Annotated in this window: 37 protein-coding genes (2 of these 37 cut by a window edge); 29 read left to right on the top strand and 8 right to left on the bottom strand. The window is 57.6% G+C overall.

The genetic code is table 11. The annotated features are described in order from the left end of the window. Nucleotides 1–1,063 carry the 5' end (the start) of a GH36-type glycosyl hydrolase domain-containing protein gene (locus tag ACO6VD_RS16035; RefSeq protein WP_422420459.1) on the bottom strand. It extends 7,577 nt beyond the left edge of the window, so 1,063 of the gene's 8,640 nt are visible here — the first part of the coding sequence; it begins with the start codon at nt 1,061–1,063; its stop codon lies beyond the left edge, outside the window. Nucleotides 1,064–1,218: 155 nt separating this feature from the next. On the opposite strand from ACO6VD_RS16035, the gene ACO6VD_RS16030 reads away from it, so the two are divergent. Both ACO6VD_RS16030 and ACO6VD_RS16025 read left to right on the top strand, forming a co-directional pair. Continuing rightward, nucleotides 1,219–1,779: a YSC84-related protein gene (locus ACO6VD_RS16030; protein WP_422420457.1), complete on the top strand. Its 561-nt coding sequence runs from the start codon at nt 1,219–1,221 to the stop codon at nt 1,777–1,779. Nucleotides 1,780–1,826: 47 nt separating this feature from the next. After that, nucleotides 1,827–2,777, top strand: a complete 951-nt coding sequence (locus ACO6VD_RS16025; RefSeq protein WP_422420645.1) for a sensor histidine kinase — start codon at nt 1,827–1,829, stop codon at nt 2,775–2,777. Between the two features lie 432 nt (nt 2,778–3,209). Here the strand turns inward: ACO6VD_RS16025 and ACO6VD_RS16020 are convergent, their stop codons facing one another. Further along, complete coding sequence (locus ACO6VD_RS16020; protein ID WP_422420455.1) at nt 3,210–4,163, bottom strand: hypothetical protein; 954 nt, start codon at nt 4,161–4,163, stop codon at nt 3,210–3,212. A gap of 333 nt (nt 4,164–4,496) precedes the next feature. Then, nucleotides 4,497–5,081: a hypothetical protein gene (locus ACO6VD_RS16015; RefSeq protein WP_422420453.1), complete on the bottom strand. Its 585-nt coding sequence runs from the start codon at nt 5,079–5,081 to the stop codon at nt 4,497–4,499. Between ACO6VD_RS16015 and ACO6VD_RS16010 the strand changes: the two genes are divergently transcribed. The 5 genes from ACO6VD_RS16010 to ACO6VD_RS15990 all read left to right on the top strand — a co-directional run bounded on the left by ACO6VD_RS16010 (nt 5,061) and on the right by ACO6VD_RS15990 (nt 11,525). Then, a complete protein-coding gene (locus tag ACO6VD_RS16010) occupies nt 5,061–5,825 on the top strand; it encodes a hypothetical protein (RefSeq protein WP_422420451.1) in 765 nt (254 codons plus the stop codon). The genes ACO6VD_RS16015 and ACO6VD_RS16010 overlap by 21 nt on opposite strands. 388 nt (nt 5,826–6,213) lie before the next feature. Next, entirely contained in the window at nt 6,214–7,437 is a 1,224-nt protein-coding gene (locus ACO6VD_RS16005; protein WP_422420449.1) for an EAL domain-containing response regulator, read from the top strand. 539 nt (nt 7,438–7,976) lie between these two features. After that, nucleotides 7,977–8,513 carry a polysaccharide biosynthesis/export family protein gene (locus ACO6VD_RS16000; protein ID WP_422420447.1) on the top strand — a complete coding sequence of 179 codons (537 nt, stop codon included), beginning with the start codon at nt 7,977–7,979 and terminating at the stop codon, nt 8,511–8,513. 64 nt (nt 8,514–8,577) lie between these two features. Further along, nucleotides 8,578–10,800, top strand: a complete 2,223-nt coding sequence (locus ACO6VD_RS15995; protein ID WP_422420445.1) for a GumC family protein — start codon at nt 8,578–8,580, stop codon at nt 10,798–10,800. Beyond that, the gene (locus ACO6VD_RS15990; protein ID WP_422420643.1) at nt 10,800–11,525 is read left to right on the top strand and encodes a tyrosine-protein phosphatase; all 726 of its coding nucleotides are present in this window, start codon (nt 10,800–10,802) and stop codon (nt 11,523–11,525) included. The genes ACO6VD_RS15995 and ACO6VD_RS15990 overlap by 1 nt, the downstream gene beginning before the upstream one ends. A gap of 71 nt (nt 11,526–11,596) precedes the next feature. Here the strand turns inward: ACO6VD_RS15990 and ACO6VD_RS15985 are convergent, their stop codons facing one another. Both ACO6VD_RS15985 and ACO6VD_RS15980 read right to left on the bottom strand, forming a co-directional pair. Further along, nucleotides 11,597–14,752, bottom strand: coding sequence for a transporter substrate-binding domain-containing protein (locus ACO6VD_RS15985; RefSeq protein WP_422420443.1), 3,156 nt, complete (start codon nt 14,750–14,752; stop codon nt 11,597–11,599). Continuing rightward, nucleotides 14,728–15,243 (bottom strand): transporter substrate-binding domain-containing protein, encoded by a 516-nt coding sequence (locus ACO6VD_RS15980; RefSeq protein WP_422420441.1) that lies wholly within the window; start codon nt 15,241–15,243, stop codon nt 14,728–14,730. The genes ACO6VD_RS15985 and ACO6VD_RS15980 overlap by 25 nt, the downstream gene beginning before the upstream one ends. Before the next feature lie 138 nt (nt 15,244–15,381). Between ACO6VD_RS15980 and ACO6VD_RS15975 the strand changes: the two genes are divergently transcribed. The 12 genes from ACO6VD_RS15975 (at nt 15,382) to ACO6VD_RS15920 (ending at nt 42,887) form a co-directional block, all read left to right on the top strand. After that, on the top strand, nt 15,382–16,011 hold the full coding sequence (locus ACO6VD_RS15975; RefSeq protein ID WP_422420439.1) for a response regulator: 630 nt from the start codon (nt 15,382–15,384) through the stop codon (nt 16,009–16,011). Between the two features lie 476 nt (nt 16,012–16,487). Continuing rightward, nucleotides 16,488–17,030 (top strand): fimbrial protein, encoded by a 543-nt coding sequence (locus ACO6VD_RS15970; protein ID WP_422420437.1) that lies wholly within the window; start codon nt 16,488–16,490, stop codon nt 17,028–17,030. 71 nt (nt 17,031–17,101) lie between these two features. Further along, entirely contained in the window at nt 17,102–17,842 is a 741-nt protein-coding gene (locus ACO6VD_RS15965) for a molecular chaperone (protein WP_422420435.1), read from the top strand. 313 nt (nt 17,843–18,155) lie between these two features. Then, nucleotides 18,156–20,633 (top strand): fimbria/pilus outer membrane usher protein, encoded by a 2,478-nt coding sequence (locus ACO6VD_RS15960; protein WP_422420434.1) that lies wholly within the window; start codon nt 18,156–18,158, stop codon nt 20,631–20,633. A gap of 141 nt (nt 20,634–20,774) precedes the next feature. Beyond that, a complete protein-coding gene (locus tag ACO6VD_RS15955) occupies nt 20,775–21,809 on the top strand; it encodes a fimbrial protein (protein ID WP_422420433.1) in 1,035 nt (344 codons plus the stop codon). 123 nt (nt 21,810–21,932) lie between these two features. Then, the gene (locus ACO6VD_RS15950) at nt 21,933–22,319 is read left to right on the top strand and encodes a hypothetical protein (RefSeq protein ID WP_422420432.1); all 387 of its coding nucleotides are present in this window, start codon (nt 21,933–21,935) and stop codon (nt 22,317–22,319) included. A gap of 578 nt (nt 22,320–22,897) precedes the next feature. Continuing rightward, on the top strand, nt 22,898–25,024 hold the full coding sequence (locus ACO6VD_RS15945; RefSeq protein ID WP_422420430.1) for a peptidase domain-containing ABC transporter: 2,127 nt from the start codon (nt 22,898–22,900) through the stop codon (nt 25,022–25,024). Next, nucleotides 25,021–26,409 carry an HlyD family type I secretion periplasmic adaptor subunit gene (locus tag ACO6VD_RS15940; RefSeq protein WP_422420428.1) on the top strand — a complete coding sequence of 463 codons (1,389 nt, stop codon included), beginning with the start codon at nt 25,021–25,023 and terminating at the stop codon, nt 26,407–26,409. Before ACO6VD_RS15945 ends, ACO6VD_RS15940 begins: the two co-directional genes overlap by 4 nt. A gap of 1 nt (nt 26,410) precedes the next feature. Further along, nucleotides 26,411–28,552, top strand: coding sequence for a type I secretion system permease/ATPase (locus tag ACO6VD_RS15935; protein ID WP_422420426.1), 2,142 nt, complete (start codon nt 26,411–26,413; stop codon nt 28,550–28,552). Between the two features lie 139 nt (nt 28,553–28,691). Then, nucleotides 28,692–37,655, top strand: coding sequence for a TcdA/TcdB pore-forming domain-containing protein (locus ACO6VD_RS15930; protein WP_422420424.1), 8,964 nt, complete (start codon nt 28,692–28,694; stop codon nt 37,653–37,655). 89 nt (nt 37,656–37,744) lie between these two features. Further along, on the top strand, nt 37,745–39,193 hold the full coding sequence (locus ACO6VD_RS15925; RefSeq protein ID WP_422420422.1) for a TolC family outer membrane protein: 1,449 nt from the start codon (nt 37,745–37,747) through the stop codon (nt 39,191–39,193). A gap of 127 nt (nt 39,194–39,320) precedes the next feature. Beyond that, nucleotides 39,321–42,887 carry a PAS domain-containing protein gene (locus ACO6VD_RS15920; RefSeq protein WP_422420641.1) on the top strand — a complete coding sequence of 1,189 codons (3,567 nt, stop codon included), beginning with the start codon at nt 39,321–39,323 and terminating at the stop codon, nt 42,885–42,887. On the opposite strand, the gene ACO6VD_RS15915 is transcribed toward ACO6VD_RS15920, so the two are convergent. Beyond that, nucleotides 42,805–43,797: a LysR family transcriptional regulator gene (locus tag ACO6VD_RS15915; protein WP_422420420.1), complete on the bottom strand. Its 993-nt coding sequence runs from the start codon at nt 43,795–43,797 to the stop codon at nt 42,805–42,807. The two genes, ACO6VD_RS15920 and ACO6VD_RS15915, sit on opposite strands and share 83 nt — an antisense overlap. A 3-nt stretch (nt 43,798–43,800) precedes the next feature. Next, a complete protein-coding gene (locus tag ACO6VD_RS15910; protein WP_422420418.1) occupies nt 43,801–44,790 on the bottom strand; it encodes a response regulator in 990 nt (329 codons plus the stop codon). A 389-nt stretch (nt 44,791–45,179) separates the two neighbouring features. Between ACO6VD_RS15910 and ACO6VD_RS15905 the strand changes: the two genes are divergently transcribed. The 5 genes from ACO6VD_RS15905 to ACO6VD_RS15885 all read left to right on the top strand — a co-directional run bounded on the left by ACO6VD_RS15905 (nt 45,180) and on the right by ACO6VD_RS15885 (nt 50,719). Further along, a complete protein-coding gene (locus tag ACO6VD_RS15905) occupies nt 45,180–45,623 on the top strand; it encodes a GNAT family N-acetyltransferase (protein ID WP_422420416.1) in 444 nt (147 codons plus the stop codon). A 375-nt stretch (nt 45,624–45,998) separates the two neighbouring features. Then, entirely contained in the window at nt 45,999–47,390 is a 1,392-nt protein-coding gene (locus ACO6VD_RS15900; protein WP_422420415.1) for an FAD-binding oxidoreductase, read from the top strand. A 53-nt stretch (nt 47,391–47,443) separates the two neighbouring features. Beyond that, nucleotides 47,444–48,382, top strand: a complete 939-nt coding sequence (locus ACO6VD_RS15895) for a LysR family transcriptional regulator (RefSeq protein WP_422420413.1) — start codon at nt 47,444–47,446, stop codon at nt 48,380–48,382. A 55-nt stretch (nt 48,383–48,437) separates the two neighbouring features. Then, a complete protein-coding gene (locus ACO6VD_RS15890) occupies nt 48,438–49,778 on the top strand; it encodes an MFS transporter (RefSeq protein ID WP_422420411.1) in 1,341 nt (446 codons plus the stop codon). A gap of 92 nt (nt 49,779–49,870) precedes the next feature. After that, nucleotides 49,871–50,719 (top strand): mechanosensitive ion channel family protein, encoded by an 849-nt coding sequence (locus tag ACO6VD_RS15885; protein ID WP_422420409.1) that lies wholly within the window; start codon nt 49,871–49,873, stop codon nt 50,717–50,719. Nucleotides 50,720–50,782: 63 nt separating this feature from the next. On the opposite strand, the gene ACO6VD_RS15880 is transcribed toward ACO6VD_RS15885, so the two are convergent. Continuing rightward, the gene (locus ACO6VD_RS15880; protein ID WP_422420407.1) at nt 50,783–52,045 is read right to left on the bottom strand and encodes a serine hydrolase domain-containing protein; all 1,263 of its coding nucleotides are present in this window, start codon (nt 52,043–52,045) and stop codon (nt 50,783–50,785) included. A gap of 212 nt (nt 52,046–52,257) precedes the next feature. Between ACO6VD_RS15880 and ACO6VD_RS15875 the strand changes: the two genes are divergently transcribed. The 5 genes from ACO6VD_RS15875 to ACO6VD_RS15855 form a co-directional block, all read left to right on the top strand. After that, nucleotides 52,258–53,166: a LysR substrate-binding domain-containing protein gene (locus ACO6VD_RS15875; RefSeq protein ID WP_422420405.1), complete on the top strand. Its 909-nt coding sequence runs from the start codon at nt 52,258–52,260 to the stop codon at nt 53,164–53,166. 105 nt (nt 53,167–53,271) lie between these two features. Continuing rightward, nucleotides 53,272–54,315, top strand: a complete 1,044-nt coding sequence (locus tag ACO6VD_RS15870; protein WP_422420403.1) for an AraC family transcriptional regulator — start codon at nt 53,272–53,274, stop codon at nt 54,313–54,315. A 209-nt stretch (nt 54,316–54,524) separates the two neighbouring features. Beyond that, complete coding sequence (locus tag ACO6VD_RS15865; RefSeq protein WP_422420401.1) at nt 54,525–55,868, top strand: MFS transporter; 1,344 nt, start codon at nt 54,525–54,527, stop codon at nt 55,866–55,868. Nucleotides 55,869–55,908: 40 nt separating this feature from the next. Then, complete coding sequence (locus tag ACO6VD_RS15860; protein WP_422420400.1) at nt 55,909–56,628, top strand: nitroreductase; 720 nt, start codon at nt 55,909–55,911, stop codon at nt 56,626–56,628. 30 nt (nt 56,629–56,658) lie between these two features. Next, nucleotides 56,659–57,671 carry the 5' portion of an OprD family porin gene (locus ACO6VD_RS15855; RefSeq protein ID WP_422420398.1) on the top strand. Its footprint extends 250 nt past the window's final position, so 1,013 of the gene's 1,263 nt are visible here — the first part of the coding sequence; its start codon is at nt 56,659–56,661; the stop codon falls past the right edge of the window.

The following is a 57,671-nucleotide window of genomic DNA, read 5'->3' as shown; positions in this document are numbered from 1 at the left end:
CCAGGCGTTCGACAACATGGCGGTAATGATCGCGGCTGGCAAAATCCATGGCTGGATAGACCGCTGCCGGGTCCTGGCTGAGGGTCCGTTCGACATGGCTCATGCGCTCGACGAACTCCCGCCAGTCGCTGGTCGACAGCATGCGCAGACTACCGATGCTGTTGCTGATCGATACCTGGTCCGCCGCCTGCTGCTGCGCATCGAGTTGTACTTGACGTTCGATACTGAGCCCGGATTCGGCGAGCATCTGCTCGATCCACGCCAGTGGCTGGCTGAGTGTCGCACTCTGGCCCTGAAGGCGCCTGGCCAGCTCGGCGACGAAGCCAGCGGTCATCGGCGGCTCGGAGCGGGCCATGTCAGCGACCACCAACACCACATTCTTGACGTCGCGCTCAGCGATTTCGCTCAGACGATCGGCCCAGTCGTTAGCCAGGTTGCGGTCGCCCCAGTTGGCCATGACCCGCGCGGCGACGCGCCGCAGGTTCTCGATCAGTGCCAGGCGCAACATGATCGGAATCGCCCACAACTCGCCCAGGGTCAGTGGGGTTACCGTTTGATAGGACTCGACGAAGCGGCTCAGGCTCTCGCCATCGACGCGGCCATCACCATGGGCGATGGTCTCCAGGGCGATGTCGTAAACGCGGGGCAAGTTGCTGGACGGACCGTTGGCCAAGCGCGGTAGTTCGCGGCTGTAGCCGGCCGGCAAATGCGTCTTGGCAATGCGGATGTGCGCTTCGACCAGGTAGTAATTGTCCAGCAGCCATTCTGCCGCCGGCGTCACCCTGCCTGAGTTGGGCAGCACACTGGCGAACGCGGCACAAGTCGTGGCGAGGGTAGCTTCGTTGTCCGCCAAACGGGCGAGGAGGGTATCGGCGGCAGACAACGGACTGAGCCGGTGTTGGCCGGCCAGGAAGGTCCCATGCTCGGCCATCTGTTCGGCGCTGAACAACTCTGAGCGCAGCAGGCTTTCGTACTCGAACCGGCGGGGTCTGGAGTGCCAGCGACGCAGGAGGGTCGGCAGCCGTTGAAACGAAGCAAGTGCGCGGTGCCAAGGGTTATCCATAGTGTCCTTGCTGAACGTAGTCGGGCTGGAAAGTCAGTTTGACGATGCCTGGCGCCGGGGTCTGTTCGGTAGCGAACAGACTTGTTGCACCTTTGGCCTCACCCTAGAAACTGTCATTTACAGTCAGCCGGCAGACGCCGGTGCCGGAGTGCGTCATGAAACAGTCACTGAGGCCCTTTCTTGCCATCGCGCTGATGGCTCTTTCGCTGCTTGTCGTGGGACTGCAAAACACCGCCAGTGCCGCCACTGCAGACGATCTGAACAAAGACGCTCAGCAGGCGTTGCAGATTCTCTACAAGGCCTATCCGTTGGCCGAGAACATGTCACGCAGCGCCAAAGCCGTGCTGGTTTTCCCTAAGGTCATCAAGGCCGGACTGGTGTTTGGTGGAAGCTATGGGGAAGGGGTGTTGTACAAGGGCAAGAACGTGGCTGGCTATTACAACTCGGTCACAGGCTCCTGGGGCTTGCAAGCCGGGGCCCAGTCCTATGCGTATGCCGTGTTTTTGATGACCGATAATGCTCTGAAGTATGTTCAGGACAGCAAAGGCTGGGAGATAGGCGTTGGCCCGACGGTGGTGCTGGTGGACCAAGGCGCAGCGAAAAACCTTTCGACTTCGACGCTCAAGCATGACGCCTATGCTTTTGTCTTCGACCAGCAAGGGCTGATGGCGGGGATCAGTATCGAAGGCACGAAGATCTCGTTGATAAAACGGTAGATTCTCCAGACAGAGGATGCTTGAAACTCTTCTTGGGCCACACGGTCATGCAAAATTACAATGAACTTGATCCCGCGGTAGAGCTACCCAGTGGCGACGCCGATCAAGGGTTGCTTTTGACGGCAGAAAACGGCTGCATCGAAAGTGCGAACCTGACGCTCTGCCGCAGGATGGGCTACTCGCAGCGAGCACTGCCTGGCATGCGCATTCAACAAGTGATGAGCCTGGAAACCAGGAGCTTTCACCTGAATACCCAGCATTCCCGGGAGATTGCGCAAGGCAAGCTGCGCGCAGTCCATGCGGCCGCCGAAAACCGGGCGCTGTTTGCTGAGCAGATGATTGGAATCGTCAGCCACGATTTACGCAATCCGCTTTCGGCAATAAGAATGGCGGCTGACATCCTGTCGCGTCGTGATCCGGACGCCAAGACTATCCAGATGCTCGGCCATATCAGCCATTCAGTCGAGCGTGCCCAGCGACTGGTAGCTGACCTCTTGGATTTTACGCTGGTCCAGGTAGGGCGCGGGATTACAGTGGCGCGCAGGCCGCTTAGCTTCCATGAGGTGGTTGCTGACTGTCTTGAAGAGATCCGGCTGTCATTCCCCAGGAGCGATCTGGTTCACCTGCGTAGCGGCCTGGGGGAATTCTGCGCAGACAGTGATCGGCTGTATCAGTTAGTGGGCAATCTTGTGGCCAACGCTATCGCCTATGGCGCAGAGGGTTCAACGGTCGCCGTGTCTACCTGTATTGAGGACGACACGGTGAGCATTAGCGTGCATAACGTCGGGACACCGATACCTGCGGCGCTGTTGAGCAATCTGTTCGACCCGATGATCCGTGGTAGTCATGACAATGCAGAGCTACGGAGTGTCGGGCTGGGGCTGTTTATCGTTCGTGAGATCGTAAGAGCTCACCAGGGTGAGATTACGGTTAGTTCTAGCGCTGAGTCGGGTACCACGTTCATTGCAACCTTTCCGCGGCCTGGGGCTAGTCTTTGAATCGTCGCTCCGTCGTTGAGGACAGTTATTCCAGTAGCTTCTTCACCAGCTCTTGGTCTTGAACCAACATATCAATAGCATTCATGCAGACACCTCATCGTGGATGGCGTTTCAGTGCTAGACGCATAGCCTGTCCAAATATTTGTAGTGATCAACAACAGCAAGCCAATGATGAGAGTCGAAGCTTGTTGCTGATCGTTCAATCTGCGAATCCAGAGGGAGTTCTTTTCACGATAGATCGCCATGAGGAAGTCATCGCTCGTCCGTAATGCTTCCGTGTGCAAATGATAGTTTGAGCAGCATCGACATTGCTTTTGCTTTGAGCTTCTTCTGTCATTCCGGTCCCTTTTTTCGTATCTACATGTCGATGGATGGCCCGTCGGGAGCACGTCCGAACGACGTGCTCGTCGAGGCGCTGCGGCAACCCTCAGCTTATTTCGTAATGGTTTGGCGAACGAAAGGTGTGCAAATGAAGACGACCAGCGCAGCTAAGAAACAGCCTAAACCTCCTCCTAATGCCGTATTTACTACGGTGCCAAGCAAATCTACGGCACTGTCAGAAGTCTTGACCTTGTGCTGTGCTATAAAGCAATCGGCTTCCAGGACCCCAAGAAACTTGCAATCCGTTTGCTGCAGCGGTCGGTGGGTGGTCGCCTCAATCTTGAATTTGCTGGTGTAGGCATCTAGCTCTTTTTCGTAAAGCGTCAGCGAGGTTTGCGACATGCCGACTAGCGCGAGGCCGATCATCACGGTGCCTGCCTTAAACAGAGCGGAGTAGGTTTTCTGGTTGAAGATCGTTTCAACGATGCGCTTTTCCACGCCGCTTGATTCGGCAATAGGCAGGGGCGTGGGTGGAGTCACGGTGATTGGCGTTCCTTGCAGATACCTCTCGATTACATTGATTAACTCCTCGTGTATCGCTGCCCTGTTGCGCACACGCAGCGCATCTTTCACAGCAAAAACGATCGTTAGGCCCGCGATGGTAAGCAGCATCAAGCTGTCTTTGGAGGCAAGTAGCTTGATGTTACCAGTGGACATATTGCTCCAATCGAATATGTCGGTCGTTTTAGTCAAACCGAAGGCAGTGATGAGCGTGACAAGAGCTAAAAGGAAATTTCCTCGTTCGGTCAGCTTGGCGTTTATGTTTTTAAGAATCAGCTGGTAGGTTTTCAGCTCCGCCTCGGTTTTGGGGTGTCGGCAAATGATGTCGGACAGTGTTTGAGCGCCAAGATCGAGCAGACGGCTTTCCTTGGTGGTCAGTTCATCCCAGTATTTCTCAGCATTCAACAAGCGTGAAATAAATCCGCGCAAAGTGAAATGGTTTCGCATAGTTGTAGCTTCGCGTTCTTTGACATAGGTATTTTTCAGCGTGTGCAGCACATCCATACTCAATCTCGCGTGGGGAGTTATCGTGGTTGGATTTACGCACTAATGGCTTGGTGATATCAACCTGAGAAGCGAACGGTGCAGCCGGTGGCATTCATGTGATCGGCTGCAAGGGGACCAGTAAAATTTCTCGACGATCCATGCAGCGACCGTCAGTGCGAAAGCCAGCGCCTGTGGGTTCGTACTGTGCAACGCAGCATACGCACCTTCAGCTGAGCCGCGCTCTACAAGAAATTAGCGAAGTCGCTACAGAGTTGAACCAGTGCGCTTGCGTGAGCGGCAGCAGAGAAAGTCCATGGAACAGCTCACGCGTCGTGCGAAGTGGCAATCATGTCACTTCGCAGCTGACTTCTTCTGACGGATCTTGTTGTCGCGCTCAATATCCAGTTGGTACAAGATTCGGTCAGCCAGGCGAAATGGCAGCTTTTCGGAAACGACCTCATGCATGGCGTCCAGGTAGTCGAAATAGATCGCTGACGACTTCTCAACGTAGGCGCTGAGCCTTGTCTTTACGACGGGCTTATCTGGGTAGCTTTTGAGATTAGGGCAGAGCATCCGAAAGGCACGCTCATCAATGATCTGGAACACATCGGGGTTCACAAATCGAAGGATGGTGGACGCCATGGGCAGGCGGATCCCTGAGGATACGAGTAGCTTGCCGAGCACGTCCTTGGCTTCCCTGTGCTGCTTCGCTTTGAGGCGGCCTACAGCCTTGAGTTCTTCCAGCAGTGAGGTATCGAGCTGCGGATAGCGATCCAGTTTCCATAACACGATTTCCAGCAGCGTCTGCTCGGTCAACTGCGTCGCGTCAAGGCCATCGAGCTTTTTTGTGAGCTCAGGCTGGTAATCATACTGATCCATGAGCACGCTGGGATCGTCGCCCCAAACGTCCTGGTGTTGCTTGATGAAGTCTTCCATGCCATGCCCCATGCGTGTGCTGTTGAGCTCAACAGCCGAATACCCAGTATATTGATGGCCTTCTGCTTTTTCGATAGCCTGGGTTTCATAGCGCGGGTATTGGATCTCGAGGTCTGGGGCAGGGCGCACGTGCGCAAACCATGGAAGGATGGGTCAGTCAGGATCATGCCAGCATGTATCGGTCAGGCGTCCTATCAGATACTCCTCGAAGCCTTGAACGAGAAACCTCGCAGAGACGTGAGGTTCCACGATCACGGCTGGCATATCGAACTGAGTTCCAGGTTATGGAGCCATGTGGTCAGAAGCCTTCAGCGGCGGCTGGTTGCGCAAGAGCAGGGCACGGAAACGCTCGAAGAGGATCTCCTCGCTCACGATATTGGCATTGGCTCAAACGAGGCAGGTCATCGTCCTGTCTCATCGGCTGTCCGAGCTCTGGCTCAGGGTATCTGCAGTGAGCTCCGTAAGCTTGTGGAGCGATCAGTTGAGAAGGATCTGCTCAACAAGATAGTGCTCCGGCATCGCCGCGGCATCCAGACGGATGACCGACTTAGGGCAATCCAGGGCATCGGTTTGGAAGACTGTCGCTTGATCCATGAGCTGATGACGAAATACAACTGCTACGAGCACAGCCAATCAACTGAAATCCCGATGCTCATCCCTGAGGCACCCGAGCCTCGTAAGGATCTGGAAGGCCTCGTTGCCTGGCGGGAGCAACTGACCAAACGGCGCAACGCGTCGGCATAGGGCTCAGTGACTCGCCATGAACACGAAGGACATGGCCCGTCGAGAGAGTGGACGCCAGAAACGGATTTGTCGAATCAGTGGCTTAGATAGCTCATGAACATCTATGACATGACCTTTCGTTTAACAAGTGGGCGATGTTGGACGTTCATAAGTCGTTCAAAGTTAATCACTCAGGGGAAGCGTGGCAATCAGATCGCCCAGTCGTCAACGAACGTTAACTGCCTGGAGATTACCTACTCAAAGCTTAAGATTTTTCTTGCATACCGCGGACGACCAGAGCGCATATAGTCGTATCTCTGAAAGAGCAATTGTAGCTTCCGCTCATACTTGCAACTTATAGAGCTACGGCCTTGATTGCCCCGAGACGGTTTCAGCCCAAGAGAAAACTATGCGCTCACTGAATGTTCTGATTCTTGAAGACAACGCTTTCCAATTGATGGCACTGCATCAGATGCTCAACAGCATTCAGGTCTTCAATGTGCTGACGGCGAGCAGTGTGGAGGGCGCCCAACAGGCGCTAGCCAATCGAGGGGGGGTAGATATCGCCATATGCGACTTGCAGATGGACGGCCCGGATGGTCTCGACATGATTCGCTTTTTGGCCAAATACCGCTTGGCTCGAGCACTGATCATCCTTAGCAGTACTGACCAAAGCATACTTGACGGTGCGGCGCATTTCGCCCGTTCACAGGGTATGCTGATGCTTGGCAGTTTGCGCAAACCCATGTCGCCCGATGCCTTGTGTCTGTTGCTGGAGACCTATCAGGATTTGGTTGCGCGAAGTATTCAATCAGTGCCACCGAAGCAGATATCACAGCAGTTTTCACTGGAAGAGCTACATCAGCTTGCTCCTGGCCAGCGCATCGGTGACACGGGGGCGTTTGAGCAATGGGTCGCCTATTACCAGCCCAAAGTCAGTCTTGAGGGGCAATTGTCAGGTGTCGAAGCGTTAGTCCGTTGGCAGCATCCGATTCATGGGATGATGTCGCCCGGTCAGTTCATGGGCGCCGTGGAGAATGCCGGGCTGATTGAGCCGTTAACCTGGCGGATGTTGGAGCTGGCGTTGACGTTGTCCGCGCGAATGCTGCGCGAGCGTGGTGCGTGTTTGCCTGTCTCGGTCAATATTCCACCATCGATGATCGAGCGAGATGATTTTGCTCGACAGGTATTGGCGCTGTTGGTGCGCTTCGGTATTCCAGCCAATATGCTCACCTTGGAGATTGTCGAAAGCCCGTCGCTGCAGGCTTCCACAACACACCTGGAGGGTCTGTTGCGCTTGCGCATGCAGGGCTGCCATCTGTCTATCGATGACTTTGGTACTGGCGCATCGAACATTCAGCGTTTGCTGCAACTGCCATTTTCCGAGCTAAAAATTCCTGCTGAGTTCGTGCGTGGGATTGGCGACGATGGACGCAAGGCATCGGTGGTGGCCGGGGCTCTGATCATGGCGCAAAGAATGGACTTGAACGTGGTGGTCGAAGGCGTGGAAACAGAATGTGATTATCGAGCCTTGCAGGCATTGGGAGAGCCGACCGTACAGGGTTACTTCATTGCGCGGCCGATGAGCGAGGCCGACCTGGTGTGCTGGATCGAGGAGCGCACCCATCATTAATCCAAGCACCACTCGTGCGGCTTAGGATTTTTCTTGCAGACACAAGCACGGCACCCTTGGAAACTGAACACATAATTCTCCTCGCTTAGAATTATAAACTTCCTCAAATGTTCAGTAGTTCAGCAGATTCTAGAGGGCTTTTATTGTGCAAAACAAAGTAATGACATTGCTTTTGTGTAATGTGTTTCTGTGTGCCGAAGTCTGGGCGACTGAGTCACAGAAAATCAATTTAGTAGAAGAGCTGGTAGTTGCACCTCCGCACAACGTTGCAGGGTACTTTGAAGATAGCGCTCGGGTTATCGATAGCGGTGGCGAGTTTTCTTGGGACCCATTGTTTTCACCTGCATTATCCCTCAATGCCTATGGGTACCGTGCTTGGGTGAGGGAGAGCTTACGCGCTCAGTGCTTGAACAGCCCTGGAGCTATCGGATGCATCTGGTCGCGTTGAGCAGTTGTACAACCATCACCTGAAGACTTTCAGAGTGAGTAAGTAATATTGGTACTCGTCAACGGTTAGTCCTCCAAGAGTGTTTAAGTTTATGAAGCCGTCGATGGTTTTTTATGTACTGGCGGGGCTGCTATGCACCTGCAGCTTGACGTTGGCGCAAGGAATTGGCCAATACACATTGTCTGCGGGGGATGTTATACGCATTGATGTTGTCGGTGAAAAAGAGCTGAGCTTCAATCAACTGCGGTTAACTGATGCGGGCGGTTTTAGCTATCCCTTTATTGGTGAACTTAATGTACAGGGCAAGACCGCCGCACAGATCGAGCAATTGATCACCGACAGGTTGCGTGGTGACTATCTGGTTGACCCGAGGGTTTCGGTCAGCGTGCCGCGTTACCGGCAGTTTTTTATCAGCGGCGAAGTACGCAGCCCAGGAGTGTATCCCTATGAACCTGGGTTGACACTCAAGCGTGCTGTCGCCCTCGCCGGTGGTCTGACCGAACGTGGCGCTGAAAGTCGAATCACCATCGTTCGAGATCAGGGCTCAATCACGCAAACGCAAAAAGGCACGTTCGACTCACCACTACTGCCGGGTGACGCCGTCACGATTGCTCGGGGTTTCTTCTAATCGATCACGGTAACGGCGTGAGTTTCAGTGCTCAGTGTTGGGCACTTTTCAGGGTACGTTTTATATGCAGGGTAACCTTATTTCACGCAAGCCGAGTCCCCACGGTGTAGAAGGGTCTGATGAGATCGACCTACTCAAACTCTGGGCGATTCTCTGGCGACGCAAGTGGGCAATTCTTGGTTTTTCGATGCTGGTCAGCCTGTTGGTGGGCCTTTTCCAATTGACGGTTCCACCGATCTATAGGGCTGAGACAACCGTTCTAATCGAGGGTAAACCTTCATCGGTTGGAACGATCGAACATGCTTACGGCAGGGATACCGCAGGCAGCGAGCACCTGCCCACCCAGCTCGAACTCTTCAAGTCCAGGGCGTTGGCCGAACGCGTGGTGCGTCAACTGAACCTGGTCGCCCATCCCGAGTTTTCCGCCAGGGAGCAGGAGGGGCCAGTTGACTTGCTGAAGAAAGTCGTCGGCGTACTCGACATTCGCCGGCATACTCCGGGCAGCACAGCGCTTGACCCAGCTACACCTGAGGCGCTAGCGGCACTTCGTTTTGATGAAGTGACCCGGGCATTTATGACCCGTATCAAGGTTATACCCCAGGGCAAAAGCACACTGGTCAAGGTGCAGGTCGAAATGGGCGACCCGCATATGGCAGCAAAAGCTGCCAATGCGTTGGCCAAAGGATTGATCGAGAGCCAAATGGAGGCGGCGGTGGAAGTCTCAGCCGGGGCAAGCACCTGGATGAATGGCCGGTTGGTGAGCCTGCGCGAGCAGCTCAAGGTTTCGGAGGAGCGCCTGCAGCGTTATCGGGAAGCGGAAAATCTGGTCGATGTCGGTGGTGTGTCGACGATCAGTGCGGCGGAGCTGGCGCGAACCGGTGACCGCTTGATCGATGCCCGGCTTCAACTTGCTGAAGCGGAAAGCCAGTATCGCCAGATCCAGCCCAATCGTGGCAACTGGGAGAAGCTGGCAGCTATTCCGGCGGTGCTTGGCCATCCACAGGTCCAGCAACTAAAGGCAGAAGAGACCAAGGCCCGGGCCAAAGTTGAGGAGCGTTCCAAGCGCTATGGCGGACAACATCCGCAGATGGAAGCAGCGCGTTCTGAGTTGAATGCGGCCTCTGCAAGCCTGCGTGGGCAGATCGTCCAGGTAGTGGCTGGGATCGAGCGTAACTACCAGCTTGCGGTTGCCAACCAGAAGTCCCTGCAAGCGTCATTCAACCGCATCAAGTCACAGCTCCAGAACATCTCGCGCAAAGAGTTCAAACTGCGTGAACTGAAGAGTGAGGTGGACGCCAACCGCTCACTGTATAACGCCTTTGGCAATCGTTTGAAAGAAACTGCGGCCACTTCCGACCTGGACATCGTCAGCGTTCGTATTGTCGACCCGGCGATCGTACCGACGATACCAGTGGGCCAACGTAAAGTCCTGGTCGTCACACTCGCTGCTATGGTTTGCCTCATCCTGGGGGCCATGCTGACACTGTTGTTCGAGGCATTGAACAACACCTTCAAAAGTGTGGATCAGGTCGAAGAGCAGTTGAACATCCCGGTACTCGGTGTTGCTCCGCGGTTATCCACAAAGCTTGGCTGCGAGTTGTGGCAACTCTACAGCCGGGACCTGGATCGGCGATTCAGCGAGTCTGTCCGGACGATGCGTACCGGTATTGTACTTAGCGGTCTCAAGCACCCGCACAAAGTGCTGCTGGTCACTTCATCCGTGCCAGGCGAGGGCAAGACCACCGTGTCGACGAGCCTCGCATGCGCCCTGGGGCAGATGGAGCGGGTATTGCTGATCGATGCAGATTTGCGCCGTCCCATGCTAGCGAAGAACTTTCAATTGCCCATCGGTACGCCCGGGTTGGCGAACTTGCTAGCCGGCACTGCAGCCCTGGACGACTGTATTCGGCAGGTTGACGGGGTGGACGTAATCGCAGCAGGCACTGTGCCACCCAACCCGCAGGAGCTGCTGGCGTCTCCCCAGTTTTCCCAGCTATTGGAACAACTGAGTGAACGCTATCAACGCATCGTCATTGATACTCCACCCTGCCTCGCCGTCAGCGATGCACTATTGATGTCGACACTGGCGGACTTTGTCGTGTATGTCATCAAGTCTGATGCGACCGCTGTGCCTCTGGTCCACAAAGGGATCGGCCAGTTGTTGCAAGGCAATGCACCGGTCAAAGGTATCGTGCTCAACCAGGTGAATGTGACGGCAGCGGGTTCCCAGAGTGGCCGTTACGACGGTTACTACGACTACTACAGCTATAGCGAAAGCCCGACTTGATGATCGACCTACATAATCATCTGCTACCAGGGCTGGATGATGGCCCTGCTGACCTTGAAGCAGCGCTGGATCTGGCGCGCATGGCGGTGGCTGACGGTATAAAAGCCATCGTCTGCACGCCTCACATGCACCCTGGACGATACGACAACAGTGCTTCAGGGATTCGAGCTGCGTGTGTCCAAATGCAAGATGCACTGTGTGAGGCCGGTATTGCCTTGCACATTGCCGCTGCCGCAGAAGTACGATTTGGCGACCACCTGCTGGCAGCAGTTGAGTCGCAATCGTTGCCCTTTATTGGCGAGTGGGAAGGTAGGCGGGTGGTTCTGATTGAATTTCCCCATGGCCAGATCCCGTATGGCGCAGAGCAACTGATCGACTGGCTGTTGGCGAATGGAATTGCTCCGATGATCGCGCACCCTGAGCGTAACAAGGCGCTAATACGAACGCCGGCGAAGCTCAGGCCGTTTGTCGCGCGAGGATGTTTGTTGCAGGTTACCGGGGCTTCTCTGACCGGGTACTTTGGCCAGCAGGTGCAGTCAGTTGCCCGGGACTTGCTGGAGCAGGGCGTCGTGCAGGTACTGGCAAGTGATGGACATAACGTGCGGCACCGTCCTGCTGTGCTCGCTCAAGCGCATCAGTGTGCGGCACAGCTTATTGGTGATCGCAGGGCCCAAGCCCTGGTGCTTGATACGCCGTGGCAAATAGCGCAGAGGCTTTTTGCATAGTCGGGCGATAAGAAGGGGCAGGCCTGCGAATGCGCAGGCTGTCCGGGTGTCCTCGCGGGGCAGGCCCGCTGCTACTGATACGTGGTTGGTGCTTTACCTTCTTGCAACAAGATCAACAGGTTTTGCATGCAGCTGGCAATTGCGTCCCCCGCCAGTTTCAGCGCATCAGTATCCACATTGTCTCGGCAGGCGATTTCCATATTGGTGCAACTGATATTGAGCGTTTCATAGTGCAGAATCAGCGCACTGCCTTTGATCTGATGGGCGAGCTTGGCCAGTCCTTTGCGGTCGCATTGATCGAGTAATTTCTGCAGTTCAAGCAGGTTGTCTGCGGTGCTACGTTCCAGCTCCGACCAGAGAGCATGCATCGCCGTTTCATCTGCGACGGTCAAGCGCATCAAGTGGGCGTGTAGCTGATCGCCTGACAATTCGCCATCATCAAACTCATCGGCATCTTCGTCGTAAAGGGCAAGCAATCGGTTATTCAAGGTGCTCAGGCTGATGGGCTTGAACAGGCAGTCATCCATTCCCGCATCCAGGCAATTTTGCCGCTCTTCAGGTACTGCGTTGGCAGTGAAGCCCAGCAGCAGGCAGCCGGGTTCGTTTCTTTGCTGTTCTTGCTGGCGTATGTTGCGTGCCAGTTCATACCCGTCCATGTTGGGCATGTTGCAGTCGGTGATAATCACGTCGAAGGGGGCTTGGTTCCATAGCTTTAATGCTTCGACTCCGTCGCAGGCTTCGCTGACCTGATGGCCCAGATAGCTCAGTTGCCGGGTAAGCAAGATGCGGTTGGCCATGTAGTCATCGACAATCAGGATGTTCAGTTGGCAGTCAGCAGGAAGCACTTCAGGCGGCTGCTGTTGCGGGGCTAACGCTTGGGCATGGAGAGCGTCCTGAAGTGGCAGGTCGATCCTGATCGTAATCAGGGTGCCCATGCCCTCCTGGCTGATCAGCTCGAGTGTGCCCCCCATCATTTCTACCAATGTTCGGCTGATTACCAGACCAAGCCCCGAGCCGTTGGTAGAAGGCTGTTGAGCGCTCTTGACCTGGGAGAAAGGCTTGAACAGGCGTTGTTGGTCGGCTACCGAAATACCAATGCCGCTGTCCTGGACCTTTACTTCCAGGCTAATTGTCCGTTCTGCGGGATGATGGGTCGCGCTTGCCGAAAGGTTGACCGAGCCTTGGGCAGTGAACTTGATTGCATTACTCAGTAGGTTCGCCAGCACTTGCTTGAAGCCCAAGGGGTCGATAAGTACAAGGTGGTCGAGCGAGGGATCGATATGGCTGACCAGCTGCAGTGATTTCTGAGTTGCCGGGCCCTCGAAAATACGCACGATCGACATCAGCAGCTCGCGCAGGTTTGCCTGCCTTGGGCTCAAGCTGAGTTGTCCGGACTCAATACGCGCGATATCAAGGATGTCGCCGATCAGATCGAGCAACCCTTGTGCGGCTTCTGCGGCGACATCAATGGCTGCCCGGTCAAATTGGCCTTGCTCAGCGGTTTTTGTCGCCATCTCCAACATCCCGATCACCGCATTCAGAGGTGTACGGATTTCATGGCTCATGGTGGCAAGGAAGGTCGTTTTCGCCCGGCTGGCGTTATCCGCGTCATTCTTGGCGGCATGCAGTTGCTGGATCAGGTCCTGGCGTTCACTGACATCGAGCCAGCCACCGATCAGCCCTTTGACGCTGCCATCGCTTGCACGATAGGGCAGCATCCAGTGATAGATCGTGAGAGTTTCAGCGGAGGGAAGGCTGAGCAGGCGATCTTCGAATTTTGGCTCGCCAGAGGCCATCACCTCAAGAAAGCTTTGGTGGTATTCAGCGGCTTCGGCAGGATCGAATAGCAGGCTTTGTTCGACGGTCGTGCCCTTGAGGGGCGCGCTGTCACTGACGTTGAAAGTATCCAGGTAGGCTTGGTTGCACAGCAACAAACGCGCATCGCGATCCCTCGCATAGATCGGGTGCGGGGTGCCGTTGAGCAACACGCGCTCGAACTCGAGTTTGTCATTGAGTGCATGCTCGGCGAGTTTGCGCTTGGACACTTCGCGCTTCAAGGAAGTGATCCACACGAAGATGCCCAGCAGAAGCAGTGCGACTGCAACCAGGCCTTGAATGATCGTGTCACGGTGTCTGGTCCAATAGCTGTCTTCGACGACAACCGCGCGGCGCCAGCGATTGGTGATCTCATCCATTTCCTCGGGTGAGATGCTCAGTAGTGACTTATTGAGTATCGACAATAGCTCGGGGGCATCTTTGCTGACAGCGAAGGCGACCTGGCCCGCTTTGGTGCCGGTGGTCGAGGCTATCTTGAGTACGTCCGGGTAGGTCCTGGCAATGATATAGCGCGCACTGATCAACGAACCAAGGGTTGCATCCGCTTTTCCTTGAGCGACCAGGGCGAATGCTTCATTCAGGTTGTTGGCGGGCACCAACTGTACGTGCGGATATTCACGTGCAAGCAGCGACAAGTTGACGTTGCCATAGACCACGGCCAGTTTCTTGCCGGCCAGGTCTTCAAGGTTATGAGGGGCGTCGGCTCTGGCGCGGGTCACGAGTACCAGCGGGGTTGCCAGGTAGGGGCGGCTGAAATTGACCAGCTTTTCCCGGTCCGGGCTTTGGGTCAGCGAAGCGACAACATCGAACTTGCCGGCGTTGAGTTCGGCAATCATTTGGTTGACCGACGATCCTCGGCCGGTTTCAAAGCGCAGGCCGGTTCTCTGGCTGATCTTGTTCAGCACATCAACCGTCAAGCCCCGGGACTGACCGTTCTCATCGACGAACGAGAAGGGCAAGTAGTCTTCGTTGAACAGGACTTTCACCTGGCCATGCTGTGTCAGCCATTCTTGTTCCTCGACACTGAACTTGATCGTGTTACGCCCCGAAATGCTGACACTGCCTGCTTGCCAGCGCTGGACAATGGCGATGCGTTCGCTGGAGGGGATCGCTTCTAGCGCCTGGTCGACCACGCGTTTGAGTTGCGGGTTTGAGCGCAGAAGCGCAAAAGAGAAATTGTTGGCTTCGAGCCGGGAGAAATCAGTCATCTGAACAGTGTTCAGGTAACTCTTGTTAATCAGGTAATTTGCAGTAACCGTATCGCCCAGGTAAACGTCAGCATCGCCGAATGCGACCGCACCGATGGCGTTGAGGATGGAGGGGTAGAGCACGATCTGCGCTTGCGGGTAAAAGTCCTGCACGGTGGCTAAAGGCAGGTAATGGTAAAGCATCGCAATTTTTTGCCGGCCAGGCTATCGTCAGTTGCGACATCATCTTCCACACGGGTGATGATGGTGGGTTGGTCGAGCATGTATGGCGCCGAGAGCATAAGCTGCGGATCCACTGCCTCAAAAGCGTTGGCCGATCCGATCAGGTCAATGTCTCGGCGCTTGAGGGCCTCGATCAATGTGCTACGGTCTGGAAAGCTGAGTATCTCGACGCGGACCTTGAGGAGCTGCCCAAGTAGCGCGGAATAGTCGGCGGTAATGCCTTCGAATTCTTTTGTGTGGGTAGTGATATCAAGGGGAGGGTAGTCAGGGTCGGATATGCCGATACGTAATGTGGCTTTTTGGGCTAACCACTGGCTGTCGCTGTTGTTGAGCGAAAATTGCTCAGGTTCAATAACCGAACGACCAATAACTTTAAGTATCACCGGGTCATTGTTTGCTGATGCATAGTTGAATACGGCGCAGGAAAAAATTAGTAGCCAAACGTACTTCATACTTTTGTCCTTGCCGATTCCTGTTACCCACGTCTTGCATTTATTGGATGCTGATAAAGACCTTCGGTAAAGCAGATGATGTCTTAGTGCTGTCATGATACACTGCCAATGACCTTATAGAAAGCAAGGGTGAGCGGCGTGGCGTACAAGATTCTGGTGGTAGATGACCATCCGTTTATCAGGTTGGCGTTGCGTACAGTGCTGACTCAGGCGGGGCATGAAGTGGTAGCCGAGGCGGACAACGGTGTAGAAGCAATCAGTCTTGTTCGCCAGCACAATCCGCAACTTGTCCTGCTTGATGTGACGATGCCGAAACTCGATGGCATTGCGGTCATCGACCGGATCAAAAGGCTCGAGCTGCCAACACGAATCATTATCCTTACTTCATTGGCATCAGAGTATTACGCGCTGCGCTGTATCAAGGCGGGGGCGTCAGGATTTGTGTCAAAGACGGATGACTTGGGTGCTGTTTCCGAAGCCATCAAGTCGGTAATGAAGGGCGAAATTTATTACCCTGAAGAAGTCAACGTTTCTACCCGTAAAAGCGACATGCTGGTGGGTGAAATGGAATTGATAGGCTCACTCTCCGATCGCGAACTTTCGGTGTTGCAGCAGCTTTCGAGGGGTATGAGCAACAAGGCGATTGCAGAAAACCTCATGCTCAGCAGCAAGACGGTCAGCTGCTATAAGGCCCGCTTGATTGACAAGCTGGGTGTCAAGTCGGTGGTCGATCTTGCCGACCTTGCCCGGCGCAACAAGTTGATCTGAATCGGGCGGTAATCCTCACAGGTGCCAGGCCGTTCGTGTCCTGGCCATTCTGACAAGTCCAAAGCGCTGCTCACGATGCCTCGTCGTGGCACCCAGCAAAACGTCAACCGTATAAAGCACTAAGCCCTTGGTGCACTCACCGCTTTCAAACGTGTCGTGGCGGCCCCTAGGCTTGCGGCGCCGTTCATGATCCATCAGTGCGATTTATTCGTGACCTTCCGATGTTGGGTCAACGGCTAGTGCTAATCATTATCTTCAAGCGTTAGCTCGTGCAGCTTAAGACTTTTCTTGCAGACGCCAGCACTGCTCTCCTAGAAACTGAACCTGTTGCTTCCAAACAGAAACCTATATGCCCAGGATCTGGGCGTTGGAAAGATGGATTTTGCAAAAGGATGTTCGGTTTTTTTGTTTGGGAGCACGCGTTTAGATTGGGCGGCAGAGCAAGTCTGTCGATTGAACTTATATATGGAGAATTCATGAAATTTAAAACGCTGCTAACTACTGCGGTCACTACTGTTTTGGGTGCCGCAATTATCCTGCCGGCCCACGCTATTGATGGCACCATCACATTCACCGGTTCAGTCGTGGCTACTTCCTGTACCATCAATGCCCACAGTGCCGGTGCGGCTAGTGCCACTGTGAACTTGACCTCAGCTCGATTGGATAATCTGGACGAGATGGGCGATACAACTGGCGACACCAACTTCAATATCGTGCTGAGCAACTGTACTGGTACTACTGGCGGTCAGCGTGTGGCGGTAAATTTCGAGTCGGGGGCCACCGTCAATCCCCAGGGTCGCTTGAACACCACTGGCAGTGCAACCGGTGTACAGCTAGCCATCTACAACCGGGACAGCAACAACGCGCTTATGCTCGGCCAAGCTCCCGCCGCCGGTACCGAAAACATAACTAGCAACAGCGCGACTCTGCCTTACACCGTCAAATACCATGCAACCTCTGCATCACCTACTGCGGGCACAGTGAGCTCCAGCGTGAATTACTCCATCGCCTATTTTTAAGCCCTAAGCCGGTGGGCCGCTATGGCCCCCGGCTGCCAACATACACATTTATACACGCTAGGAGATAACCGATGCGACCCTTCAAATTTCCTTGGCAGTTGCTGTCTGGATCAATCCTTTTAGGTAGCCTGTTTACCACTCAGGCCCAGGCTGCCATCGTGATCAGCGGTACCCGGGTGATCTATCCCTCCGACCAGAAGGAAGTCAGCGTCAAGCTTGATAATACCGGTAAAGTTCCTCTTCTGGTGCAATCCTGGATTGACGACGGTGATCAGCGCAGCACACCGGATACTTCCACGGCACCGTTTGTCCTGACCCCGCCGATTGCCCGGGTCAATGCGGGCCAGGGGCAGACCCTGCGGGTACGCTTGACTGGCCAGCAAAAGCTGCCGCAGGACAAGGAATCAATATTCTGGCTGAACGTACTGGAAGTTCCACCTACGGTCGAAGATGGGCAAAACAAGCTAAACATCGCTTTTCGCAACCGGATCAAGCTGTTCTATCGTCCGGCCGGACTGAAAGAAGAAATAGAGCAGGCTGCCCAGAAGATGCAATGGCGGCTGAAGAACAACGCGGGCAACTGGGTTCTCGAAGGGGTCAATACCACGCCTTATTTTCTAACATTGAACTCAATCAAAGTAGGTAATGCCAGCGCTGAGTTGAACTTGGCAAGCAGTATGTTCGCACCGGACGAGCGCAAGACTCTGCCACTCAAGGGCGCCTACTCCCCATCGGGCGGCAGCCGGATCGAGGGGGGCGTGATCAATGATTATGGCGGCATCAGTAAGTTTGAGTTTCCTGCTGTATTTTAATGCGCGTTATCAATAATTTCGTGCAGTAGCCGAGCGTTCTGCTCTTATCATTGGCGGATCGCTGTTTGTAAGTTGCCATTAGGTGGCGAGTTCTCTTGTAATTCAATTAATCATTGAGGCTTTTGTCTTCGTGGCGTTTCCTCGTGGGTATAAGAAAAGCCTCGGAGCTGTGGTGATCTTAATGAAGTCGAAGGTCAAAATTCGGAGTGCGCACAATAACTACAGGCGTGGGAACAATGTCAGTACCCCTCGGCGCGTTAATCTTTTTTGCTTGAAATCGTTAGCCGTTGCGGCCCTGCTTGACAGCTTCGGCATGACCTCCACGGCCTTGGCGCAAGGGCACGCCAGCCCCTCGAGCGAATTCGCCAACTTTGACAGCAGCATGTTGATGGGCGCGGGCGCCGGCTCGCTGGATGTCGAGCGCTACAGTCGGGGAAACCCGGTCGAAACAGGTACCTACAGTGTTGACCTCAGTATCAACGGCACACCTGCCGGGCGCTTCGATATCACGTTTATTCCTGGTGCGACAGCGCACCAGGCCAAGCCCGAGCTGCCCCTGGCGCTGCTGGAGCAACTCGGTGTCGATACCGATAAATTACCAGCGGGTGCCGGTGCTGAAGCGGAATCCAGGGATCTGTTCAGCCGCATCGCCGATGCGACCTATCACTACGACAGTGCCGATCAGCGCCTTGAGTTAAGCGTACCGCAAGTGGCAATGCTCAACCGGCCCCGCGGCTATGTCAGCCCTCAGCGTTGGGACAGGGGCGTTAACGCTGCATTCGTCAATTACAGTGTCAACGCTTACCAAAGCACTAGTCAGGGCAGTCAGAGCAACTCGGCGTATGCCAACTTCAATGCCGGCGTCAATCTGGGCATGTGGCGTTTGCGCCAGCGTTCGGCGCTGAACTGGGACAACGCAACCGGCAAGGCCTACCAGGCCGTTACCAACTACGCGCAGCGGGATATCGATGCCCTCAGCTCGGAATTGACGGTGGGCGACGTGTTCACCGATGGTGAGCTGTTCGATTCGGTAGCGACACGGGGTGTTCAACTGAGCACTGACGATCGTATGCTGCCCTACTCGCAACGTAGCTATGCCCCTGTTGTGCGTGGCGTGGCCGCCACCAATGCGCGTGTCACCGTGCGTCAGAACGGTTTCATTATCCAGGAGACCACCGTCGCCCCGGGTGCATTCGAAATCACCGACTTGAACCCCGCCAGCCAAAGCGGTGATCTGGAAGTCACGGTGACTGAAGCCGACGGGCAGGAAAAGCGCTTTATCGTGCCATTCTCGTCGGTCAGTCGCTCGCTGCGCGAAGGTACTTCACGCTACACGGCAACAGTTGGCCAGGCTCGCAACCTTGCTAACGGCAGCTCGCCCACCGTTGCCCAGGCCACCTACCAGCGAGGCCTTAGTAACCTGGTGACCGGCTACGCCGGCATATCAGCCTCCGAAGGCTATACGTCAGCACTTCTGGGCGGTGTGTTGAACAGCGAATACGGTGCGATAGGCGCAGACATTACCGCCTCGAAAACCGACCTCGCGGGCAAAGCCTTCACCGGGCAATCGGCGCGGGTCACTTACAACAAAGTGCTGCAAAGCACGGGTACCAACTTCACCTTGGCCGCGTATCGCTATTCCACTGACGGCTATTTCGGTATGCGCGATGCACTTGGTGCCCGCGACCAACTGCAGCAAACAGGCGACGGCAACGCGGACGCTTTCCGTCATGCTCGCAGCAGAGCTCAATTGAACGTCAGCCAGCGCATCAACGATAGCGCCCAGCTGTATCTCAACGCCTCAGTGCAGAACTATTGGAACAGCCCAAGTAGTGACAAGCAGTTTCAGTCAGGTTACAGCCACACGTTCAGTTGGGGCTCTGCCGGTGTCAGCTCCTCGCGCACTCAGGATATGCATGGCGGGAGCTCCACCCAGTACATGGTCAATTTCTCCATGCCCCTGGGCTCGGCCAGTGCCCCGAATCGCGCTCATTTGAGCGCCAGTGCCACCTCCAGCAGCGATGGCAGTGCCGACCTGCAAAGTACGTTGAGTGGAACCCGCGGCGAAGACCAAAGTTTGAGCTACGGCATTTCGGCCAGTAGCAATCGTCCAGGTAGCGGTAAGAATTCCAGTACCACCAGCGGTAACCTCCAGCTGCGAACGTCGGCGGCCGATCTCAGTGCTTCGCTCAGTAAGGGTAGCGACTTCCAGCAGGCCTCACTGGGGGGCAGTGGCTCGGTGGTCGTCCACCCGGCCGGCATCACCTTTGGTCAACCGTTGGGTGACACCATAGCCATCGTTCATGCCCCTGAAGCGGCTGGCGCGACGCTGACCAATGCCACGGGTGTGAAGCTCGACCGCAGTGGCCAGGCAGTCGTGCCCTATCTGACGCCATACCGGGTCAACAACTTGGGGCTCGATCCCAAGGGTATTTCCGATGACGTTGAATTGCAGAGCACCAGTCAGGAAGTGGTACCGCGCAGTGGCTCGGTGGTCATGGCCCGGTTCAAGACAGTTACGGGCAGGGCATTGCTGATCAATGCGCATCAGGCCGATGGCAAGCCATTGCCCTTTGGAGCCAATGTCTACGATGCGGACGGCCGGACGGTTGGCGTGGTCGGGCAGGGCGGGCAGATATTCGCCCGTCTCGGCAGCGACCAGGGCACGTTGTGGGTCGGCAGCCATGGCAAGGAGTCAAGTCAGTGCAGCATGACTTATCGCCTCAAGCCGAGAGAGACGCATCCAGCGAATGCAGAATTAGAGCGAGTCGATTTGCCGTGTCGCAGTTAGGGGCGACAGCTTTGAGAGTAGAGGCTGAGAGAGGGGGCGATCGGGTAGTGTTGGATGGCAGAAAGTCAACTTTTACTTTGTGCGTAGAGTTAGAGTCGTCGTATCACGCAGCAGTCAAATAACGTAAATTGGAGTGTTGTGATGGAAATATTAAAGTTAAAATCTTTTAATTTAGTAGGCTTTGTTATTTTGATCGGACTGGTAGTTGAATTTAGCTTCCCCAATCATGCATTGGCTTGCAGTGGACTCTTTAATTCGGGCAATATGGTGCCTGCGACTATGAGTTTAAATATGGGCACGAGAGACGACGGGGTCACTCTGTTAGGTGGATGGTCAAGTAGCAATAACGCGTGGCTCCGGCAGATTGATTGCGCGCCCCTCCGAGTACTTACTGCTACCCCAACTTCAATTCAGGATCCATCGGAATTTTGGATAAATGACGGAGGTGTGAACTACGATGTGTATCCAACAGGGGTTGACAATATTGGATACTACATGGTTGTCGTGGATGACGCTGGAAATTCTCTTGCTCTTGGGCAGGCTCGTCAGATCCAGGCTGAATTAATCCGCACCTCCGTACGGGTCAGATTTGTCGCCACAGGCCCGTTAAATGCTGGCTCTTATCGTCTTCCCTCACTGCAAGTTTTACGGGTGAATATGATATTGCCTGGAATAGACATTGTTGAGCGAGTGATATCCTATCACGCAACTACTGTGACCGTCACCGGTTCAACCTGTACGGTAATCGCTGCGGACCAGAATCAGACGGTAGTGCTGCCCGCTGTTTCCAGTAGTAGTCTCCAGCGCGTAGGTTCAACCGCCGGCTCACAAAGTTTCACGATGGGCGTAAACTGCCCTGCAGGCGTTGCCCTGCATGCAACCATGACAGATGTTAACGACCCAGCTAACAGGAGCAATGTTTTGACGCTTGCAGCGGAGTCAACAGCCGCGGGAGTTGGCCTTCAAATTACCGCAACAGACAGGGCGAATGTGGTGTCATACGGTCCTGACTCGCGCGTTGCAGGCAACACGAACCAATGGCTTGTCGATGGTAATGCTAATTCGCCTGCGACCAACTACCGAATTCCTTTTACGGCAAGGTATGTGCAAACAGCAGAAACTGTGCGGCCTGGAACGGTTCGCGCGCGATCGACAATAACGTTCTCGTATCAATAACACCTAGCGCATTTGACAACGACGGGCCTGTTGTTTGCCGCTTGATAATTTAATTACCCTTTTGCGCGATGCCCAGGCAGCGCCACGAGGATTCATCGCGCCCGAAAATCAGGATCTGAACCTATGAAAACAATGATACTTGGCAAATCTCTAGCGCTCGCCAGGCGTGGTAAAGCTTCATCTGCCTGCATTCTGCTGCTGGCCGCTGGTTGCTCACATAATTCGGATATTCGATTTGATCGAAATCATGCCAATGGAGTTACAACCAAAGACACTAAAGCTTACATGTTCTGCATAGAGCACGCACTCGGGAGTGGTACAGAAACGTTTGTCGTGAAGAGCAACGACACAATCAATCTATATGTTGGCAGTGCTGATCCCAATACCGCAGCAGGGCTTGTCGAACTCGCTCGCGGCAACACCCAAACCACCTACACCGTTTACCAGCGGCATGCGTGGGTCGACAAAGGCAGGTTGATCGATACGGCACAAGGGTGTGCAAAGGACTGAGGTGTGTGGCAGGTGGCGTTTCATGGTAGGCATTGTGCCGCCATGATGGCGCTTTAAGGTGGGAAAAGGCAAAAAAAAAGCCCCCGGTGGCGTAATACTGTTTACTTAAGTCTTTTGGGGCTGCTGTGCAGCCCGTCGCGGGACAAGAGCCCGCTCTCAAATGGAGGGGCTGCCGAGCCTGAGTGCACAGGCTGGCTCGGCCTCTGTAGGAGCGGGCCATGTCCCGCGATGGGGCGCGTAGCGGTCCCGGCATCTTAAGTTACAACATTACCCCAACAGCGGGGGAAAAGGTGTTGATGAGGAACAACCATCCCAGTTTCACCCAGAGCAGTACTGGCGTCTGCAAGAAATTTCTTAAGTTGCACAAATTAGACCGATGGGCTTAGATGCACCTCACAACATCGCAAGTGAACTATTAAGTTTTATTTAAAGCCTTTCAATCCAAACTGTGATTATCAATTCACAGTTAACAACGCAGAATTCGACCGTGCCTCCATGTTCCCTTGATCATGTAAAGAGCGGTTTATGTCAGCGAATTCTGCAACACTCTTCTCCCAGGTTTTATCGCGTGCTCTGGTATGACGGGGCGAGCGCTTCCTCTTTCTGCCAAGGCGGCCGAAGTCCACTCGGCGCTGGCCTGTTGCCGGCTGCTGTTGCACGTGTGCCAGGGGCGGGTACCACAAGCCGAACAGGCGGTGACCGGCTCGGACCTTCGTCGCGCGGTCAAACACTACGGGCAGTGCGCCGGCGTCAATCTGCGGCTCGAGCGCTTGTCGCTGCGCAAGCTCACGCCGAAGTTGTTGCCGCTGGTCTGGCGCACCCAGGCGGGGGACTTCGTGCTGCTCGCACGCCTGTCTGATGCCCAAGCATTGATTCAATCGCCTTCGGCCAGCACCCCCGATGTGATCGAGCGCACGCAATTGACCGAACAGTGGAGCGGCGAGGTGATCCGTCTTCGCCAGGGTGGCCTGCGTTTCGATCTGTCGTGGTTTGCTCCAGAGCTGCTGCGCCATCGTCGGGTGTTGACCGAGGTGGTGCTGTGTTCGTTGCTATTGCAGGTACTGGCCCTGGCGACACCGTTGTTTTTCCAGGCGGTGATGGACAAGGTCATGGTGCACCGGGCCCTGGCGACTCTGGATGTTCTGGTCATTACGCTGGTGGTGGTCGGGGTCTTCGAGGTGTTGCTCAAAGGCTTGCGCGAATACCTTTCGGCGCACACCGCCAATCGCATCGATATTGGCCTTGGCATCAAGCTGTTCCGTCATCTGTTGGGGCTGCCGCTGCTGTATTTCAAGCAGCGCCAGGTGGGCGCGATAATCACCCGGGTTCAGGAACTGGACAGCATTCGTGAGTTCCTCACGGGTTCCCTGCTGACGCTGTGCATCGATGTCGCCTTCACCCTGGTGTTTTTTGCGGTCATGGCCTGGATTTCATGGCCCTTGACCTTGTTGGTGATGGCGACGCTGCCGCTGTATGTGCTGCTGGCCTGGATCAGCACCGAGCCGCTGGAGAAGCGCATCGAGCGCCAGTTCCAGCGCTCTGCCCGCAATACTGCCTTTCTCAACGAAACCGTGAGCAGCGCCGAGACCATCAAGAGCCTGGCAGTAGAGCCGCGCATGCAACGGCGCTGGGAGTCCCAGACTGCAGAGATGGTCGAGGCCGGCTTCGCCAGCCAGACCTTGGGCAGCTCGATCAGCCAGGCGGTGACCCTGCTGCAGAAATGCACCGCCGTTGCGGTGATCTGCTGGGGCGCAAGCAAAGTTATTGGCCTGGAGATGAGCATCGGCCAATTGATCGCCTTCAACATGATGCTGTCTCACGTCAGTCAGCCGCTGGCCAAGTTGATCGAGGTCTGGCAGCAATTTGTCCAGGTGCGGGTATCGGTGGACAAACTGGGCGACATGCTCAACCTACCGGTCGAGCAAATGCCTGGCCAGCAGCGTCCGCTACAACCATTACGAGGCGAAGTGCGTATCGAGCAGTTGGTGTTCCGCTATCGTCCCGACCTGGAACCTGTGATCAAGGGGTTGGACCTACACATTGTAGCGGGTCAGACCCTGGGGATCGTCGGGCCGTCCGGCTCAGGCAAAAGCACGCTGACCGGCTTGCTGCAAAAACTCTATACCCCTGATGCCGGACACATTCTGATTGACGGCTTGCCCCTGCAGCACCTGGAGCCGACGTGGCTGCGCAGCCAGATTGGCGTGGTGCTGCAGGAAAACTATCTGTTTAACCGCAGCGTGCGACAGAACATTGCCCTGCGTCACCCCACTGCCTCCCTGGAAGCAGTGATCGCCGCCGCCCGCTTGGCGGGTGCCCACGACTTTATCCTGCAACTGCCGTTGGGCTACGACACGGTGCTGGCCGAAGCCGGCAGTTCGCTGTCGGGTGGCCAACGCCAGCGCATCGCCATTGCCCGCGCACTGATGGGCGACCCGAGCATCCTGATTTTCGATGAGGCCACCAGCGCGCTGGACGACGAATCCCAGGCATTGATCCAGGGCAACATGGCGCGGATCGCTGAGGGGCGCACGGTGATCATCATCGCTCACCGATTGTCAGCAGTGCGCCAATGCCAACGCATTGTCGCCGTTGAACAGGGGCGGATCAGTGAGTCGGGCAGCCATCTTGAGCTGCTCGCCAGCGGTGGTTGCTATGCACGCCTATGGGCGCTGCAGCAGGCGCTGCGCAAGGAGGAGGCATGATGCGTTGGTCATGGTTGAGCATTCCTCGGCAGGTTTGGCGCGCGTTGTGCCAGGCGCCTGCCGCACTCAAGCGCAGTCGCGACGAATACGAGTTTCAGCCTGGTTACCTGGAAATTGCCGAGCGACCGCCAGCGCCTTGGGCGCGTGGCACGGCGATGGTGTTGATGGTGTCGATCGTACTGGCGCTGGCCTGGGCGATTCTCGGCTTTCTCGACATTCACGCCAGTGCCTCCGGCCGCTTGATAGTGCCTAGCCACACCAAGGTGATTCAGGCCCATGAAGCGGGTGAAATCGGTGCGATCCATGTCCGTGACGGGCAACGGGTCAAAGCCGGTGACGTGTTGGTGGCGTTGAACCCGATCGGCGTTGATGCCGAGCTGAGCGAGCTACGCGCTCAGCTGGCGTTCAAACGCCTGGAGCTGGCCAGGGCCCAGGCACTGCTGACCGATGACCCACTTGGCAGCTATCTGCCGCCACCAGGTCTGAGCCCGGAGCAGTCGATGGCAGCCCGTGCGCAATTGGCAAGCACCTGGAAAGAAATCAGCGCCAACCTCGACAGCCTGAATGCTGAAATGGCCATCAATCAGGCCGGCCAGCGGGCTCGCCGTGTGGAGATTGCCGCCTTGGGCAAACTGGCGAGCAATGTCCGGCGGCGCCTCGATGCACGCCGGGCGATGGCGGCCGAGCAACTGATGCCCCAGGTTGAACTGCTGGAGCAGGAAAAGGAGCAACTGGAGGTTGAGCGCTCGCTGGCTCAACAGCATGCCGAACTGCAGGTGTTAAAGGCCGAGGCGCGCAATCGTCAGGAACAGCGCGACAGTTTTCTGGCCCGGACCCAGCGCGAGCAGCACGACCTGCTCCATCGCACCGAGCAGGACATTGCCATTCTTGAACAGCAACTGATCCGCGGGCGCGACAAGCAGCGCCTGCAAACATTGCTGGCACCGGTTGATGGCGTGGTTCAGCAATTGGCGGTGCATACCCTGGGCGGTGCGGTACAGCCAGCGCAACAACTGCTGGTGATTGTGCCAGAGGGTGCGGAGCTGGACGCCGAAGTCATGGTGTTGAACAAGGATGTGGGCTTCGTCAGGGCTGGCCAGCTAGTGGAGATCAAGGTTGATGCGTTCCCCTATACCCGTTACGGAACCTTGCGTGGAACGGTAATGCATGTGTCTGGTGATGCCATCAAGGATGAGCAGCAGGGCTTGGTGTTCCCAACGCGCATCCGGCTGGAAAAGGCCGCTATTGCCGTGGACCAGGGCTGGGTGCCCTTGCAGGCGGGGATGACAGTGACCGGCGAGATACGCACGGGAGATCGGCGGGTGATTGACTACCTGCTGGGCCCGATCCAGCAGTACCAGTCCGAAGCCTTGCGGGAGCGTTGAAATGACCAGTGCATTTATCCACGCTGACGACGATACAGCGAACACCCTGGATACCGGCCTGGAGGCCTTGGCGTGGGCGGCACGGCGTTTTGACCTGACCCTCACGGCGGCACAGCTGCGTCACCGCCTGGGCCGCGTCGAGGGTATGGCCGACAGTCTTGACCTGCGCCGTTGTGCCGGCTGGGTCGGTCTGAGGGCGAGGGCCGTGCGCAGCAGCGTACAACGCCTGGAACACCTGCCGTTACCCGCCTTGCTGGATACCGCGCACGGTTGGGCGGTGCTCGATGCAGTCGAACCAGAGCAGGTCACCCTGTTCTGGCCGCTGGAGGGTCGCTGTCAGGTTCTGCCCCGCGAAGATTTGGCTGAGCTGTGGCAGGGCGAAGTGCTGTTGCTGGCCGAACAGCACACCGGCTTGAAAGCATCCGGTTTCGGCATCGCCTGGTTCTGGCCCTCGATCCTCAAGCATGCACGGCAGTTTCGTAGCGTGTTACTGGTCTCGCTGATGCTGCAGTTGGTGGCCTTGGTCACGCCGCTGCTGTTCGAGAACATCATCGACCGGGTGCTGGTCAGCCGGGGTCTATCCAGCCTGCAAGTATTGGGCATTGCCCTGCTGGCGTTGGCGCTGCTCGAGCCGCTGTTTGGCCTTCTGCGTTCCTGGCTGTTTTCCAACTTGGCCAGCAAGATCAACGCCGAGTTGTGCGCGCGCTTGTACCAGCATCTGGTGCAGCTACCGCTGAGCTATTTCCAGCGTCGTCAATCGGGCGAGATCATTGCCCGGGTCGGCGAGATGCAGCAAATCCGCCAGTTCCTCACCGGCTCGGCGCTGACTTTGGTGCTGGATCTGGCCTTCTGTAGCCTGTTCATTGCTGTGATGTACAGCTATGCACCGCTGTTGACCTGGGTGGTGGTCGGTTCGTTGGCCTTGTACTTCCTGTTTTGGTTGTGCGTGGGCCCGTTGTTGCGCAGCCGGGCACTACGCGAGTACGAACTGGGTGCGGCAAACACGGCCTTTCTCACCGAGACCGTGACGGGCATCGAAACCATCAAGACCGGTGCCACCGAAGGTGGTTTCCAGCAGCAGTGGCAACGTCAGTTGGCGGCGTATGTGCGGGCTGCGTTTCAGACGCGCATTGTCGGCATCTGGGCCGGGCAGGGTATTGGTCTGATTCAGAAGCTGACCGCCGCGCTGCTGCTGTGGTGGGGCGTGATGCTGGTTATGGATGGGCAGTTGACGCCTGGCGAACTGGTGGCTTTCAACATGCTGGCCGGCCATGTGGTGGAGCCGATTCTGCGGCTGGCCCAGGTCTGGCAGGACTTCCAGCACACTCTGATCTCGTTGCGACGCCTGGGCGATATTCTCGACACCGAGTGCGAAAGCGGTAGCGGCGGTCTGGCCTCAGTGCCCGCGCTGCAGGGCGCGGTGAGTTTCCAAGGCGTGCGTTTTCGCTATGACGAAGATGGCCAGGAGATCCTGCGCAACCTCAACCTGGAGGTACAGCCAGGGGAGTTCATCGGTATTACCGGGCCCTCCGGCTCGGGCAAGTCGACCCTGACCCGCCTGCTGCAACGCCTTTATGTAGCGCAGCACGGCCGGGTATTGGTGGACGGCATCGACCTGGCCATTGCCGACCCGGTGGCACTGCGTCGCAACATGAGCGTGGTGCTGCAGGAAAGTGTGCTGTTCGCTGGCAGCATTGCCGAGAACATACGCCTGTGCCGACCCCAGGCCAGCGACGCCGACGTGCACGAGGCGGCCACTCTGGCCGGTGCTGCGACCTTTATCGAGGCGCTGAGCCAGGGTTATGACACCCAGGTCGGTGAGCGCGGCGGCCAGCTTTCAGGCGGCCAGCGTCAGCGCATAGCCCTGGCTCGGGCGCTGCTGACCAATCCCGGAATCCTGTTGCTGGACGAGGCCACCAGTGCCCTGGACTACGAGTCCGAGGCGGCGATGATGGCCAATCTGCAGCAAATCGCCCAGGGCCGCACGGTCATCAGTGTCGCACATCGCCTCAACACGCTGCGTCATGCCCAGCGGATTCTGGTCATTGACCAAGGCCAGGTCATCGAGCAAGGCAGCCACGAACAGCTGCTCGCTCTGGACGGGTTATATGCCCGGCAATGGGCCTTGCAGATGAAGGATTGAGTCTGCGACCCACTGACAGCAGGAGGACGCACGAACCAGCCATGTCGCCCCACCCCTGATACCCGCATCGCCAGACAGTCCTTCGCAGAATGAAGGACTTCGCTTAACAACAGACAGAGGATCACTAGCCATGGCTTTTATGTCCAAGGACTTTCTACGCCTGCTCAACACCCTGATCGATCGTCAGATCAAGGCCGCAGGTCGCCAGACCGAATGGTTCAATATGAGCGCCGAGGAGCGTGCCGCCTATATCCAAGAGGTCGGCGAACGGCTGCTGGACATGCAAAAGAGCACCCTGAGCGTGCTTGCAGCTCAGCATTTTCAGATGCAGGAAAACCCCGTGTCGGTCGGTGACCACCTGCAGGCGTTGCAGCAACGACGGCTGCAGATGAAAGGTTTACCTAAAACACCGGCGACCAACGCTTACACACAACAACTGGACCGCGAAATACTGCTGTACAGCCGCCAGCAGATGGCTATCACGCATTATGACAAGACCTGGGGCAAGGCCCTGGCGATTCTCAATCCGGACAGCTCGAAGCCCCTGAGTGCGCTGACTTTGAGGGAGAGCGCGAAGATCAAGCTGGCCAAGCTGGATCTGCGCATCAGTAAACTGGAGCAGCAACTGAGCAAGCAGATTGCCGATTCCACCTTCAGCCAAACCTACGTAACGCTGTTCTCCGAGCTGCAGGCTTACAAGGACGTCAGTGCCCGCTACAGCGCCTTGCTCAACGCACCCGCTGCACAGGAAGCCACCGCTCTTGGTGCGCTGACTAACGCACCCCGCGCGTCTGATGATCAGCCAGTGAATATTTCTCTGCTGATGATGGAGGAACGTCCCGGCTACATTCGCATGAACGTCGCATTGGTCAATGCCAGTTCCGATGGCCGCTTCAAGGACATGTTCCTGGAAAACGGCAGGTTGGTAGTCGCTACCGACAACGTCCTCAACTTCTCCTTTGGTACCGCCGCGCGCTCCCTGGCTTGGCAGCAACAATACCGGCTCAAGAATGAGTTTCCGTCGGCTCGCTCGGCGACCTATACACCGATTCGCTCGGTCTTGGTTAAAACAGAATTTGTCGAGAAATACTTCGCCAACCACCTGGTGTCGGAGACCTGTTTGCGTGAAGGCTTCAAAGCACAACTGCTGAGTAATGGTCGCAAGTTGCTGCTGACCAGCGTTGACCGCAGGGTGCCAAACCAGATCGGCATTCAGGTTTCTGGCCAGGCATTGAACACCGTTGCCACTCGTGAAGTGCCGTTGGCAACCGCCTTGAGCGATCTGATCAATCAGTACGCGGACATCAGCAGCTTTCAGACAATAGGGTTGGAGGACTATCGCCACAGCAGTTACAACCCGGACCGTGATGGTCAGTTCGTCAACATTCACGAACTGGAACGCTCGGTTGGTTTCGCCGACACGCAGTACTTGCTCGAAATGCTTCAAGACGGTCGCTACCTGTCCGCGACGCCCTTTGGTGTGATGAGTACTGATGGCGACAAGGTCACTAGCAGTCACTTGAACAAGGCACAGACAGACGCACTTTATAAGTACAACAGCGACTTTTTCGCGAAGTTGGAACAACTGCGTGACGGCGGAGCCACGGCCAGTCGCTTGTTTGAAGGCAGCAGTGAACGTGTGGCGTTCGAGCAACAACTGTTGCGCTTGCTCGAGCGCAACCACATGACGCCGGCAGGGGTGTTATCGCCGCAGTACACGCGTAGCAGCCTGCGCGACATCAAAGGCAATAACCTGAACAAGGTGCTGTGGGAGCAGGCGTTCGCCGCGTCGGTGTGGCAGAGCCCCGACAATCACCCGCTGTTATTCAGGTTGGCGGCGAATCTGGTCAAGGACAAGAAAAGCGTGGCCAGAATCCTTAAAGGCGGCTACCTGCAGAGCGATGTTGCTCAGGCCAAGGTGCTGCTGGCACCGCTGTACGAAGAATGGCGAATGCGGGCAATCGACGCGGAGAACCAGCGAGTCGCTACTGCCAATGCTGCACCGCATCCAAACAACCTGAAACGAGAAGTCTTTGATCGGGTTGCAGTCGAGCAATCGCTAGACAGCAAGTTACTCACCCTGCTGCTGAACGGTCCAGATAGTCTTGAGAGCGCTGATGCACACCTGCGCCCGGAAGTTGAGGCGGCGCTGTCGAGCACTGAGGGCCGGAGCCTGCGCAAGCAAACCTTGTTCCATGCCTTGCGACCTGTTGCCGATAGCTTTTCCAAGGCGGCGATCCCGGTCAACCCTCATACTGCGCTAACGCCAGAAGGTGGTGGCGACAAAGTCATCATCAACAACCGGCTGGATCAGCCCGACCCGTATCTGATCCTCAATACCCGCGCGGAAGGGGAGCCGAACGGCGACGGTTCGTCCCAAATCAAAGACGACAAGTACCGCAGCTACAATCAGTTTCGCCCGGACCCCAAGAATCCCGCCACGCGCTATATGAATGACCTGGATACCCCGTTCGTCGGTGGCATTTCCGGGACCACCCAGACGGTCAGTAATGTCTTGCCGGAACTGTTCGGTGGCGCGTTGAACGTCAAGCAATACTGGCAGTTCCAGATGGCCAATGCCGCTTTCATGATCCGCAATGGCTACCACTCCTTTTTCGAGACACTCTACGTCGCTGCACGTTATGAACCGCAGGAGGAGGGGAGTATTGGCAAGGACCTGTTGCGCATGTTCGACCAGTACCGTGCTGAAGGCAGCCACCGAGCATTGCAGGGTGAACTGTATGAAGGGGTGATGGCGCGTATTCTACCGATCATCAATGAGGGCTTACCTGTCGCTGAGCAGTTCTACCCACCGCGCTTTACCAATATTGGTCCAAGACCCGCGCTGCTGGGACAGGCAGCGAAGGACTTGGAGCTCAAGACCGGGATGGCGCTTGAGGGGGAGGGATATGGAGCCCGTCAAGGCAGCGCTGATATCCAACAGTTCGCTGCCGATCCTGAACAGTTCGCGAAAACGCACGTCCTCAGCGGCGAGGCACTGATTAAGTCTGGGCGCCTTCCGGCTCAGGGCTTTGCCAAGTTAGTGAAGGTTGCAGCGGACCTCTATGAGATCGAATATGCCGAGCCTGTTGCCGAAGGTAAATCGGCTAGCCATGCCGACCGTGTGGCGGCATATTTTCTTGGCTACAACGGTCCGAATCAGGCCAGTAAATCCCCCGCTTATGTGGACATTCCCAAACACGCGGCCCCCGGCAGCTTTCTCTTCACCGCCACACTGTCAGGCGGCTCGCTGATAGTCACCAGCCTGGACGCAAACACCTATCGGGTTTACCACGACGGCCGGGTCAACAGCTCGCTACTGTACGACAACGTGGTGATGGCGATCGACTTCAAGGATTATCAGGTACCCGATACTGCCGAGGGGTTGGCTTCGGCGTATATGCAATACGTTGATGGCGAATGGCAGCTGGCATGCCAGCGTCAGGAATATCAGCGAAACGGCAGAAGCCTCTCGCCGAAGCTGCGTGATGGTGAGCAAGCGCTTTCGATCCAGGTTGCCGCAAGCCAAGTGCGGGAGCGCAATCAGGCTGAGTTCAATGCTTACCGCGAAAAGATTCATCAGCAGTTGAGGAAGGTCGCAAAGTTGTTCGGGGTGTCTGTCGAAGGGGTGGCAGATGGTGTCTATACAGACGGCGAGTTTTCCTCCCGGCATCCGGCAATTGCTGCTTGGAATCGGCTGCGTGAAGCGGTCCAGGCCAAGGTCAACGCCGACATTGAGCAATTGGCGGATAAGCGTAATCAACTTCACAACACCAGACGCAGCTCACGCAACAAGGCACTGATCGATCAGCAGCTCAAGCAACTCGACCTGACTGAAGACTTCTACCGGGCACAGTACGACTCTGTATTGCGCGAAGCGGCCTGCGTAGACAAAGCCTGGCTCTGGCAGCAAATCAAGGCTAAAGCAGGCACTGCTGCCGTAGTAAGGATTGACGATACCGCAATCCAGGGTGGGGCAACCGAGCGCACCGACAGTGTGGGCGAACGTTACGCGATCGCCGAGGCCTATCAGCGTGGAGCACTGGGCCCCGGGTTTACTGAGGGCTTGCGCAACTTCCGGGATATCGCAATTCCCGGTTTGGACGACAAGATGTCAGTCCTGGAGATGAAGCGTCTGTTTCTCGACGGCCAACTCACCCTTGAGCAACAGGGGGCCTTGAGTGGTCGTATCAGTAAAGCGAGCCAGGCCGAGTACATCGATAAAGTGCTGAGCCGCACGGTACTGTTCAGCGAGGACTTCCATCGTGCTGGAAGCACCTTCAGCCTGCTGGCACCGCAAGATTTTTATCTGTCGCTGGTTGGCGACAAATCCGGTGGGCGTTGTTATCCCTTGGTCAGGGCCATGGCGGTTGCGCTGGCCAGTGGTGGCGAGGACGGTGTAATCAGCCTGGTGGAAAAACTGTTCGTGGCCGCCGCCGATCCGCAAGCGGGCAGCTCTACGTTACTCAAAAACAGCTTGGGCAGGCTTCACGCCAATGCCGACGCCGTTGAGGCGTCAACCGAGCTGGGCAAATGCACTGTGACCGAGGTGGTTTCCCGACTGGCTGATACGAGCAAAACCTCGATGTTCGCGCTCAACACCCAAGGGCACTCGATGCTGGTGGGGAGCACCGTAGGAGCCGAAGGGCGTCGCTACTACTTCTATGATCCGAATGTCGGAATCTTTGCCTTCGACAATACAGCCAGCCTGTCCGTGGCGATGGAGCGATACCTGATCGAGCGCGAACAGGCTGCTCATTATGGTTCGTTTGGCACCCGGTCGGCTCCGGTATTCAATCTGGTGCAGATCGATGCCAGCAAAATGGCCGAAGTGCCGGTGGGCAACGGCCTGAATGTTGCTGACCTGTCACGCGCTGATGAGCTGGTGAGCTCGATTGAGCAGCGGCGGCAGGTCGAACGCACACTGAGCACCCAAGCGCAGGCTATCGAGGACACCCACCTGCGCACGGCGCTGGTGACACTCGATGCCGAGCAGTGGGGAGCCCGATACCAAGAAGCATGCACCCTGCTTGCGCGGGAGGCGGGTCTTGACCATCACTGGATGCCGGTGATTGCCAATACCGAAGCGCAGAGCGAAGGCCAGTACCGGGTTCAGTTCATCAACCGTGATCAACCCGAGCAAACCCGCTGGCTGACGACCGAAGATGCGACCTTTATCGAATTCCGGCGTTTCGTCGACGAAAATCTGCAGATGCTGAGTCGGCACTTTACCCTTGAGCATGGCCAGATGCGGCCTAAGGGTGAGGTCGCTGAGGTCGCACCGGTGGACGGTTTGAACGCAGGCTTTGCAGTGCAGGCGCTGATCCAGTGGTTCGCCGACAGAAACCGCAAAGACGCCGCTCGCGGAGGGACAGCCCCTGATCTTGCTACCGCGCTGAAAGTGCATAGTTACATCAACTTTATCCAGATGGGGCACGGTACCGTCCAGGACGTGGCCAAGGTCACCGAGCTGGTCCGCACGGCACTGCGCGGCGAAGCGGTCGCTGCTGAGTCCACGCTCAAGGACTTCGCCTCCACCCTGGGACGTACCGCCAATGAAGGCGCTGGAGTGCTGTTGGGCGCAGCCATGGTTGGCTTGGATTCGTTTGAGCTGGCTCACGCCGAAAACGATATGCAAAAGGCCGTGTTCGGCACGCAGCTCGCCTTCGACTCGGCAAGCTTCGTGACCGGTATTGCGGGGGTGAGCGTCGGGCTGATCGGTGCCTCCACCGCCGCAGCAATGTTCGGCGGTTGTGCGGTGGTCCTGGGTGGGCTTGCGGTCGGCTTTACCGCATTGGCACAGGCGTATGGTGAGGTGACTGTGGACGCCCAGGCGGTGGGCCGCTACTTTGAAGCGCTCGACAGCGCATACAAAGGCCACGGTTATCGTTATGACGAGAACAAGCAGGTGCTGGTCCCCCTTGCCGGGGCAGTAGTGAAGACCGTTGACTTGCGCAACGGGAAAATCGACTTCGACAGTCAGTACATCTACCGCACGCATCACGGCAATACCGGTTCTGGAGCGATCAACTATTTCTTTTGGGGCGGCGACATGCCCGTGATGGTCCGCGATCGCAGTCAGGCGGTCGAGGTGCGCAGTGGCATCGGCTATGGGAGCCACCAGCCGCTCGCTCACAGCGATAGCCGGGTGGTTATCCTGCCGGGGACGCCCAAGTCCTATATCAGCTACGAATACCAGACACTTCCCGGCGCAACCAACCGCCATGATGGCGGCTTTGATGTGATTCGTCGGCTTGAGAACGACAGACGCTTTGACTACGACTTCTACAACTTTCCGGCCGAGTACACGATCCGCAAGATTTATCAGGAATACGTCGATACGCCGGTCGAGGTGCTGCTCGATCAGCGTAATCGGCAACTGGTAGTACCCGAGCTGCCCAATGAACTGCATGGCTACCTGCGCTACGAGATCAAGGGCGCAGGGGGCGAGTACCTGATCGGTCTGAACGAAGGCGTGCGGGTCAAGCTCAGCAGCGACACAGGCAGTGTGCCTTCGCGCTGGATCATCGATAGCAGCCAGCTTGCCAGCGATAGCATCAGCGTTTCGCACCAGCAGTTGGTGGTCGGTGGTGTTGTGGTGGAACTCGATCCGGCCCACAACGGTCGCGTACTAGTGGTCAATGCCAAGGGCGAGGTGCGGGAAGTCGATTTTGCCGGTATGACCACTCGGGTATTAATGGAGGACGCCAGTAAATGGCAGGTGCCAGGTCATCGCATCGAGCAGCACCTGAGCGACTTGGCCAAGGCTCATCAGCTGCAGGGTCAGTACGTTGTGGTGGAAAATTACAGCCATGAGGGACGCAATGTCGGCCGGGCCTACTACGATGTCGCCAACGATCGCATGCTGTTCACCAACACCGACGTGGAGCAGGCCAGGCATGCTCAGTTGGGGGCAGTGATCGGCGAATACGCTTACTTTTTTGACGCCGAGAACGCCACGGCGTGGCGGGTCGAAATCAACAGTGGAAAAGTCGATGCGCAGTTCGAACCATGGTTCAGTCAGAGTGCGGGCAGCATCAGCCGGTTGTGGCAAGAAGGGGATGTGGCCTACCTGACGCGCCGCCATGCGCTCAAAGATGGCAGTGTGGCCGAGCTGAGCTACCGGATCCAGGGCGATCGCATGGAACTGGTGAGTGCCGTTGGTGATGAGGCGCTGCTTCAGCTCTCGGCGAGCAATGGCCGCTATGGCGACGCGGTACTCACCATGCTCCACGGCTACAAGAGTAATGGCGCTGCGCGCACCACCCCACTCTATGGGTTGGGTGCGCGATCTATCGAACCAACCTCTGCCGCATTGATGACGGTATTTGGCACCGATGCGGCTGGCGTCGCGCACCGCTATTGGATACGGACCAGCGACGGCACCGTGATCAAGCCGAACCTGGCGCCACCTGGGGACAATACTCTACGTTTTGAGGCGCATGAGAAAAACCGCAGTGCCTGGCCTATTCCCGCTGATCTGGTGTTGGCGGGCAGCATGCCCGGCCTCGATGGCAACGAAGTGTTCTTTTTCTACAGCAAGGCGCAGAAGGTCCTGTTCCGTCAGGAGGGGCCGGGCCAGGCCGTGCTCGACTGCACCCGCCCGACAGCATTGCGGGTGACAACCCCAGCGTTGGCGAATGTGATCGACTTGAACGGCGTCCCGGTGCTGCTGACCGAGGACGGGCGTCTGGCGCGGATCAATGCCAAGGGACAGCTCAGCTACGAGGCCGTCAACGAGCATTGGCTCAAGGGGCGTAAAGCCTGGTGGCAAGATCTATCCGGTGTTGCTGGCCGCAGCGCAACCTTGGCCGTGTTTGGCGTCAAGGGCAGTGACGGCAAGAGCGTGCTGCCCGTGTGGTACCAGAACGGGCAGGTGGTGGTGGCTTCCGCACCGTTGCAAGGCAAGCCTTTGCAGTTTCTGGGATTCGAAGCGGACGGCGGCGCTGCGCGGATTTTCGATCCGGCGAGTGGCAAGCTCTATCGTCAACCTGCTTTGAACCCTTCAACGCTTGCCGACTTGTTTGGCAGCGATGAGGTCCTTGAGGTGGCGGCGCAACTGCCCGCTGCCAGTGAACTGGTGCCCAATCTGCATCTCAAGGCGGCGGAGCTCACTGACGCCGGATTACGCCTGACCACGGTCAAAGGCGAGATTCTGCTGCGCGACAACAAGGGTGAGTTGCAGCTGGTGGCGGTCGACAAAGACTGGCAGCAAGATAATCTTGCTCGTTTGCCACAAGCACTCACCGAGCTCGCCAGCCAGTGGCGGGCCACAGGTGTGCTGACTTTGTTGGGGCAAGACGCGCAAGGGTGGTTCGACGTCAGCAGTGGCCAAGTATTTTCTGGCAAAGGTGTCCCGGCCGAGGAGGGCTTGCGCTTCGTGGGAACCGCCACAGGGGCGAGGGCGGCCTATGTATACAGCCCGACAGACCAAGCCTTGTACCTTGTCTGGGCGGGCAGCCCGAAGAAACTCGGCCACTACACCGCTGTCGAGCGCGTGGGGTCGTCGTTGTTGCTACGAGGCGGCGGCTTGGCGGGTAGCCAGTACGATCTGAAGCCGCCGCTGATTGACGGTGTCGACAGTGTAGTGCTGCATGGCGGTGCCAATAACGATACCTACCGCCTCAGCCAGGAAATGTGGTCGCACTACCGCACTGTCGTCATCGATAACGATGACCCGGATCAGGCCCTGGACCGATTGATCATACCGGCAGCCGATGGAGAAAAGCTCCTCGTCAGCCGTCATGATGATGATCTGATGCTGACCGACTGGGAGGGTGGCACAACCTTGCTCGTACGCAAGGTATTTGGCAGCCAGGCGGCGACGCACCGGCACCTGCAAATCGAGCTGAAAGGTTCCGGAGCGGTGATAAGTATCGATCATCTGGTCGCGGGGTTTTCCCAGGTAGGGGCAGACAAAAATGCGCTGTTTGAGCTGTCTTGGGCTAACCAGGCGTCGCAATCGGCGGAGAACGCAGCGAGCCCCAACCTGACTAAGTTGAGCGGTGCGATGGCCGCGTTTGCTGATACCGGTGGTACCCGCGAATATTTGCCGCAAAACCGCCAGACCACGCATGGGGCACTGGTGCCTTCGATGTCTTGAGGTAGCACGAGAAACAGCAGGAGGGGCGCAACGCGCCTCCTGCTCCGTCCTCCGCTAGAACCATTCCTTTTGTAGAAACTGCCCAGAACATGATCAAACCCAGTATTTCGCGACAGCGGGCTCCTATCGGCTGCCTGCTCGTCCTCCTGTTACAGGTTGAACCGGCTGCCAGTGCGTCTCGGGACTATCCACCAGTGGCCATTCCCAGTGATCTTTGGCGGGTATACCAGGATGCCCGAGCGCACAATACCGAGCTGGCAGCGGCCCGCGCTGACCAGGCAGCACGGGCCGAGGCAGTGCCTCAAGCCCGTGCTGGCTTGTTGCCGACGCTGTCGGGCAGTGCCGAGCTCAAAGACAGAACGACGACCATGCAACAACCGCAGGATGACCTCGGGCGCAGTGGTAGCAGCTACCAGGTGGCACTAAACCAGCCTGTGTTGCGCGTCGATCGCTGGTTCAACCTCAAGGCTGCCGAGGCCCAGCATCAGCAGGCGCTGCTGGAGTTGGAGATTGCCGAGCAGAAGCTGATGCTCGACAGCGCCCAGGCGTATTTCGGCCTGCTCAAATCCCAGGACGCACTCGCTGCGGGCAAGGCCGAGGAGGCCGCCTTCAAACGCCAGCTGGATTTGGCAGAGAAGGGCTTGCAACTGGGCTTGTCCGACCGTACCGATGTGCTGCAGGCTCAGGCTGGTCATGACACTGCCCGGGCCAATCGCATTGCTGCGCAGAAGCAGGTGGACAATGCGTTTGAAGCCCTCGATACCTTGACTCATCAACAATACACCGCGGTCCAGGGGGTGCGGCATGACATGCCGGTCCTGTTGCCCGTGCCCAACGATGCGCGGCGCTGGGTTGATAGGGCAATGCAGCACAACGTCGCGCTACGGGTCAGCCAGCAAGCCCTGCAGGTGGCACAGCAGACGCTGAATGCACGCAAGGCCGGGCATGCGCCGACCGTAGATGCAGTGATGCGCTATCAGATAGGCGACAACGACAACCTCGGCTTTGGCAACAGCGGGGTTCGGGGCGGCGGCTATGGCGGCAACGCTGAGCAGCGCTCGCTTGGTCTGCAACTCGAGATTCCGCTGTTCAACGGCGGGCAGACCAGCTCGCAGGTTCGCGAAGCCTATCAGCGCACGCGCCAGCGAGAACTCCTCAACGACAACCTGCGTCGCCAGGTGGTGGAGAACACCCGCAACTTGCATCGTGGTCTCAACAGCAGCGTCGAGCAGATCCAGGCGCGTCGCCAGTCGATCATCTCCAACCAAGGGGCGGTACTGGCATCGCAGCTGGGATTTCAGGTCGGTACGCGTAATATCGTTGATGTGCTCGAAGCCCAGCGGCAGCTCTACAACGCGGTTCGTGAGTACAATGACAGCCGCTATGACTACATTCTCGATACGCTGCGCCTGAAGCAGTCGGTAGGCACGTTGGCGCCGCAGCACCTGAAAACGCTCTGCGATTACCTCAAGCCGAACTACGATCCTGATCGGGACTTCCTGCCGCCGGAGTTTCCCCATCAGCTGGTGACCCGCTAGCAGTGTCGGGCCAGTGAGACATGCGTTTGAAAGGACTGGAATGCTTGAGCAGTGAAAGGAGCGGGTGTTGCACAGGTTAGTGAGTTTTTTTGACAGTAGCAGACTGTCCTGCAACGCCTTGGGCGTACTGATCGCAATCGGGGGTGGTGCGGCGGTAGGTAACTACTACCGCGCGCAGGTTGAAGACGTCTACCGCAGCGGGATCGAAGCTCAGGCCCAAGAGCATGCCACGGCGCTAGGGCAGTGGAAGTCCGACGGATTTGCTATTGGCGCGCTATCGATACTAGGGCGACACAACCCAACGCTCAAACAAGTCATTCAGGAGCGTAGTCCCTCCCGGGAACTCATGGAGCAGGCAGCGATGCCGCTGAACACGCTGTCGATGGTGGTGGGTGCCAGCCATGCGTTTGCCGCCAACCTCGACGGGGAAATAGTGGCGGTCCACGACCTGCTCGATCGTTCACAACTGGGTGTGAGTGTGGCCTTTCGACCTTATTTCAACAATGCGCTCAAGGGCGTAAGTAGCGTCTATGGCGCCATCAGTACGGTCACTGGTTTGCGCACGTTCTACATGGCAGTACCGGTCTACGCGTCGCGCATCCGCCAAGACAAAGTAATCGGTGTGCTGGTGGCGCGATTCGATGCCAAGGTGCTCGATAGTGGGTTGAGCAAGCAGCACAATGGCGATATCAAAATGATCCTTTCGTCCAGTGGCGTGGTGCTGGCTTCCAATACACCAGCGATGCTGCTCAAGGCCGATCGTCAGTGGACGCTGAGTGGGTTTTCAGGCGAGATTCGCCAGCAGTTCGTCGATTATCCGTTTTCCGCAGGCGTACCCGACAGGTTGCCGTTCGATACCCACCAGCCCGTCGTTACGCTGGAGGGGCGGCGTTATGGCGTGTCTAGGGCCTATTTTGACTGGAGCGACCCAGGTGGCCCATGGTCCCTGATCACGCTGGGCGACCTCGACTCGTTCCTGCCCAGCGAACAGATTCTGTTGATCAATGGGTTGAGTGCCGCCCTTTTTTTCCTGCTGTGGTGGGGCGGGCTACGGTGCTTGGCGGATGCTCGACAGCACAAACGCGACGTTTCGCTGATCGAGCAAAGTGAACGGCGACTGGACATGGCCCTGCAGAGCGGAGCGCTCGGCCTTTGGGATTGGAATGTCAGCCACGGCATTGTCGTCAACAGCGATGTCTGGTTATGTATTCTCGGTTACAGCCAACATGAGCTGGAGCGTTCCTTTGGCAATGGTCTGAATCGCTGGACCAGCCTTATACATCCGGATGATCGCGAATCGGTCATGGCTAAACTCAACGCCCATCTGGATAACCAGGTTGACGAATACCGGGCCGAGTACCGGATACGCAGCAAGCGTGGATGCTGGCTGTGGGTGCTGGACATCGGCAAGGCCATGGAACGTGATGCCCAGGGTGTCGCGATACGGGTTACCGGGGTGCTGCAAGACATCACCCAGGCTGTCGAGGTTCAGCGAGCTATTGTCGAGAGCCAGAGTAAACTCAAGTCGATGATTGCCAATATTCCAGGGGTGGTTTTTCGCAGTCGGCCCAATGCTACGCGCGAGATGATGTTTGTCAGCGATGCCATCGAGGCGTTGAGCGGCTATCCAGCGCAGCATTTTTTATCCGGCTGGGCCTATCGTGAGCTTGTCCACCCCGAGGACCTGGGGATTTTCGACGGGAGTCTGCACAGTGCCAGCTATGTGCTCGAGTACCGGATCATTACCGCTACACAGGATGTGCGCTGGGTCTACGACAAAGGGCAGACCATTGATTTGGACGGGGTGCCGCAGTACCTGGATGGGGTGATCTTCGACATCAGTGAGCGCAAGGCGGCCGATGCTCTGGTCAAGCAATCAAGGCGCGATGCCGAGCTGGCCACTCAGGCCAAGTCGGCATTTCTTGACTGTATGTCCCATGAGATCCGTACACCGCTGAACGCCATTGTCGGTATGGCCCATTTGGCCCTGAACCTGCCATTGGAGAAGGCGCAGCGCGGTTACATCGAGAAGATAGACCGCGCAGCGAAGAATCTGGTTGGCATCATCAATGGCGTACTGGACCTGTCCAAGATCGAAGCTGGCAAGCTATGCATGGAGCAGGTGAGTTTCGAACTCCGGGGACTGCTGGAGGATGTGTTATCTCTGGTGTGTCAGCGGGCTGAACAAAAGGGAATCAGTTTGCGTCTGGATATCCCGTCGCTGATGCCTCACCGCTATGTGGGCGACCCATTGCGCTTGAGTCAGGTGTTGACCAATCTGGTCGATAACGCGATCAAGTTCACCGAGGCTGGTCAAGTCTCCATCGGTGTTCGCCAAGTGCGGCAGTGGCATGACCGTGTCGAGTTGTGTTTCAGCGTGACAGACACCGGCATCGGCTTCAGTGAAGCACAGCGGATCCGCTTGTTCGATACCTTTGTCCAGGCCGACGCATCGATTACCCGGCGTTACGGCGGAACAGGCCTGGGGTTGGCAATCTCAAAAAAACTTGTGCAGATGATGCAGGGCAATATCTGGGTGGACAGTGGTGAAGGGCAGGGGACGGTGTTCAAGTTCACCGTGCAGTTGTGCTTGCCACTGCGCCAGGTGTTCGACGTGCCTGTCGTTGCACAGGACGAGCCGTTGGCACTCGGAGCTGGCAGCGCGGACCTGTGCACAAGCAACGATGTTGCGCATTCACTGGCGGGTGCTCGGGTTCTTGTGGTCGAAGACAATCTGCTGAACCAGGATGTATTGGAGGGATTACTACAGCGCGCCAAGGTAAGGGTTGTGATCGCCAGCAACGGCAAAGAGGCCTTGCAGCTGTTGCTGCGGGACAGTCAGTTTGACGGTGTGCTGATGGATTGCCAGATGCCGGTCATGGATGGCTACAACGCAGCGATCGAGATCCGCCGTCATCCCCATTTACAGGGTTTGCCGATTATCGCCATTACCGCCAATACGCTGGTGGGCCTGGAGGAGCGAGTATTGGCGGCCGGTATGAATGACCACATCGCCAAACCGGTGGAGGTCAATGCGCTCTATCGCACCGTGGCACGCTGGATCAAACCCGCGGGAACTGAGCCTGGCGATCTTCAACATGCTGCGCCTTGTGTAGTGCCAGTGCCGCATTACGAGGGTATTGACACGAAGCTTGGGTTGTCGGTGGTCAATCAGGATGTTGAGCTTTACAAAAAACTGTTGCGCTGCTTTCGCGAGCATCACCAGGATTTCGCCGAACGTCTGTGGCGCGTGTACCCGACCAAGGATCGTCGAGCCATGGGCTTTCTTGCTCATGGTCTGCGCAGCGCCGCAGGCCATATTGGTGCGACTGTCATACAGCGAGCGGCCAGGCAGTTGGAGGAACACTGTGCCGGGCAGGCGGAGTTGGCGCCATTGATCCGCCAACTGTCGCAACAGTTGCAGGTGGTACTGGAGAGCCTGGCCAGTCAGGAGCCGCACCGCAAAGCGCCTGCGGACAAGGGCGAAGATGCAAGCCGCCTCCAGGCGCTTAAACTGGAGCGCCTGGCTACGCTGTTGCAAGATCAAAACGCCCAAGCACTAGGCTTGGTCGATGAGCTCTGCGAGCAGGACGCCAACAGCGCACTGCTGGCTATTCAGGAAAAAGTCTATTGCCTGGAGTTTGAGCAAGCCTATGACATGTTGGCGGCGTTTCGACTGTCAGAGGTGCGGTAGATGAGTTGAACCAGGCCGAGTAGCGAGACATGTGTTCGTTGCACAGGTTGATGGTGCTGTGATGCAAGGCCCGGAGCGAATCGGTGATCTGTGATCGGTGTGAAACCACAAGGTTCAGAGGCGCCGGCTCGCCCTGCCAGCCTGGCAGTACCGGCAACAATCGCCCAGCAAGCAAGTCGCCGACGACATTCAATAGCGGCAAATAGGCCACGCCCTGACCTGCTACCGCCCAACGCCGTGCGACGTCGCTATCGTCACAGCAGAAATGTCCCTGCACGCGAACGTCTTCAACCTGCCCCGGTGCATGAAAGCGCCAACGACTTTCCGGTCGGCCAGTGCTGTTGCTGATGATGCATTCATGCGCACTCAGATGTTGCGGTGTGCAGGGCAGGGAATGTGCAGACAGATAAGTGGGGGCGGCGCAGGCGATGAAGTGATGCTGTTTCAAGACGGGGAGCTCGATCAGGTCCAGCGAGAGGCTTTTGCCAAAGCGCAGTGCCGCGTCGAACTTACCCTTGAGCAGATCCTCTTCCTTGTCGCTGAGCGCCAGCTTGATATATAGGCGTGGCCTGTCTTGTTTGAGTTGTGCGAACACATCGAGAAGCAGGTTTCTGCCCAGATCCGAGGACACCGTGAGCTCCAGCATGCCGTCATCATGGGTCAATGAACGCTTGCCGTTGTCCAGAATCTTCAAAGCGTGTTGTGCGCTTTCCAGGTAACGCACACCTTCAGGAGTGAGTTTCATGGTCCGCGTGGAGCGCGTGAACAGACGAACACCCAAGCGGTTTTCCAGGCGCTTGAGCGCCAGGCTGGCAGCGGCGGGCGTGATGGACATTGCACGAGCAGCGGGCGACAGACCTTGCAGGTCGGCGATCATCACAAACAGCTCCAGGTCTCCAAGGGTAGCCATGGTTCAATGCTCGCTATGGAGGCCGAAAAAGGTATGCGACGATCTCAGCAAGGCTCCGGACAGTGCGTCTAGGTCGCGATCCAGGTATTGCTCCAGGCCCGGCTGTACGAGCAGCTGCTGGATTGCCTGTTCATGTCGGCTGCGAATATCTCTCCCGGATTGTAATAGTGCCAAGTGGTATTTCAGGGCCAGGGCAAACAGGCGTGTCGACAGTGGCAACTGATCAGCCGTTTCGTGATCGTATGCTCCCTTGAGCAGAATATCGGCGTGGGTAATTTTCCAGGCCAGGTTGAGAATTCGGTCCTCTGGATCGGCATAGACGAGAATATGCTCGATCAACTCTCTGCTGCGGGTCAGGGCCTGGACCACAGGGGTGCCCGGTTGGTTGAGCCCCATCAGCGCCAGGCAGGCTGCACTGCGAAATGCGCTCGGGTCGTTCTCTGCTTCGCCACGGTCCAGCAGGATCGACACGGTATCGAGCAGTGCGTCAAGGTTTATGAGCGGGTTATGGGCCAGTTGCAGTGACAGTGCGCTGATGAATCCGTCACGCATGTTGCTGCCGGCCGAGGGTTCGGCAGCCGGTTGCAAGCCGTGCAGGGGTTTGTTCCGATAGGCCAATTGTGCCGACACCCGGGCCAGCACTACCGGCGGTGAAATTGGTTTGGCGATATAGTCTGCGGCGCCCAGCAACAGACCCAGGCGCTCATCTTCGATACTGCTGCGTGAAGTCAGGAAAATCACCGGAATATTGGCGGTGGCTGGATGGTTTTTGAGTTCACTGAGTACCTGAAAGCCGTCCATCACCGGCATCATGATGTCGAGGATGATCAAATCCGGGCTGGCGCTACGGGCCAGGGCGATGCCTCGCTCGCTGTCCTTGGCCAGCAGCACTTCATATTCAGCGGTCAGGGTCTTCGAGAGCACGATCAGTGATTGCGGATCGTCGTCGATGGCCAGGAGGGTATAAGGCTTGGGGCCGTGCTCTGCGTGCATGAAAGAAAAGACTCTGCAAAGTAGGGCGCCAGTTTAACTTATTTGATTTGTTGGTCGAAATTTCTGACTCCCTTAAAGCCCTTAGACGTTGAGAACGTAGATGGCAGAAGCTGGTTTGTCGAATCAGTGCCTTACGAAGCTCATGAACATTCTTAACATAGCACCTCGTTTAACATAATATACATTATGCGTAGTGCTCTATAGAGAGTCACGGCCACCGGTGGACCACTTTCAAAGCTGCTGCACCCCTCGAAAACCACCAAAGCCATTCGCGCCGACCCAAGCCTACAATCATTGCCTTGCCATCCCTCCATCGCGATACTGCTGCGCGTCAACATTGCCGCAGTCCCATTGCACCTGCACAACACACACAACTGGAGCCTCAAGGAATGATCAGTGCTGCAGCGTCTAGACCTTTCAACCAACAAGACATGGATGCTGTGTTGCGAATCTGGTTAGACGCGTCACTCAAAGCTCATGACTTCATAGACGCCGAGTTCTGGCGAGCTAACCTGGAGCCTATGCGAAATCTGTACATCCCGGCATCGGAAACCTACGTGATTGAGCGTGAGTCACGCGTGGTCGCGTTCTGTTCCTTGCACGATGAGCAACTTGCGGCGTTGTTCGTGGCACCCGATTTCCAGGGCATGGGGCTTGGAAAGCAATTGCTCGCGCACGCAAAGACATTGCGCAGTCAGTTGACCCTGGGGGTTTACAAGGCAAACGTGGCCAGTTGCGCCTTTTACCGTTCGCAAGGCTTTGCAGTGTGCGCAGAACAGATAGATGAACAGACGGGTCAGTTGGAGTATCTGATGACCTGGGCACGCACCTGACGCTGTTAATCGGGCCCTCGGCAATTACGGTGCCAATATTGAAGAGACGCAGCGAGTCCGTTACCCTATTCCTTCGTTAAGCCGTTATTTAATGCCTTTCATACTTAACTCAACTAAATGACTATTTAGTTGAGCTATTTATGCGCACGCCGTATGGATTACGTTAAAACCAACCCATCAGTGCCCTCACCTATCTATTTCTGACCTTCTTTTGTTCCAACAGCTGAACGCCCCTACAGCAACGCCATCTCTTCAAGAGATAACTCCATCTGAAATCAGCACTACAGGTGTTAACCAAAGCCTGCCTAAGATGAGCAATAACTCCCTACAAATACCGCGACGCTTACGCGGCGAACAAGAACCGGAGACTGCTCGATGCCCCTTCCCCACTCCCTGTGTGATGACCTGCGCCTGTTGCTCGGTGACCGGTTTTCCACCTCCGCCAGTGTGCGCGAGCACCACGGCAGCGATATTTCCGCCCTCGACCCGATGCCGCCGGATGCCGTTGCCTACGCCAACAGTCTCGACGATATCGTCAGTATCAGCGCCGCCTGCTACCGCCACGATGTGCCGATGATCGCCTATGGCAGCGGAACGTCCCTTGAAGGTTGGTTGCAGGCCACTCACGGCGGCGTGAGTATTGATGTTTCGGGCATGAACCAGATTGTCGAGATCCGCGTCGATGACATGGATGCCACCGTACAACCGGGCGTGACCCGCAAGCAGCTTAACGCTGCCTTGCATGGCACCGGGCTGTTCTTTCCCATCGACCCTGGCGCCGATGCTTCTCTGGGCGGCATGGCCGCGACCCGTGCCTCAGGTACCAACGCCGTGCGCTACGGCACCATGCGCGAGAATGTGCTGGGCATGACCGCCGTACTGGCCGACGGGCGTGTGATCAACACCGGTGGCCGGGCACGCAAGTCTTCTGCGGGCTACGACCTGACCCATTTGCTGGTGGGCTCGGGCGGCACACTGGCGACCATCGCCGAGCTGACCGTCAAGCTGCACCCGATCCCCGAGGCCATCTCGGCAGCGGTGTGCCGCTTCCCCAGTGTTGACCACGCCGTACGTGCGGTGATCCAGATCATCCAGCTGGGCGTGCCTATCGCCCGTATCGAGCTGCTCGATGCCTTGACCATGCGTGCGCTCAACGCTTACAGCAAAACGCAGCTTCGAGAAGTGCCTTCGTTGCTGTTCGAACTGCATGGCTCTGAAGCCGGTGTAAAGGAGCAGCTTGAGACCGTACGCATGGTCGCCGACGAACACCAGGGCCTGGACTTTGAATGGGCGGTGCATCCGGAAGACCGCAGCCGCTTGTGGCAAGCGCGCCACGACGGCTATTTCGCCGCCCTGGCCCTGCGTCCCGGTTGCCGTGCCTTGACCACCGATGCCGTGGTACCGATTTCGCGCCTGGCCGACTGTATTGAAGCCACCGCTGCGGACCTTGCGCAAAACGGCTTGCTAGCACCGATCTTCGGTCATGTCGGCGATGGCAACTTCCACGCGCTGATTCTTGTCGACCCTGATGATCACGCCGAAGTCGAGCGCGCCGAGGCGGCCGCACACCGCCTGGCCGAACGTGCGATCGCCATGCACGGCAGTTGCACCGGCGAGCACGGCATCGGTTTGACCAAGCAGCATTTCATGGCGGTTGAACACGGGGAAAACGCGCTGGACACCATGAAGGCGATCAAGGCCGCACTCGACCCCAAGCAACTGATGAATCCCGGGAAGATCTTCCCTCGCGGACACACCGCAGGCTGACGCGCTGTACCATCACCGGTCCCGTACGTTCCCGTGCTGCAGGAAGCGCAAAAATGGAAATCCGCCAGATCAGATACTTTGTTGCCGTGATTGATTGCGGCAGCCTGTCCCAAGCCGCGCGCCAGGTGCATGTGGCGCAGTCGGCCTTGAGCAAGCAGATGTCGGCGCTGGAGGACGAGCTGGGGGTACAGCTGTTTCATCGCAGCCACAACGGTGTGGTCGCCAGTGAAGCCGGCAAGGTGTTCTACGAATATGCCCAGGGCATGCTCAAACACCTGGTTGATGCCCGCGCCGCTGTCACCAGCAGCCCGGACTCGGTCAGTGGTTCGATCATCGTCGCATTGCCGCAAAGCGTCGCGACCATCCTGGCCATGCCGTTGATGCGGTCGGTGGCGGCGCGTTACCCGCGGGTAGCGTTTCACCTCAATGAGGAGCTGACCGGCAACGTCATGGACCAACTGATCCGTGGCCGCGTCGACCTTGCCCTGTTTACCAGCGCCGACCTGCCTGCGCAGGTGCTGTTCAGTGCCTTGATCGAAGAAGACTTCTACCTGATCCACCGGGCCAATGCACCGGATGCGCCACCGGCCGGTGACGTGTCGCTGGAGCAGGCGCTGGCCCGGCCGCTGGTGTTCCCGAGCCAGGCCCATGGCCACAGCACCCGCACCCTGGTTGAACAGGCGGTGGCACGACACGGGTTGAGCGTGGGTGAGATCGCCATGGAGGTCAATTCCGTACACATCCTCAAAAGCGCGGTGGAGGCCGGTATCGGTCACACCATCATGCCGTTGAACCTGGCCATGCGCGAAATCGATGACGGACGCCTGGTGGCTCACCGGATTGCTGCTGAAGGTGTGTCGCGCATTCTGGGCATCTGTAGCTGTGCCTCTATGCCTGCCAGCCACCTTAAAACGCTGATCAGCGAGTTGATCCGCGAAGTTGTCCGGGACATGTGCGCGCGCGGTGAATGGCCGGGAGGCCGCGCGCTCTGACCCGTTGTACTGCCATTTCAGGATTGCCCCTACAACAACAAGAAAGAGGCTCGAGATGACCACCCTACCCCCTCTCCCCGGCAGCATGCCGGACGCTGCCCTGCACGGCGCCTACCGTAAAACCGCGTGGCGGATCATTCCGCTGCTGATTGTCTGCTACCTGGTGGCCTACCTTGACCGGGTGAACGTGGGCTTTGCCAAACTGCAGATGCTCGATGACCTGAAGTTCAGCGATGCGGTGTACGGCCTGGGCGCCGGTGTGTTTTTTGTCGGCTACCTGATGTTCGAGATTCCCAGCAATATCGCCCTGCACAAGTTTGGCGCTCGCCGCTGGATCGCCCGGATCATGATGACCTGGGGCTTGCTGTCGGCGGCGATGATGTTCATCGAAACACCGATGACCTTCTACGTGCTGCGGTTTTTGATCGGCATCGCCGAAGCCGGCTTTTTTCCCGGGATCATCTTTTACCTCACCACCTGGTTTCCGAGCCATCGCCGTGGCGTGATGATTTCGCTGTTCATCGCCGCCCTGCCGATTTCGAGCATGCTCGGTTCGCTGATTTCCGGTTTGATCATGCAGCACTTCGATGGTGTGGCCGGTTATGCCGGCTGGCAGTGGCTGTTCGTGATCGAAGGCTTGCCCGCGGTGGCGTTGGGCGCTGCGGTGTTTTTCCTGCTGCGTGACCGTATTGCCGATGCCCACTGGCTCAGCCCCGAAGAAAAGCGCGGAATGCAGGCGGCGCTCGACCGCGAAGCCCTGTCCAAGTCTCGCCACTCACTGCGCGACGGCTTGTTGAACCGGAAAATCTGGCTGCTGGGCGGGGTGTATTTTTGCCTGGTGCTGGGGCAGTACGTCATCAGTTTCTGGATGCCGACCATCATCCGCAACAGTGGCGTCGCCGAGCCTTGGGCCATTGGCGTACTGACGGCGATCCCCTACTCGGTAGCCACGGTGAGCATGGTGTTGGTTGGGCGCAGCTCGGACCGGTTTCGCGAGTACCGCTGGCATCTGGCGGTCTGTGCCTTCATCGGCGGTGCCGGGGTGGTGTTCGGCACATTGTTCGGCGACAGCCTGGTGCTGTCGATGATCGGCCTCACCGTCGGTACAGCGGCGATGATCAGTAGCTTGCCGGTGTTCTGGGGCATGCCTACGGCAGTGGTTGGCGGTGCGGCGGCGGCAGCCGGCATTGCCTTGATCAACTCGCTGGGCAATGTGGCCGGGTTCTTCAGCACCATTGCGGTGGGCTGGTTGACGCAACTCACCGGAAACACCCATGCGGCGATGTACTTCATGGCGGGTGCCCTGGTGGTTGGTGGGCTGCTGGGGTTGAGCGTATCGCGCGCGCAAAACGCAAGCGACCTGGTAGGCAGCGGCTTGCCCCGCGATGCGATGTGAAACGCGGATTGCTAGCGCGGCCCGTTTAGCTGGCGGGCCCCACAGCCTGTGCTAGCGTTCTGAGGCCAATCCTTCATTTTCAGGTTCCAGCCATGGACGAAACCATCGTTAACGTGACCACCGCGAAATTCAATGCGTTCGTCACTCTGGTGCAACAGTACGGGGCCGCTTTTGCGGTGAAGATCCTCTCCGCTATCGCCTTCTGGATCATCGGGCGCTGGCTGATCGGCTTTGCCGTCGGCATGGTGCAGCGGGCCTTGGGCAAGCAAAAGCTCGATCCTACCGTGCTGCGCTATGTCGGCTCGGTGATCACTGTGACGCTGAACATCATCCTGGTAATCGGCATCCTCGGTTACCTGGGCATGCCAACCACCACCTTCGCCGCCTTGCTCGCAGCGGTCGGCCTGGCTATCGGCATGGCCTGGTCGGGGTTGCTGGCTAACCTGGCGGCGGGTGCCTTTATTATCGTCCTGCGCCCCTTCAAGGTCGGCGACTTCATCCATGCCGGCGGAGTGACCGGCACCGTCATGGAAATCGGCCTGTTCGCTACCGCGATCAACACCCCGGACAACGTGCTGACCCTGGTCGGCAACAACAAGATCTTCGGCGACAACATCCAGAACTTCACCCACAACTCGTACCGCCGCGTCGAACTGACGGCGCAGCTGTCTGGAGCGGCGGACTGGAAGGCGGCGGCAGCGTTGCTCAAGCAGCAGATCGCGGCCGTGCCCAATGTACTCGTCGAGCCGGCGGTGGATGTGGAGATTCTGGAGTTCAACCTGGTCGGCCCGGTGCTGGCGGTGCGCCCGTACTGCCAGAACGAGCACTATTGGCAGGTCTATTTCGACACCAACCGCATCATCAAGGATGCCCTCGGCGATGCCGGCTTCCCGGCGCCGATGCCAGCGCAGCGGGTTATCCTCCAGCAACAGGCCGAGTAACCCGGGCCCGCGTTAGTGGATTCAACCAGCGGGTGTAACTCACTGGATGAATCCACTAGTGCTTCACTCCTTCGCGTCCAGCGCCTCACTCAGCGCATTTACAAACAACGCCTGTTCGTCATACAGCGAACTTGGCGTTTCTGCGTGCTGCCAGGTCGACCACTGGACCATTACCAGTTTCTCCGCGGGGTTGATCGCGATGGACTGGCCGAAGATGCCCAGTGCCCAGAAGGTCTGATCGCTGGTGGCGGTTTTTTTCGGTTCGGCATTGGCGTCCGGCGCCGGTGCCGAGTACCACCACTGATAACCATATTGGCCATTGGGTGCCGACGGGGTGACCGAACCTTTGGCGGTCGTCCAGTGCGTCGAGCGTGCGATCCAGTCGTCCGGCAGTGTTTTCTCGCCGCTTGGCAGTTGCCCGCCGCTGAGGACGAACTGGCCGAAACGGCCCCAGTCGCGCAGCGAAGCGTTGAATCCGTGACCGCCCATGTCGACCTTGTCTTTGACCAGCGCGTGCCAGACACCGTCCTGCTGCATGCCGTAACGGCTCCACACGCGGCTTTCCAGGTACTTGGCGATGGTCATGCCGGTGGCGTTCTCCAGTACACGGCCCACCAGCCAGGCGCCGCCGGTATTGTAGGACCAGACTTCGCCAGGCTTGACCCCGGGTTTGCGCTTGACCGACTTGACCAGGTTCAGCACGCAATCATAAGGCGCCGGTTTCGCCTCGCACTGGGTCATGTGGGAGAAATCGGAGTCCGGTGATGCGTAGTTTTCATCCCAGACCACACCGGAGGTGTGCTGCATCAGTTGATGCAGGGTCACCTCTTCCCAGGCGGTGCCCTTGAGCTCGGGGAGGTACTGGGTGATCTTGTCGTCGACCGACTTGATCTTGCCTTCCTTTATAGCCACGCCCACCAGCACGCTGACCACTGATTTGGCCACCGAGCGCGAGGTCCACAAGGTGTTGGCGGTATTACCTTTGCCGTAATACTCATAAGCGATCTTGCCGTCCTTGAGAATCAGCAAGCCAGTGACACTCTGATTGGCCAGGTAGTTGTCGAGGTTGTATGTGGTGCCATTCATTGAGTAGTGAATGGCCGGCAGTGCATGGCTCGCTGGCGGCAATGGATAAGGCTTGGCGTCTTTGCTGCTGAAGACATCGCCCTCATACAGCCGGTAGGTATTGCGAAAGCCCACCACGCGTGCGTCCTGGTTCCAGGTCAGCATGGCGTGGGGATCCGGGAGTGTCTTGTCGAACGGTTGTGGACACACCTTGAGGCCGGCAACGCCGCATTCAGCAAGCGGATCGGCAGCCAGACTCACGCCGGCGTGGGCCATTCCCAGTGTGGCAACCGCCAGCAATCGAAGGGAAAAAGTCTGTAACGAGTGCTTTGTTATTGTTCTGCGCAACATCTGTATTCCTCGACATTTCAATGAACTTCAGTACGTCGATTTCGAGGATATCAACTTGCCGGAACAGGAAAAGCAACATAAAGTCCGGGTCGATATTAATAAAACTAACAGCTGTGAGCCCCATGTCGACCGATCGGCTTCCTCCGCTCAATGCCATTCGCGCCTTCGAAGCGGCTGCCCGCTTGGGCAGTTATGTCGCGGCCTCGCAAGCCATGCATGTGACCCAACCGGCAGTCGGTCGGCATGTAAAGAACCTGGAAGACTGGCTCGGGGTGCAACTGTTCAATCGCACCCCGCGGGGGGTGACCCTTACGCCACCGGGTTTGCAGTACTACCAGGCGGTTTCGCAAGCGCTGCGCATCATTGCCGATGCCGGTTCGCACGTGGCCCAGCGCAAGGAAGAACGCTGGCTGCGCATCCTCTGTGTACCGGCCTTCGCCTCGCGCTGGTTGACGCCGCATATCGACAGTCTGCGCAGCCTGCGGCCGGATCTGAAACTGGCCATTGAACCCAACGCTTCTTTCACCAGTGTGGATGCCAGGCAGGCTGACCTGGGTATTGCCTATGGGCTGCCAGGGGAACATGTCGGCGTGCATACGCGGATGATCAGGCCCAAGGTGTTCCCGGTGTGCTCGCCGACTTATCTGGCGACGTTGCAAGTCAGCACGCTATCGGCCACTGCTCTGGCGAGCTGTGATCTGATCCATGTAGACGACGGCACCTGGTGGAACAGCTGGTTTTCCGCACAGGGCCTTGCACTCAAGGTCAAATCGCATGCCTCGCACATGAGCAATGACATTGCCTTGAACCTTGCCCGCCATGGTCATGGCATTGCCCTGGCGACGGAAGTCTTGGTCAAGCGTGAACTGGCCGACGGTGTTCTGGTGCGATGCAGCGATTTGTCGGTAGCGCTGGAAACCTACCAGGTGCTCACGCCGCAGCCCGTAATCGCGGACGACGTGTTGTGGTTTATCAATTGGCTGAATGCGACGTTACGCGAAGAGTTTCCGCAAGCTGCGGTTGATCCTTGAGCTACCGCTAAAACGCCGGTGGCTTATGCAAAAATGCGCGCTCCGCCCGTGGTAACCATCTGGTAACTTTCCGTCCAGGTTCTACCACCGGATGGAGATGAACAGATGCTCGCAGCCTATAAAGGAACCACCTCCATCAGCCTGGTGCGTGAAGCCCTTTACGGCGCAACCCAGCGAGGTCTGGACATATCCCTTCCCTTGCAGCAGGCGCATATCGATCCGCAGCTGCTCGCCTCTCCCAATGCTCGTGTATGTGCCTCGGCGTTCTCCAAGCTGTGGGTCGCCCTGTCCGACATGCTCGACGATGAGTTCTTCGCCATCGACAGCCATCCCCTGCGTCGTGGCAGCTTTCGGCTCATGTGCCACGCAACCATTGGTTGCGAGACACTGGAACAGGCCCTGCGGCGAATACTGGCGTTCCTGCGCCTGGGGCTCGATGACCTCTACGGTGAGCTGCACCTGGACGGCGACACGGCGTCGATCATCATCCACGACCATGGCGTCGAGCGCAGGCTGTTCAGCTATGGCACCTGGCTGATTCTGGTACACGGGCTGCTATGCTGGCTCGGCAACCGCAGGATTCCGTTGCAGGCCCTGAGCTTTCGCTCGCCGCGTCCGGCAGATGACAGCGACTACCGCATGCGCTTCTGTGAGCAGATCGAGTTCGCCGCCCCGCTGACCCGGGTCTGCTTTGATGCGTGTTTTCTGAACCTCAAGGTGGCCCAGACGCCCGAGAGCCTGGCCGCTTTTCTTCGAGATTCGCCGGCAAGTTTGTTGGTCAAATACCGCAACGACGCCAGTTTGAGTGCCCAGATCCGGCAGCGGCTGCGCAACCATACGCCGGAAAACTGGCCGGCGCTGGATGAAGTGGCCAATCAGTTGAGCATGTCCAGCTCCACCCTGCAGCGGCGCTTGCAGGCTGAGGGCGCCAGTTACCAAGGGCTCAAGGACAACCTCAGGCGCGATATGGCCATCAACTTTCTTGGCCAGTCGGACCTGACGGTCTGTGAGGTTGCCGCCCAGGCCGGCTTTCAGGAAACCAGTGCGTTTCACCGCGCTTTCAAGAAATGGACCGGGGTAAGTCCCGGTGCCTATCGCCGCTCGAGTACTGATGGGTCAACCCCGACCCTGACTCAATCGGCAGGCTGATCCCCTGCCCCTTCTTTCCCGCTTGCCCCTTGCCCGCGCCAATGTGCCCAGATCGGTCAAACACATCGACGCCCACGGGCATGTGCCGCACCACTAATCGGCCCTAGGATTCGCAACAGGTTGCGCTGTGGCCCTCACCTGCCCTGGCCAGCTTGCAGACATACGACTGTGCACTTCACAAACAAAAACAACAGCGAAGGAGACACGCTATGCAATCGGTGAACATTTATGCGTTGGCGGGGGATTCGAAGTTCAATCGATTCCATGGACGCATCCTCTTCTGGTGTGTGCTCATCCTGATCATCGACGGCTATGACTTGGCCGTGGTGGGCGCGGCACTGCCGGCGATCATGCAGGACATGAACGTCGACCCTACCAGTGCCGGGATCATGGCCGGCTCGGCACTGCTGGGTACCATGCTCGGCGCAATCTTCCTCGGCACCCTGGCCGACCGCATCGGTCGGCCGCGCATGATCGCCGTCTGCGTGGCGCTGTTCAGTATCTTCACGGCGGTGGCGGGTCTGACCAGCGACCCGGTCAGTTTCAGCATCGCCCGCTTCATTGCCGGTCTTGGCATCGGCGGTGTACTGCCGGTATGTACCGCGCAGATGGGCGAGTACTCGCCACTCAAGTTGCGCACCCGCCTGATCACTCTGGTGTTTGCCGGTTACTCGGTGGGCGGCATCCTCGTCGCATTGACCGCCAAGCAACTGATCGAGAGCTATGGCTGGCAATGGGTGTTCTACGTCGCCGGGCTGCCAGTGCTGCTGATTCCCTTCATCCTCAAGAGCATGCCGCAATCCATTGGGTATCTGCTGCGTAATGGGCGCCAGGAAGAACTGCGCGAGATCGTGCGCAAGATCGAGCCAGGTCGTGCGGTTGACGACACGCTGGTGGTTACCGGCAATGTGGCCGTGCAGAACACTCAGGAAACCCCGGTCCGCGACCTGTTCAAGCAAGGGCGCGGGTTCAGCACCGTAATGATCTGGACCGCGTTCATGACCGGGCTGTTCATGGTCTACTCCCTTAACTCCTGGCTCACCAAACTCATGGCAATGGCCGGTTTCAGCCTCGGCTCGGCGCTCAACTTCGTCATCGTGTTCAACCTCGGTTCGATTGCCGGGGCCATGTTCGGTGGTTGGCTCAGTGACAAACTGAACATCAAGCATGTGCTGGTGTGTTTCTACATCACCGGGGCCGTTGCCCTCACCCTCCTCGGTTACACCCGCGACACTACGGCGCTGTTTGCGGTGGTGTTCCTGGTAGGCGCCTCGACCTTGGGCACGCAGTTGCTGGCCTACGCCTATGCCGGTGACTTCTACCCGTCCGAGATCCGCTCCACCGGTGTCGGCTTTGCCTCCGGTGTGGGCCGCATCGGCGCCATTGTCGCCCCGGTCCTGATCGGCTGGCTGGTGTCGTTGAGCCTGCCGCTGCAGCAGAACTTCATGGCCATCAGCCTGGCAGGCCTGATCGGTGCCCTGGCGGTCACCCTGATCAACCAGTCGCGGGCGCAATCGACCCACGAGAAAAAAGCCCTCGCGCTGTCTCGCTGAACACATGCCTTTACGCCAGATGCTAGCTGCAGGAACGAACATGAACCGATTATCGCCACCGCCAGCCTCCGCGCAGCTTGTGAACCACGCGGTTGACTGGGCAATCACCACGCGACGCAGTATCAGGGCATTTCTTTCCACTCCGGTGGCGCAGGAGGACATCGAGGCCATCCTCGATGTCGCGCGCTTCAGTGCCACCGGGGTGAACATGCAGCCTTGGCATGTGCATGTGCTCACCGGCGAAGGGAAGGCGCGTTTGTCGCGCGCCATCGCCCGGATCGACAACGACGCGGCGGCCGCGGCACAGCTTGAAGACCCGTACGCCTACTACCCGCACCAATGGAAAGCGCCTTACCTGGACCGGCGCCGGGCCGTGGGCTGGGCGCTCTACGGATTGCTCGGTATCGACAAGGGTGACAAGCCGCGCATGCACGCACAGCACGGGCGCAACTACCGGTTCTTCGACGCCCCGGTGGGGTTGTTGTTCACCATCGACCGCAGCCTCGGTGAGGGCAGCCTGCTCGACTACGGCATGTTCCTGCAAAGCGTGATGGTCGCCGCACGCGGCCGCGGCCTGCATACCTGCCCCCAGGCTTCATTCCTCAAGTATCACAGCCTCATCTCGAAACAATTGGGGATTGCACCTGAGCAGATGCTGGTGTGCGGCATGAGCCTTGGTTACGCCGACCCCGCCAGTATCGAAAACACCTTGGTGACCGATCGGGAACCGGTCAGTGCGTTTGCAACCTTTCACCCTTGATCACTACAACAAAAATAAAAGGTGCCTGTAATGTCGAAACACCCTGTGAAGCTGCTGCTCGCCACAGCTATTGCTGCTCAAGCGCCAGTGGTAATGGCGGACTTTGTAAAGGACTCCAAGGCGAGCCTCGAGCTGCGCAACTTCTATTACAACCGCGACTTTCGCAATGACGACGCCCGTCAGAACAAGCGTGACGAATGGGGTCAGGGCTTCATTCTCAACCTGCAGTCGGGCTTTACCGAAGGCACGGTCGGCTTTGGCGTCGATGCCCTCGGCCTGCTCGGGGTAAAGCTCGACTCCAGCCCTGATCGCACCGGCTCGGGCCTGCTGGCCTATGACTCGGAACGCAACGTCGAGGATTCCTACAGCAAGATGACGGTGACCGCCAAGGCGCGCCTGGCAAAAAGCGAACTGCGCATCGGCGGCATCAACCCGGTGATGCCCCTGCTGGCAAGCAACAACAGCCGCCTGCTGCCGCAGGTGTTTCGTGGCGGTCTGCTGGTCTCCAACGACTTTGCCCCCGTGACCTTCTCGGCGTTGCGGGTAAACGCGGTCAAACAACGTAACTCCACCGACTTCGAATCACTGACCGCAACGGGTTATGCCCCGGTAGAGGCCGATCACTACAACTACCTGGCATTCGACTACAAAGCATTGCCGACACTGACCCTGAGCTATCACGTCGCCGAGCTGGAAGACCTGTACCGCAACAACTTTTTCGGCATGAAACTGAACCAGCCGTTGTCGACCGGCGCAGTGATCGCCGACGTGCGCCTGTTCGATGCCAACGAGACCGGCGATAAAAGCCTGGGTGAAGTCGACAACCGCACCCTCACCAGTTACTTCGGCTACAGCCTCAAGGGCCATACCCTGGGCGGCGGCTACCAGAAGGCCTGGGGCGACACGCCATTTGCCTTCGTCAACGGCACCGACACCTACATTTTCGCGGAGTCGCTGGTGAGTACCTTCACCGCAGCCAATGAGCGCGTCTGGTTCGCCCGCTACGACTTCGACTTCGCCGCAGCGGGCGTTCCCGGGCTGAC

Source organism: Pseudomonas sp. GZD-222 (assembly GCF_049310525.1).
Classification (GTDB): domain Bacteria; phylum Pseudomonadota; class Gammaproteobacteria; order Pseudomonadales; family Pseudomonadaceae; genus Aquipseudomonas.
The sequence above is the reverse complement of the archived record's forward strand: the minus strand, read 5'-3'. Positions and strand labels throughout refer to the sequence as shown.

Excerpts from the sequence above, each read along its gene's own strand:
- ACO6VD_RS15980 (WP_422420441.1), bottom strand. The coding sequence starts at position 15,243 with ATGAAGTACGTTTGGCTACTAATTTTTTCCTGCGCCGTATTCAACTAT.
- ACO6VD_RS15915 (WP_422420420.1), bottom strand. The coding sequence starts at position 43,797 with ATGGCTACCCTTGGAGACCTGGAGCTGTTTGTGATGATCGCCGACCTG.
- ACO6VD_RS15955 (WP_422420433.1), top strand. The coding sequence starts at position 20,775 with ATGGAAATATTAAAGTTAAAATCTTTTAATTTAGTAGGCTTTGTTATT.
- ACO6VD_RS15890 (WP_422420411.1), top strand. The coding sequence starts at position 48,438 with ATGACCACCCTACCCCCTCTCCCCGGCAGCATGCCGGACGCTGCCCTG.
- ACO6VD_RS15905 (WP_422420416.1), top strand. The coding sequence starts at position 45,180 with ATGATCAGTGCTGCAGCGTCTAGACCTTTCAACCAACAAGACATGGAT.
- ACO6VD_RS16020 (WP_422420455.1), bottom strand. The coding sequence starts at position 4,163 with ATGGATGTGCTGCACACGCTGAAAAATACCTATGTCAAAGAACGCGAA.
- ACO6VD_RS15965 (WP_422420435.1), top strand. The coding sequence starts at position 17,102 with ATGCGACCCTTCAAATTTCCTTGGCAGTTGCTGTCTGGATCAATCCTT.
- ACO6VD_RS15910 (WP_422420418.1), bottom strand. The coding sequence starts at position 44,790 with ATGCACGCAGAGCACGGCCCCAAGCCTTATACCCTCCTGGCCATCGAC.
- ACO6VD_RS15870 (WP_422420403.1), top strand. The coding sequence starts at position 53,272 with ATGCTCGCAGCCTATAAAGGAACCACCTCCATCAGCCTGGTGCGTGAA.
- ACO6VD_RS15950 (WP_422420432.1), top strand. The coding sequence starts at position 21,933 with ATGAAAACAATGATACTTGGCAAATCTCTAGCGCTCGCCAGGCGTGGT.
- ACO6VD_RS15940 (WP_422420428.1), top strand. The coding sequence starts at position 25,021 with ATGATGCGTTGGTCATGGTTGAGCATTCCTCGGCAGGTTTGGCGCGCG.
- ACO6VD_RS15885 (WP_422420409.1), top strand. The coding sequence starts at position 49,871 with ATGGACGAAACCATCGTTAACGTGACCACCGCGAAATTCAATGCGTTC.
- ACO6VD_RS15875 (WP_422420405.1), top strand. The coding sequence starts at position 52,258 with ATGTCGACCGATCGGCTTCCTCCGCTCAATGCCATTCGCGCCTTCGAA.
- ACO6VD_RS15970 (WP_422420437.1), top strand. The coding sequence starts at position 16,488 with ATGAAATTTAAAACGCTGCTAACTACTGCGGTCACTACTGTTTTGGGT.
- ACO6VD_RS15935 (WP_422420426.1), top strand. The coding sequence starts at position 26,411 with ATGACCAGTGCATTTATCCACGCTGACGACGATACAGCGAACACCCTG.
- ACO6VD_RS16030 (WP_422420457.1), top strand. The coding sequence starts at position 1,219 with ATGAAACAGTCACTGAGGCCCTTTCTTGCCATCGCGCTGATGGCTCTT.
- ACO6VD_RS15985 (WP_422420443.1), bottom strand. The coding sequence starts at position 14,752 with ATGCTTTACCATTACCTGCCTTTAGCCACCGTGCAGGACTTTTACCCG.
- ACO6VD_RS15990 (WP_422420643.1), top strand. The coding sequence starts at position 10,800 with ATGATCGACCTACATAATCATCTGCTACCAGGGCTGGATGATGGCCCT.
- ACO6VD_RS16005 (WP_422420449.1), top strand. The coding sequence starts at position 6,214 with ATGCGCTCACTGAATGTTCTGATTCTTGAAGACAACGCTTTCCAATTG.
- ACO6VD_RS15930 (WP_422420424.1), top strand. The coding sequence starts at position 28,692 with ATGTCCAAGGACTTTCTACGCCTGCTCAACACCCTGATCGATCGTCAG.
- ACO6VD_RS15860 (WP_422420400.1), top strand. The coding sequence starts at position 55,909 with ATGAACCGATTATCGCCACCGCCAGCCTCCGCGCAGCTTGTGAACCAC.
- ACO6VD_RS15865 (WP_422420401.1), top strand. The coding sequence starts at position 54,525 with ATGCAATCGGTGAACATTTATGCGTTGGCGGGGGATTCGAAGTTCAAT.
- ACO6VD_RS16015 (WP_422420453.1), bottom strand. The coding sequence starts at position 5,081 with ATGGAAGACTTCATCAAGCAACACCAGGACGTTTGGGGCGACGATCCC.
- ACO6VD_RS16025 (WP_422420645.1), top strand. The coding sequence starts at position 1,827 with ATGCAAAATTACAATGAACTTGATCCCGCGGTAGAGCTACCCAGTGGC.
- ACO6VD_RS15945 (WP_422420430.1), top strand. The coding sequence starts at position 22,898 with ATGACGGGGCGAGCGCTTCCTCTTTCTGCCAAGGCGGCCGAAGTCCAC.
- ACO6VD_RS15925 (WP_422420422.1), top strand. The coding sequence starts at position 37,745 with ATGATCAAACCCAGTATTTCGCGACAGCGGGCTCCTATCGGCTGCCTG.
- ACO6VD_RS16000 (WP_422420447.1), top strand. The coding sequence starts at position 7,977 with ATGAAGCCGTCGATGGTTTTTTATGTACTGGCGGGGCTGCTATGCACC.
- ACO6VD_RS15995 (WP_422420445.1), top strand. The coding sequence starts at position 8,578 with ATGCAGGGTAACCTTATTTCACGCAAGCCGAGTCCCCACGGTGTAGAA.
- ACO6VD_RS15960 (WP_422420434.1), top strand. The coding sequence starts at position 18,156 with ATGACCTCCACGGCCTTGGCGCAAGGGCACGCCAGCCCCTCGAGCGAA.
- ACO6VD_RS15895 (WP_422420413.1), top strand. The coding sequence starts at position 47,444 with ATGGAAATCCGCCAGATCAGATACTTTGTTGCCGTGATTGATTGCGGC.
- ACO6VD_RS15900 (WP_422420415.1), top strand. The coding sequence starts at position 45,999 with ATGCCCCTTCCCCACTCCCTGTGTGATGACCTGCGCCTGTTGCTCGGT.